Genomic DNA, 57,671 nt, shown 5'->3' on the forward strand with positions numbered 1-57,671 from the left:
GCTGTTACCGCCCCATGCCCGGGGAAGTGCTTACCGGTGGTTTTCATACCCGCGCTGTGCATCCCACGAATAAAACACTCTGCCATTTTCAGTGCTTGTTGCGGGTCACTGTGGAATGAACGCTCACCGATAGCCGCGCTGACATGGCCAATATCCAGTACTGGCGCAAAGCTAATATCGATATCCATTGATATCATTTCGGCCGCCATCAGCCAGCCTGCATCTTGTGCTAACTGCGCCGCAGTGGCTGGATCATTGATCGCCGCGAACGACTGAGCCGCAGGTAAGCGGGTAAAACCGTCACGAAAGCGCTGTACCCGGCCCCCTTCCTGATCGACCGCCACCACCAGACGCTCGTGGGACGCAGCCCTTATCTGACGGACTAACTCGCGTAGTTGCTCGGCATCATGAAAATTACGGCTGAATAAAATCAGGCCGCCCACCAGCGGGTGCTTTAAAATCTCACGTTCTTCTGCATCCAGCTCATAGCTGGCAACGTCTAACATCACTGGACCCACGACAACCTCGTAAATTTAATATTAAAAAATCAAAAGGACAGATTAAACCGCTGGCGTAGCGGCACCGTCCATTGCAAAAACTCGCTGTCGCCAGTCTGCTGCCAGCGCACCTCGAACCACATCAACATCAGGTAATCAACCCACGGCACCCAGCGCTGTATCTGACGGGATAAACGATCAATATCAGGGTAACCCTGCTCATTCTGGCAATAGTGCTGTAAAAAAGTCTGTTGCTGGGGCGCTGACCAACCATTGCCACGAAATAGCGCGGCAATATCAAGAGCAATATCGCCATCAGCCGCATATTCCCAGTCAATCAATTTCAGCCCGGAGGGTGTCGCCAAAAGATTTCCGGGATGAATATCCATATGCAGGGGTGCCAGTTTCACCGGTTGCGGCGGTGATCTGCGCAGAAAATGCTGATGCAACCGTAACCAGCTTGGTGAAAGGCGTTTGGTATCAATCTGCCCGGCATAACGGATGAGCTGAGCACGTAAATCCAGGCGATAACCGCTGGCGGGTAGATGATGCAAGCGGGTCAATAGCTGTGCCAGCTGACCATTATTCGATAATTCAATGAATTGCACGTTAGTGACAACGTCACCTTCGAGCCAGTTGACCACCAGCCAGTGTTGATTTGCGGCGATAATAGTGGGTGCCAAATGATGGCCAGCCACATGTCGCAACAGCTTGCGCTCCCGCCGCCGGTCCACTCCCAGTTGGGTTTTCTGAACCGATTGTTCACGCGCCAGCCAGTTAATATTTGCAGTCGTGTTTGATGGGTAAGAAATACGCCAACTTTCACCCGTCAGGCCAGATACCGGGCTAATATGCCAATCTGCCTTGATAAAATTGGCTGCATGAATAAAACCGTCAGGGGTAATATCCACCGACGGTTTTATCCTTTCAATAAGCGCATACAGAGAAGGATCAGCGCTTAACTGGGCCATTACCTGACCAGATAATTTCGCCGGTTTGTGTTTGCATCAACTGCATTTCAATGGTGGGTGATTTCACATCACCACTCACATCACTGTAGAGCACATATTGGGCACTGACATAGCGAGCCAGACCAATGGCCTTGCTGCGTGAGCCAAGGCTATCTTCTTCTGATAACCCCAATGTTTGCTTGGCAACCGCCAATTGCTGTGGCGAGATCAACACAAACTTTTTGTTTGATGACAGCACTTGGTGCAGTGCCGAAGTGGCTTTCGCCGTTGGTAACCTGCCATTAGTATTATTTTTAACGCTGTCGAGTAACAATATACTGCCGTTTGCCACATCGTTGCTGTTGACCATTTGTGCGACCAAAGGCTCGACACTGGCAGCCCAATCAATAGATTGCTCCATCTTTGGTGGCGGCGGTACGTTGTCTACCGGTGGTGGAGTTTCAGGAACCGGTGGCGTGACAGGCTCGATGGTCACGGGTGGTGTGGTTGGCTCAACAGGTGGCTGAGTGATACACCCCGTCAGCACAAGTGCCGCCAAAGCGACAGATAAATACCTTTTCATTGTCCCACTCCAATAGCGCGATGATAAGAACCGAGCTGTTATAAAAATATAGGGTTATAAGAATAAATAAAGGCGCGCACTACGCGCATTAAAATTATTATTAACTGATTGAATATCCACATCATCATTTGGCGCAATAACGATAAACCGTGGCGCTTCCAGTGGCGGCACATCCAAGCCCTGCGCATCATACCAATAAAAGCGGTAGTTTATTTTTATCGGTTTACTCTGGCTATTGGTAATCACCGAGCGCGCTACATTATTCCCAGATGATGTTGAAATTGCAGGTTGAGAAGCCAAAATACCCGCCGTCAGCACAGACGAATCCATTACCACGGTTTGCTGCTTATTCACCGCAATCCCTTTTGGACTGCTGCACCCCAGTAATGTCGCAATACACGCAAGCGCCATCACCGGCAATAAAAACGCCTTCACAGGGCGCATAGGCTTACCTCAGTTATAGTCCTGCCATACTTCAAGCTATTTATGTGACAGCAACGAGCCCAACTCACGGCCACCGACCAGATGCATGTGAATATGGTAAACCACCTGCCCGGCATGACGATTGCAGTTGATGATCAGACGATAGCCATCTTCAGCAATGCCTTCCTGCTCTGCAAGTTTAGCAGCCACAGTGATCATTCGACCCAATGTTGCTTCATGTTCTGCTGTGACGTCATTCACAGTTGGAATAAGAATGTTAGGAATGATTAAGATATGAGTTGGTGCCTGCGGGGCGATATCACGAAACGCGGTCACCAGTTCGTCCTGGTAGACCACGTCGGCAGGGATTTCACGGCGGATAATTTTGCTGAAAATCGTTTCTTCGGCCATTACGCATTTCCTTGATCATGATAAAAATGAGGAATGCGTAGTATGAGCGACAATTTCTATTGATTTCAACCTCAATCATTGAGCGCGGGCATAAGCCGCTGCTTTTTCAAACAAAGCCTGCTCTGGACGAATGCCGGTATACAGCACAAATTGCTCAACCGCCTGAATAGCAAAGACTTCAGCGCCAGTAATAACGATTTTTCCTTGTGCTTTGGCGTAGCTTATCAACGGGGTCATCGCTGGCAGTGCCACCACATCAAAAACCACCTCGGCATGTTCAACCTCAGTTTCAGTAAAAGCCATGCTATCGGCCTCTTTCCCCCCTGACATCCCCACTGGGGTGGCATTGATTAATACATCGGCTTCAACACCCTGCATATCAGGCTGATAGGTGTAACCGGATTGTTCGGCTAATTTTTTACCGGTTTTTTCGTTCGTCGCAATAATAAAACCCTGCTTAAAACCGGCATTTTTTAGTGCAAAAGCCACGGCTTTCGCCATCCCACCACTGCCACGCAGTGCAAAGACTTTATCTGTAGGTACCTGATAACTCTCCAGCAATTTCGCGATGGCGATATAGTCGGTGTTGTACGCTTTCAGATAACCATCAGTATTCACTAAGGTATTAACCGAATTAATTGCTGCGGCAGAGGCATCCAACTCATCTACCATTGGGATAACCGCCTCTTTAAACGGCATTGAAATTGCACAACCTCGGAACCCCAATGCCCGCACACCACCAATTGCCGCGGCCAGATCCGTGGTGGTAAAGGCTTTATACAGGTAATCGAGATCCAGAGCATCGTACAAAAAATTATGAAAACGAGTGCCAAAGTTGCTTGGCCTGGCGGCCAGAGAAATACACACTTGGGTATCTTTGTTTAAGTAACGGGTCATCTTCTTTCCTCAAATAATCATAGCGTTCTGTCTGCGGTCTTTTCCGATAAGAAGTGCTGAGACACAAACGCTTGCTGTAGTGAAAATTATCGGCTAAAAAGATGATATATAAAACTGCTGAGTTAGACTCAATTAGGTTCCTCTTTTATGGTCAGCCGACGCCTTGAACAGCAATACTTACGCTTATTAAATCAGGTTGGGGTACAGCCAGTTGAGGTTACACTGCAAGAACTTGCGGATAAACTCAGCTGCACCAAGCGCCACATGCGGACATTACTGGTTCAGATGCAACAGGCTGGCTGGTTGAGATGGCAAGCAGAGGCAGGTCGTGGCCGCCGGTCATATTTGCAACTATTGCGGAACACTCATCAGCTTTTAATTGAAAAAGCGGAACAGCTATTAGATTCCGGTGGTTTTAATGAAGCCATTGCCCTATTGGGCGAAGATAAACAGCTCATTGCCCCCTTGTTGCGGGCTAAACTGGGGTATCGGATACGCGATGACTATCAAGCTCTGCGCATCCCCTACTACCGCACCATGACAAATCTTTACCCCGGCACAGCACTACGCCGCTCTGAGCTGCACTTAGTCCGACAAATTTTTAATGGCCTGACCCGAGTAAATGAGGAAAACGGTGAAGTCACCACCGATTTAGCTCACAAATGGCGAATGCTCGACCCATTGCATTGGCGCTTTTATTTACGCCCGGCGGTGCAATTTCATGATGGTCGAGAATTGTCCAGCCGCGATGTCGTCAGTTCATTAACCCGCAGCGCAACTTTGCCGCTGTTTTCACATATTCAAAAAATTAGTTCGCACGGACCACTCAGTGTGGTTATTAAACTTAGCCAACCGGACCCGCGTCTTCCCCTGTTACTCGCCCATCACAGCGCACTGATTCTGCCGGAAAATCATGCCACACAGCCAGATTTTGCCTCTCACCCTGTAGGAACTGGGCCTTATCGAGTGGCTGAAAATGATAACTGGCACTTGCAGATGAAATCTTTTGACCACTATTTTGGTTTTCGCGGCTTGCTGGATGAGGTTGAGGTACTTATCTTCCCGGATTTGGCCCGCCCGCCCTCTGACACACCTGCCGTGCTATCAGATCAGTTGAGCATGGAGAATATACAAAGTGCCACCTGGCTCAGTTCCAGCATCAGTGATATTGATTATGTTTCTGGGAAAGTTGCCAGCCTGACCGGTAAGCCATCAGATTCAACACAAGAGATGTTTCTGGAACGCGGTGGATATTTTTTGCTATGCGATAGCCGCTCAGCGCACTGGCACGATATTAAACAGCGCCGCTGGTTGCGAAAAACGCTCAATCCTTATCATCTTATCCAACGGCTAATTGAATCCATTCGCCCCTTCTGGGTACCCGCCAGTAGCGTCCTACCCACATGGTTTCATGGCATTGATGCAGGAGAAGAGTGCTCTCCTTTTTCAAGTGATATCGCGACAGAATCAGAGGATATGCCGGTATTAACGCTGGCTTATCATGCCCAGCATCCAGAATACTCGATGTTGGTGACTGAAATGACTCATATTCTCGCTGCTCAGGGCATTAAGTTAGATATGATCGAGCTGGATTACACCTCTTGGGCCAAGGGTGAGGCCAAAGCTGATTTGTGGCTGGGCACAGTGAACTTTGCCGTTCCTGAAGAGTGGAATGTTGGCGCATGGCTATTGAGCTCCCAGTTGCTGCGTCAATCCATCACTGGTGGTGATGATGCTGATTTACAGAGCTATCTGCATGATTGGCGCAACCAATCCCTGGGTAGCGAACAATTGATCCGAGAGATCATCGCCAATGGATGGTTGCAGCCATTATTCCATCACTGGATGCGCCTAAAAGCCCCCGAACAAGCCCAAGGCGCGCACTTAAATAATTTAGGTTGGTTTGATTTCCAGACTACCTGGCTAGAGCCTGAATAACATAAATAAAATCCATTCAAAACAAACATTAATCACACAGAAGATAACGTGTGGTTTTTATATAGATATTTAATTTATAGAGGTTAATAACAAAGTGCCCGTAGCGGTGAAAACAAATAGATCGTAAAAACACCTAAAATGATAGCGATGAAACCATGAGAAACTGGCCTTTCTAGACACAAAAAAAGGGAGGCTTTCGCCTCCCCTTTGCACTCCCCACACCTGAATTAATGGTTACGAATGTACTCGTCCATATCTGTTTTCAGGTTATCAGATTTCGTCCCGAAGATAGCCTGAACACCTGAGCCTGCGACGACAACGCCCGCAGCACCCAATTTCTTCAGACCAGCTTGGTCAACCTTGGACACATCAGCCACGCTGACACGCAGACGTGTGATACATGCATCCAGGTTAGTGATGTTTTCTTTACCACCAAATGCTGCTACCAGTGCTGCTGACATTTCAGTGCCACCCTGTACAGTTTGCTCTGTCGTCGTGTCTTCACGACCCGGTGTTTTCAAATTCAGTTTGGCGATCAGTACACGGAAGATGGTGTAGTAGACCAGACCGTAGCAAATACCCACCAGAGGGAACAACCAAATACGGCTGCTATTACCACTCAGTACCACGAAGTCAATCAGACCGTGGGAGAAGCTGGTACCGTCACGCATCCCAAGCAGGATACAGATTGGGAAGGCCAGGCCTGCCAGAATTGCATGGATAACATACAAAATTGGCGCCACGAACATGAAGGAGAATTCGATTGGTTCGGTGATACCGGTTAGGAATGAGGTCAGTGCTGCGGAGATCATGATCCCGCCCACTTTTGCCCGGTTTTCCGGCTTAGCAGAATGCCAAATAGCGATTGCTGCTGCTGGCAGACCGTACATTTTAAACAGGAAGCCACCAGACAGTTTACCCGCAGTTGGGTCACCCGCCATGTAACGAGGAATGTCACCGTGGAATACCTGACCCGCTGCGTTGGTGTATTCACCAATTTGCATTTGGAATGGTACGTTCCAGATATGGTGCAGACCGAATGGAACCAGCGCACGTTCTACTACACCGTAGATACCAAAGGCGACTACGGAGTTTTGATAGGCTGCCCACTGGGAGAAAGTCTGGATAGCGGTACCCACTGGCGGCCACACGAAGGACAGAATCACGCCAACAAAGATCGCTGTGAAACCAGAGATAATCGGCACAAAGCGTTTACCGGCGAAAAAGCCCAGATATTCAGGTAACTGAATACGGTAGAAGCGGTTAAACATGTAGGCCGCTATTGCACCGGCAATGATCCCGCCTAATACCCCGGTATCAGCTAAATGCTTGGCAGCAATTTCTTCTGCCGGCAAATGCAAGACCAGTGGTGCGACTACCGCCATGGTTTTCACCATGATGCCGTAAGCCACAACGGCCGCCAACGCGGATACACCGTCGTTGTTGGTAAAGCCAAGTGCAACGCCAATAGCAAAAATCAATGCCATGTTAGCAAAAACGGAACCGCCCGCTTCTGCCATTACGTGAGAGACTACCGTTGGTAGCCAGCTAAAATTCGCGGAACCGACACCCAGCAGAATACCTGCGATGGGTAACACGGATACCGGTAGCATTAGCGATTTACCGACCTTTTGCAGGTTTGCAAATGCGTTCTTAAACATAGTTGAGTGAGCTCCTGAGTAATAGTGCTTTTACTGCTTTTTCTCGCGTTTATTGGCATTACAAAGGGGGGAGTAAGCCTTTGCGAATCAGGGTGTCTAAAGCACCCCTTTAATTTTTACGAAGAGTAAAATAAATAGCCTGCTTAATGTTTGATGGCAGTCACGTTTCTTTCAAGAAAGCGCTTAATTTGCTTCAAATCGCGCATTTTTTGTAAAAAAACGTCAATGAGAGCTGCCCTCACCCACTAAATTGGGTGAGAACATTACTCGTTTCGACGATTAATTACGAGCTTAAAAAAAAGTATTATTAAGGAAGTTGGGGCGTTCTACTGGTCAGCCGCGCAGAGTCCAGATGAAATAACCGGCAGAAGTTGTCTGTGGTGGCTTGGGCTAAGGATTCAAGGCTGATCCCCTTCAGTACTGCCATATATTCTGCAACATCACGCACATAGGCTGGTTGGTTCTCTTTACCACGGTGCGGAACCGGTGCCAGATAAGGCGAATCGGTTTCGACCAGCAACCGATCAAGTGGCACGTAGCGCGCGACATCACGCAGCTGTTCTGCGTTACGGAAAGTCAGAATGCCGGAGAAAGAGATGTAAAAACCGAGATCCAATAGCGTGGCGGCAGTTGCTTTATCTTCTGTAAAGCAATGTAAAACCCCACCACACTCTTGCGCCTGTTCTTCATGCAAGATTGCCAGCGTGTCTTCACGAGCATCACGAGTATGTACAATCACCGGTTTATTTAATTTACGGCCAATACGGATATGCTCACGGAAAGAGGCTTGTTGCAGTGGAATATTGTCTTGCTGATAGAAATAATCCAGCCCGGTTTCCCCCATTGCCACCACGTTATCTGCCGCAGCAAGTTTTGCCAACTGCTCAAAATCATAGCCACCCTCCAGATTGAGTGGATGAACGCCACATGAAAACGCCACATTTTCTCGCTCCCCGATAAGGGAAGTCATGGCTGAAAAACCCGGTAATGTAGTGGCGACTGCCAGCACGAATCCGACATCACGCGCCTTCGCTTTAGCTAATACATCATCAACATTGCGGTGCAACGTCTGGTAATCAAGGCTATCAAGATGACAATGAGAATCTACTAACAACATAATTTTAAACCCAATTACAACGAAGATAAGGTGGAATAAGTGCCCGTAGTCAGCGCTGTTTCCCAGTTAAGCAGGAACTCGGTGAGTAATAATTCACGATTAACACCTACCACCAATAATAATTGATGACGACAATGGCCCAGCGCCTGGGCTGAATGGAGCAATACCGGTGTTGCGGCCATGCCAGCCAATTGCTGTACCAGAGGCAATTGATCCTGGTTGACGGCAAATTGACCCGCGCCTTGCTGCCATTTCAACGCATCCAACACCAATGAAGAGATCCATTGTAAGCGTTCTGGAGCATCATCATGGTTAAGTTGCGGTAATAACGACAGTAAATCCGTGCTGTGCAGTGCGCTATGCAATGCATGGCACAAAGTGGTTCTGGTGGCCCAGCGTTCCGGTTGCAGTAAACGCTCGGCCGCTAACGGCGCACCTTCACTCAATTTAAGTGCCGCCAGCATCGAGACAGGTTCTGCTGGAATCTGCCGCTGAAGCCATTGCAGGCTAAGCGCGGTATCCGGGCAGGCCAGATGCCAGTAAAAGCAGCGGCTGCGCAGTGTCGCAAGCAAACTGGCAGGTTGATGGCAATCGAGTAGAAAATAGGTTTTCTCCGGTGGCTCTTCCAACGTTTTTAACAACGCATTCGCCGCCGCATCGGTAAGCAACTCCGCGTGGGGAAGCCACACGACTTTTGCTCCGCCTTGCTGAGCATGGGAATAGAGTTTTTCAATCTGTTGGCGCACCAGCTCAACGCCGAGACTGCTTTTACCTTTCTCCGGTGTCAGCACATACCAGTCAGGATGATTGCCCGCCAACATCAAGCGGCAACTATGACATTCACCACAGCTTTTCTCGCCTTGTCGTTGCTGGCACATCAACCAACGGCTAATACCGTAAATCAGTGCTTCTTCGCCATTTCCAGGCAAAGAGTGCAGCAATAATGCATGATGGCCTCGCCCGGCAGTCTGCTGCCCTACCCACTGACGGTAAGGCGCAGTGAGCCACGGGTACCATTTCATTACGCTGTTTCTCGGCTGGTCAGCCATTGTTTCAATACCCGGCTAATAGATTCACTGACTTGCTCAAGCGGTTGAGAAGCATCAATGGTTTTAATACTCGAATCTGCGACAGCCAATTCGAGATAGCGCTCTCGGGTGCGTTCAAAGAAGGCCAGTGACTCTTGTTCAATCCGGTCTAATTCACCGCGGGCGCGGGCGCGAGCCAGCCCAATAGCTGGAGGTAAATCGAGATACAGTGTCAGGTCGGGGCGGAACTCACCCAATACCGTGTCACGCAATGAGGTCATCAGATTAATATCAATCCCGCGCCCGCCGCCCTGATAGGCTTGCGATGACAAATCATGGCGATCACCCACCACCCAACTGCCGCGCGCCAGTGCTGGTTTAATGACATTTTCAACCAATTGCACGCGCGCAGCATACAACATCAGCACTTCGGCTTTGTCCGTCAGGACTTCACCGTCAATACCTTGCTTAATCAAATCTCGCAGCTTTTCCGCCAGCGGAGTTCCCCCTGGCTCGCGAGTGAAAACAATATCGTTAATCCCCTGGGCGCGTAATGTGGCAACCACGGTGTCTCTGGCGGTGGTTTTCCCTGCCCCTTCAAGCCCTTCAATAACGATAAATTTACTGTTCATTTTTATCCTTTAGCGATTGGCGATAAACCCGCACCGCTTGGTTATGACTGGCTAAATTGGTGGTAAAAGTATGGCCGCCCTTGCCGTCTGCTACGAAGTAGAGGTAAGGCGTTTTAGCCGGATGAGCGGCAGCCGTAAGTGATGCCAGCCCCGGCATCGCAATCGGCGTCGGCGGCAAACCGGATATTACATAGGTATTATAAGGCGTTGGCGTATCTAAGTCTTTACGACTAATGGTGCCATTATAGCTATCCCCCATCCCGTAAATAACCGTCGGGTCCGTTTGCAGTCGCATACCAATACGTAAACGGTTGATAAACACCGATGCCACTTTGGTTCGCTCTTCATTGACCGCCGTTTCTTTTTCGATAATTGACGCCATAGTCACCAGGTCGCCTGGGGTTTTGTAAGGCAACGATTTATCACGCCCCTGCCAGATTTCATCGACTGTTTTTTCCATCTTCACATGGGCACGTTTGAGTAATGCCAAGTCAGTGGTTCCGGCAGTATATGAATAGGTATCTGGGTAAAGCCACCCTTCAGGGTGTTCGCTGTCCTTTAATCCCAGTAATACCGCGATTTCGGCATCACTCTTCCCATCCAATACATGCTTTATATATTTTGATTGCTGTAATTCATCCATCCAATCACGCAGCCGCTTTCCTTCAATAAAGCGCACGGTAAATTGGGCTTCTTTACCGCTGGCGAGCAGCTCAAGCATGCCGCGCACTGTCATCCCAGGAGTAAAGCGATAGGTACCCGCCTTGAATTTGGCTAATTCTGGTTCAAGGCGCAGCAGCCAGGGGAACCAGCGAGTATTTTTAATCAGGCCGTCGCGTTGCAGCAAATTCTCCAGTGCCACTCGTCCCGTCCCCGCAGGAAGTTTAAAGATGGTCTCTTGCTGGATAGCCAACGGCCTATCAGCAAAGTGTTGTACTCTCTGGTAACCCAACAGCAGCAATCCCAAACAGATAGCGACAAAAAGGATTAATGCTTTGGTGCTTTTTATTTTCATCGGGCGGCCATCTTCATATTAAAGGTAGTCATAGGTACAAAAATCAAAATCCTCATGAAGCCTATACTTCGCAGCAATGAAGATTTAAGAAATCAAATAACTGGCGCGAGTGGTAAACCCAGGGTTCAGCGTGATTTACCGGTTCAATCCTATTCACCGGGAGTAGCGGCATCAGCGCGTTGCACACGATAACTTCATCTGCATCAGCCAACACATCCACCGGTTGTGCCACAATTATCACCTGCCGACCCTGCGTAGCCAGGCAGCTAATAATTCGTTGACGCATAATGCCATCTACACCTGATTGGCACAGATCTGGGGTAAATATTTCATCCCCCTTGCGCCAGAATAAATTAGCCGCACAGCATTCCACCAGCATGCCTTCAGTGTCAAGCACCAGTGCCTCATCCGCCGCTGTCTGCTCAAGATGCGCGCGAATCAATACCTGCTCCAGGCGGTTCAAGTGCTTAACACCCGCCAGCAAAGGGCTACGTGCTAGCGATATCGGGCTGAGTGCCAAAGAAATCCCCCGTTCACGCCAACTATGATAATGAATAGGGTAATCACTGAGAGAAATAATCCGTGTCGGATGCTGACATGTCGTGCCACTGTAACCTCGTCCGCCACTTCCCCGACTGATAATCACTTTTAGCACCCCGTCTTCAGTATGGCTTGCGGCTTCAACCATTTCCTTGGTCAATGCATTCCAATTCACTGCGGGCATTAATAACCGCTCAGCCGCCAACTGCAAACGTAGTATATGTTTATCCAGCCACACAACGCGGCCGAGAGAGACTCTGGCGGTAGTAAAACAGCCATCGCCAAACTGCACAGAGCGGTCTGAAGCTGAAATCAAATTTTGTTCAACACCATTAATCCAGAACATTCAGATTCTCTTTAAATGGAAGGGGGTATTTACTCTATATTCAATGGGGAAAGAGGGATTGCCCATCAATATAAATTGTACCTGCTGACAGTATCAGATTTAAACCAATGGCTGTTTTCAGATTTGTCTCTTATTGGGACAATTATTATTGAGGGATGTTATGGCTAATGCAGGACAAAGCTAATAAAAGACCCGGAAAACCGGGTCTTTTTAGCAGTTGGAGCGTAACGACCAACGTTATACTTTGCGGAAAACCAAAGAACCGTTAGTGCCACCAAAGCCGAAGGAGTTACACAGGGTGTACTCCAAATCATTTACCTGACGAGCTTCGTGCGGAACAAAGTCCAAATCACAACCTTCATCTGGGTTATCCAGGTTGATGGTTGCCGGAATGGCCTGATCACGCAGTGCTAAAACAGTAAAGATAGACTCAACTGCGCCTGCTGCACCTAACAAGTGCCCAGTCATGGATTTGGTGGAACTGACCATCACTTTGGTGTCTCCACCAAATACAGACTTAACTGCCTGCGTTTCGGCTTTATCGCCAGCAGGAGTTGACGTGCCGTGGGCATTGATATAGCCGATCTGAGAGGTGCTCACACCCGCATCACGTAATGCATTTACCATTGCCAGAGCTGCTCCAGAACCGTTTTCCGGTGGAGAGGTCATGTGATAAGCATCGCTGCTCATCCCAAACCCAACAACTTCCGCGTAGATTTTTGCGCCACGTTTTTTCGCGTGTTCGTACTCTTCCAGCACCATCATGCCTGCACCGTCACCCAGAACGAAACCATCACGGTCTTTATCCCATGGGCGGCTTGCGGCTTGCGGATTATCATTGCGAGTCGACAATGCACGAGCTGCACCAAAACCACCAACACCCAATGGCGTACTGGCTTTTTCTGCACCACCTGCCAGCATAACATCTGCATCATTGTAAGCAATGATACGCGCCGCGTGGCCGATGTTATGCACACCAGAAGTACATGCCGTTGCGATAGAAATGCTTGGCCCACGCATCCCACACATAATGGTCAAGTGGCCGGCAATCATGTTAACAATGGTTGATGGCACGAAGAATGGGCTAATTTTACGTGGCCCACCGTTCACCAGCGCGCTGTGGTTTTCTTCAATCAGACCCAGCCCACCAATACCAGAACCTATAGCGGCACCGATACGGCTAGCATTGGCTTCGGTGACTTCAAGCCCTGAGTCTTGCATGGCTTGCATGCCAGCAACAATGCCGTACTGTATGAATGCGTCCATCTTGCGCGCATCTTTACGCGAAATGAACTCTTCACAATTAAAATCTTTCACTAAGCCAGCAAATCGAGTTGCATAGGCACTAGTATCAAAATGGTCGATCAGGCTGATGCCACTCTGCCCGGCAAGAACAGCTTTCCATGTGGATTCGACTGTATTACCGACAGGAGACAACATGCCCAGTCCAGTCACAACAACTCGACGCTTAGACACGGTTGTCCTCCAAGGAGGGAAAATAACACTTAGGACAAAAAAAACTTAGGCGGTCGAGTGACCGCCTAACTATCTAAACTTAAAGCATGTACGCTTACTGCTGGTTAGCGTTGATAAAATCAATAGCTGCCTGAACAGTAGTGATTTTTTCTGCTTCTTCGTCTGGAATCTCAGTATCAAATTCTTCTTCCAGAGCCATTACCAGCTCAACGGTGTCCAGAGAATCCGCGCCAAGATCTTCAACGAAAGAAGCACTGTTCTTCACTTCGTCTTCTTTAACACCCAGTTGTTCAACGATGATTTTCTTAACGCGTTCTTCGATAGTGCTCATACTCTTAAATTTCCTATCAAAACTCGCTTTCGCGATGGTTTTCGTAGTGTATAAAATGTTGAAAAAGATGCAACTAAATCTAGGCTGGTCAAACCACGATTTTACGCTATTTTGCGGTTTTTACCTCAAATAACGCAAATACTTTCGTGATTTTTAAATCATATACATGCCGCCATTGACATGTAATGTTTCACCAGAGATGTAGCTGGCCTCGTCAGAGGCTAAAAATGCAACAGCGCTGGCGATTTCTTTTGCTTGCCCAAGCCGGTTAGCTGGAACTTGGGCCAAAATGCCTGCGCGTTGATCATCTGTCAACGCCGTCGTCATATCTGTCTCAATAAAGCCAGGTGCCACAACGTTGACAGTAATGCCACGTGAAGCAACCTCACGCGCCAAAGACTTGCTAAAACCGATCAGACCCGCTTTAGCTGCCGCGTAGTTAACCTGCCCTGCATTGCCCATTGTCCCAACTACAGAACCGATGGTGATGATACGCCCAAACCGCTTTTTCATCATAGCGCGCATTACCGCTTTTGACAGACGGAATACGGAAGTCAGATCGGTGTCAATAATATCTTGCCACTCTTCATCCTTCATACGCATCAGCAGGTTATCACGCGTAATACCTGCATTATTCACTAAAATGTCGACTTCTCCAAATTCCGCACGAATCGTTGCCAAAACAGACTCGATTGACGCGGGATCCACGACATTCAGCATTAAACCTTTACCCTGGTCACCCAAGTAGGCACTGATCGCTTCAGCGCCCTTTTCACTGGTCGCCGTACCAATAACACGGGCACCGCGCTCAGCCAATAATTCTGCAATCGCACGGCCGATACCGCGACTCGCGCCAGTTACCAGCGCAATTTTTCCTTCGAAGCTCATGTTACCCTCTTTCTTAGTTTTCAAGCGCGCTGGTCAGCGTAGCAACATCGTTTACCGGTGCTGCGGCCAGAGTATCCACGATACGCTTGGTCAAACCAGTCAAGACCTTACCCGGCCCAACTTCTAACAGCAGCTCAACACCTTCTGCTGCGATAAATTCAACACTCTCAGTCCAACGTACTGGATTATATAACTGGCGTACCAATGCGCTACGGATAGCCTCTGGTGACACTTCAGTTTTCACATCTACGTTGTTGACGACAGGGAATAGCGGAGCCTGGAATTCGATCTCTTCCAGTGCAACAGCTAACTTATCTGCCGCAGGTTTCATCAGAGCACAATGAGATGGCACGCTGACAGGCAATGGCAAGGCACGTTTGGCACCCAAAGCTTTACAAGCCGCACCAGCGCGTTCTACCGCCTCTTTATTGCCGGCAATAACCACCTGACCCGGTGAGTTAAAGTTAACTGGCGAGACGACCTGGCCAAGTGCTGACTCTTCACAGGCTTTGGCGATGGATTCATTATCCAAACCAATAATAGCGTACATGGCACCGGTACCTTCAGGTACCGCTTCTTGCATCAGCTTGCCGCGTAATTCAACCAGACGAACCGCCTGTTTGAAGTCGAGCACGCCAGCGCATACCAGAGCGGAGTATTCACCCAAGCTATGGCCCGCCATCATCGTAGGCAGTTTACCGCCTTGATGTTGCCAAACACGCCAGATAGCAACAGATGCTGTCAATAAAGCCGGTTGCGTCTGCCATGTTTTATTCAATTCTTCAGCCGGGCCTTGTTGCACTAACTGCCACAGATCATAGCCCAGTACCGATGAGGCTTCACTGAAGGTCTCTTCAACTATCGGAAATTGTGCGGCCAAATCGGCCAGCATGCTAAGGGATTGAGATCCCTGGCCTGGAAATACCATTGCAAATTTCGACATTTTGCTTTCCTGTTAAACCAAAAAAGGTTCTGTTAAATCAGAAGCGAACCAGCGCTGAGCCCCAGGTAAAGCCGCCGCCAAATGCTTCCAGCAGCACTAACTGCCCACGTTGAATTCGCCCATCTCGTACTGCTTCGTCAAGTGCCGCAGGTACGGATGCCGCAGAGGTGTTGCCATGACGATCGAGTGTGACCACCACTTTATCCATCCCCATGCCTAATTTTTTGGCCGTTGCGCTAATAATACGCAGGTTAGCCTGATGCGGTACCAACCAATCCAGCGCTGAGCGATCCAGATTATTGGCCTGCAAAGTCTCGTCCACAATGTGGGCAAGTTCTGTTACTGCAACTTTAAAGACTTCATTACCCGCCATAGTGACATAGGCTGGCTGTTCTTGGTGTTGGCGATCTTGATACGGCAGTGCCAGCAATTCACCGTACTTACCATCTGCATGCAAATGAGTAGAGAGAATGCCCGGCTGCTCCGAGGCACCTAGTACCACGGCACCGGCACCATCGCCAAACAGAATAATCGTGCCACGGTCTTCAGGATTCAGCGCACGCGAAAGCATGTCGGAACCGATGACGATGGCATGTTTGACAGCACCACTTTTCACGTACTGATCAGCAACACTGAGTGCATAGGTAAAACCAGCACAAGCTGCGGCCAAATCGAAAGAGGCAGCATCTTTGATACCCAGCATTTGCTGCACCTGACAGGCCGAGCTCGGGAAAGCATGGCTTGAGGAGGTGGTAGCTATGATAATCAGCCCGATATCATTTTTATCAATACCGGACATCTCCAGCGCTTTTTCAGCTGCGTGGAAACCCATACTTGCGACTGTTTCATCCAGCCCGGCAATACGCCGCTCACGAATACCTGTCCGGGTGACAATCCACTCGTCCGATGTATCCACCATTTTTTCTAAATCAGCATTACTGCGCACTTGTACGGGCAGATAACTCCCCGTACCGAGAATCTTAGTATACATGTACGATCAGTCACTCTTGGGTAAAACCGCTTCAAGGCGCGCGGCAATCCGCTGTGGGACTTGCCGCTGCACCGCCTGCACAGCCTGTTCGATGGCAACGGCAAATGCGCGTTGATTCGCAGCGCCGTGGCTCTTGATTACGATGCCCCGTAATCCTAACAGACATGCGCCATTATACTGGTCGGGGTTCAAATGACCGAACCGCTTAGCTACACGTTTTTGCAGCCAACGGCCAATAAGTTTAAGCCACCATGACTGTTTTTTGCCGTCGCCCGATGATTTGAGCAGTGACAAGAACATTCTTATCACACCTTCCATGGTCTTTAGAGTGACGTTACCCACGAAGCCGTCACAAACCATCACATCAGTCTTGCCTGTCAGCAGATCATTGCCTTCCAGATAACCAATATAGTTGATAGTCGGTGTATTTTTTAATACTGCGGCGGCTTCGCGGATATTATCCAACCCCTTGGTTTCCTCTTCGCCAATATTGAGCAAAGCAACACGCGGGTTTGTTATGCCAACAACTTCTTCTGCCATCACCGAACCCATGACGGCAAATTGCACCAGCATCGTGCTATCGCATTCGACGTTAGCCCCTAAATCCAGTACCACAGTTTTGCTGCGTTGCTGATTGGGGATGACCGTCATCAATGCCGGGCGCTCTATTCCATCCAGTGGCTTAATCATCATCTTCGCCAACCCCATCAATGCCCCAGTATTACCTGCACTCACACAGGCTGCTGCGTCACCGTTTTTGACAAGCTCTAATGCAATACGCATAGAGGTACCACGGCTGGCACGAATCGCTTGTGAGGGTTTAGCATCGCTGGCAATAACATGCTCAGCGGGGATTACCTGTAACCTTTCCAGCAACAAAGGATCGGCATTAACAAGTAACGAAGTGATGGTGTCGGGGTTCCCGACCAGCAGGAGTTTTAGTTTTGGATTAGAGGCCAGTGCCTGCAATGAAGCAGGCACTGTGACGTGGGGACCGAAATCCCCACCCATTGCATCTAACGCTAGGGTTAGACAAGTCAAGGTATCGCCTTGCTAAAGAAGATTAGCAAGTACTACTCAGCCGATAACCTTGCGGCCGCGGTAGAAACCGTCGGCTGTGATGTGGTGACGCAGGTGAGTTTCACCGGAAGTTTTGTCCACAGACAGAGTGGCAGTGGTCAGCGCATCGTGTGAACGGCGCATGCCACGTTTGGAACGAGTGGGTTTGTTCTGTTGTACGGCCATTGACCTTACTCCTTAATTACTTTCTTTAAACTGGCTAATACGGCAAATGGATTAGGTTTCTCCGCCTCTTCAGGCAGTTTGCCAAATACCATGTCCGCCTCGGACACTTCACAGTGTTCAGAATCATGTACCGGAACGACAGGCAGTGAAAGAATAATTTCGTCTTCAATCATAGCCAGCAGATCAACTTCGCCAAATTCATCGACTTCGATCGGCTCGTACGCTTCCGGTAATGCTTCAGCCTGCTCATCATTGACGATCGGGCTAAAACAATACGTTGTATGAACATGGTGTGCAAACGTGTTACCACAGCGCTGACACATCAATGTTACATCGACGTCCGCATGACCTGTAATAACCGCCAGACGCTGATTATCGATATTAAACGATAATGAGGCCACGACATCGCTGTCCACACTTACCACTGAGTCGGCTACTCGTGTAACCTGCTCAGGCGAATAGATACCTGCGTAATCTAAACGTTTCTGAGCGGTACGAACCGCATCAATGGTCAGGGGTAATTTTACCTTTTGCATAGGGCGCGCATATTAACTTTGTAACGACATAGAGTCAAAGAAAAAGGCCGTTTTACTGCACCTTTCACCAATATTCGCTTCCGAAGCGGCAGACAGTTTAAAATGCCTGATTAAATTACGCCACGGTTTATGGAAAATATTATGCCGCAATTAGTTCTAGCCTCAACATCATCATATCGCCGCGCATTGCTGGAGAAACTGCAATTACCCTTTATCACTGCTGCGCCGCAAACTGATGAAAGCCCATTGCAAGGCGAGAGCGCAAGCGCGCTGGTGCAACGGTTGGCACGCGCAAAGGCCCAAGCGCTGGCCGCTCATTACCCACAACACTTGATAATCGGTTCTGATCAAGTGTGTGTTATCAACGGCTCCATCGTCGGCAAGCCCCATAATCATGCCAATGCGGTCAAGCAGTTAGAACAAGCCAGCGGCCAATGTGTCACTTTTTATACCGGGCTGGCGCTGCTCAATACAGCAACCGGTAGTCATAATTGCCTTTGCGAAACATTTGATGTTTATTTCCGCAGATTAAATAGCGCAGAAATTGAGGGTTATTTAGTGCGGGAACAACCGTGGAATTGTGCAGGCAGTTTTAAAAGTGAAGGGTTGGGCATCACTTTATTTGACAAGCTATCGGGCCGTGATCCGAATACGCTCATCGGCCTGCCATTAATCGCCCTCACCCAAATGTTAATTGAGCAAGGGGTCAATCCCTTACTTTAAAATGCGGATAGCTTTTAAAATACGGATAGCGTTAAAACGGCTTGCCGCATTTTAAATCGCGGCTTTCTTGCGTAATACCGCCAGACAATGGCGCAATTGATTATCCAAAGGAGCTTCAATGCGCATGGTTTCACCGGTATTCGGATGTTCAAAACGTAGAGCTGCGGCATGCAGGAATAAGCGATGTAACCCTGTCCCCTGCAATTGGCTATCAAATTCACGGTCACCATAACGATCATCAAAAGCGATCGGGTGGCCGGCATGCAGTGTGTGCACGCGAATCTGATGTGTACGACCCGTTATCGGGCTGGCTTTAACCAATGTTGCATGCTCAAAACGCTCTTCTATTTTAAAACGCGTCTCAGATGGCTTGCCTTCACTACTGACTTTCACCATACGCTCGCCACTTTGCATAATATTTTTCAGCAAAGGCGCCTGAACAGCTTTGCAATGGGATTGCCATTGCCCGCGCACCAAAGCCAAATAATCTTTTTGCATCCCTTTCAAGCGCAGTTGCTCATGTAAAGAGCGTAAAGCCGAGCGTTTTTTGGCTACCAACAAAACACCAGAGGTATCGCGGTCAAGGCGGTGAACCAATTCCAGGAAACGCGCTTCAGGACGAAGTGCACGTAATGCTTCAATCACCCCGAAACTTAAACCGCTACCGCCGTGGACAGCCGTACCGGAAGGTTTGTTTAACACTAAGAGATAATCATCTTCAAATAGAATGCAATCAGCCAGAGCAGCCACTTTATCAAGTTTAGCTGATACCTGAATCTCTTCGCGCTCGGCGACACGTACCGGTGGTACACGGACCACATCACCGTCAGCCAGTTTATATTCTGGCTTAATGCGCCCTTTATTAACGCGGACCTCACCTTTGCGCACGATGCGATAGATCATACTCTTTGGCACACCTTTCAATTTCGTGAGCAAAAAGTTATCGATCCGCTGACCCGCTTCGTCGGCAGAAATGGTGATTAATTGTACTGCTGGATTATTCGTTTTCATGGGGCGCGATTCTAATTACACCGAGGAATTAGCGCCACCCCTTTTTCTGTGCTTAACTGTCAATCTGGCTATTTAAAGATAACGTTTGCGCGCATTTATTGTTTAATAAGACAACGATAGCCGCCAACACTGTGAATACAGTAAAAGAATCTTTACGTAGACAGGTAAAGTCATCTTGCTATATCAGTGTCAGCAATGGAATAATGTGGTTAATTCTGCGTTGATTCTCGTTAGACCAAGAGACTTGTGGAATAATAAACTTTGCCTGATCACACAAAAACGCAGCAATGGCGTAAGACGTAATGTGAAATCAAGCAATTAGCGGGCTGCGGGTTGCAGCTTGGTCGGCAAGTGGGTCAGGCTCTGTTGTCTTATATTCAGAAGCTACCCTTTATATAAAAAGCGCTGTTTTTCAGAAAGAAACACAGGCTTACCGAAATAATGCGCCCCTATGCAGGCGACAACCGTGAGGTTGACGGCTTTGCTAGAAGACTCGGGGTCATCGGTTTACCCGACCATAGAGGTTATTTTGCCCGCAGTTCTAACGCCAATGTAAAAAAAACGAGTAAGTTAAAGATGAAAAGAATGTTGATTAACGCAACTCAGCAAGAAGAGTTGCGTGTTGCCCTTGTAGATGGACAGCGGCTGTATGATTTGGATATTGAAAGCCCAGGTCATGAACAGAAAAAAGCGAATATTTACAAAGGTAAAATCACCCGAATCGAACCCAGTCTGGAAGCCGCTTTTGTTGATTACGGCGCTGAACGACATGGTTTCCTCCCATTAAAAGAAATTTCTCGCGAATATTTCCCTAGTAATTATTCCTCTCATGGCCGCCCAAACATCAAAGATGTGCTGCGCGAAGGCCAGGAAGTTATTGTTCAGGTTGATAAAGAAGAACGCGGTAATAAAGGTGCCGCACTCACGACTTTCATCAGCCTGGCAGGTAGTTATTTAGTTCTGATGCCTAATAACCCACGTGCTGGTGGTATTTCTCGCCGTATCGAAGGTGATGACCGCACTGAACTGAAAGAAGCCCTATCCTCCCTGCAGTTGCCTGATGGCATGGGTCTGATTGTTCGTACAGCGGGTGTTGGTAAATCTGCTGATGCGCTGCAATGGGACTTATCATTCCGTCTGAAGCACTGGGATGCGATTAAAAAAGCCGCTGAAGGCCGCCCTGCGCCGTTCCTGATCCATCAGGAAAGTAACGTCATTGTTCGTGCTTTCCGTGATTATCTGCGCCCGGACATCGGCGAAATCCTGATCGATAACCCTAAAGTTCTCGAACTGGCTAAAGAGCATATCGCAGCACTTGGCCGCCCGGATTTCAGCAGCAAAATCAAATTGTATAGTGGCGAAATCCCATTATTCAGTCACTACCAGATTGAGTCACAGATTGAATCTGCATTCCAACGCGAAGTACGTCTGCCTTCCGGTGGTTCTATCGTTATTGATACCACCGAAGCCCTGACAGCGATTGATATCAACTCCGCACGTGCTACCCGTGGTGGTGATATCGAAGAAACGGCATTCAATACCAACCTTGAAGCCGCCGATGAAATTGCCCGCCAGTTGCGCCTACGTGACTTAGGTGGCCTTATTGTCATCGACTTTATCGATATGACACCGGTACGCCACCAACGTGAAGTAGAAAACCGCCTACGTGATGCCGTTCGTCAAGACCGTGCGCGTATCCAGATTGGCCGTATCTCTCGCTTCGGTTTACTGGAAATGTCCCGCCAGCGCCTCAGCCCATCACTCGGTGAGTCAAGCCACCATGTGTGCCCACGCTGTAGCGGTACCGGTACCGTTCGTGACAACGAATCGCTGTCACTTTCTATTCTGCGTTTGATTGAAGAAGAAGCGCTGAAAGAGAATACCCATGAAGTTCACGCTATTGTGCCGGTACAAATTGCATCGTATCTGCTGAACGAAAAGCGTGAATCTGTTAATGCCATCGAAAAACGCCAGGGTGGTGTGCGGGCAGTGATCGTACCAAACGATCAGATGCAAACGCCGCATTATTCTGTACTTCGCGTGCGCAAAGGCGAAGAAGTCCCTTCTCTCAGCTATTTGCTGCCACAGCTGCATGAAGCTGAAATGGCACAACCGTTGGAAGAAGCGACCATCGAACGTAAACGCCCAGAGCAACCGGCGCTGGCGACGTTCTCTCTGCCAACAGAAGTGCCACCAGAGTCAGCCCCTGCTGCTGCGAATGTTAAACCAACAGCCGCACCACAGGCCGCAACAGCTGCGGTGGCAGAACAACCTGGTTTCCTTAGCCGCCTGTTCAGTGGGCTGAAAGGTCTCTTCGGGGGTTCAACAGAAACTGAAGTGAAACCGGTTGAAGTTGAGAAAACTGAAACCAACGAAAACCGTCGTAATGATCGCCGTAATCCTCGCCGCCAGAATAATGGCCGCAAAGACCGTGGTGACCGCACGCCGCGCGAAGGTCGTGATAACAGTAGTCGCGACAACAATGCCCGTGATAATAGCACTCGTGATAACGGCAACCGTGACAATGCTAACCGCGATAATAGCAATCGCGAAGGCCGTGACGATCAGCGCCGCAATAATAGACGCCCGGCGCAACAAGCAACGGCACCACAGGCACAGACTGAAGTTGTTGAAGCAGATAAAGCACAGCGTGAAGAACAGCCAGCGCGTCGCGGTGATCGCCAACGTCGTCGTCCACAAGATGATAAACGCCAGGTATCACAAGACGTTAAAGCTAAAGTTGATGCGGATATCGTCACAGCTGTAGTCGAAGAAGCACAACCTGAGCAAGAAGAACGCCAACAGGTGATGCAGCGCCGTCAACGTCGCCAATTGAATCAGAAAGTCCGTATTCAATCCGCGAATGATGAGCTGAATGTTCTGGAAAGTTCTGTTAGCGAGCCAGTTTCCCACATTGCTGCGCCAGTAGTGCAGGAAGAAGTGAAATTGCTGCCGCCAGCAAGCTCTCAGGCCGATGATGAAGCATCGAACGATCGTAATGGCAACAATGAAAATGGCATGCCACGTCGCTCTCGCCGCTCACCTCGCCACCTGCGTGTCAGTGGTCAACGTCGTCGCCGCTATCGTGATGAGCGCTACCCAACTCAGTCAGCTATGCCGCTGGCGGGTGCTTTCGCTTCACCAGAAATGGCATCAGGTAAAGTGTGGGTGCGTTATCCAGTAGCTCAACCGTTTGAACCCGCCTTTGTGGAAAATCCGGTTGAAGAACCACAGCCAGTTGAGTACGTGCAGGAAGTTACTGCTGTAGTAGAACAAGTCGCTGTTGTTGCCGCACCTGTTGTCGTTGCTGCGCCTGTCGTTGCTGCGCCTGTCGTTGCTGCGCCTGTCGTTGCTGCGCCTGTCGTTGCTGCCGTAACTGAAACTGTCGTGCCGACTCCAGCCCCACAACATAAGCCAGGTGGTTCTTCGTCATCCGCTGCTGCCGTACCGGGCCGTGCGCCGGTTGTTGTGGAAACAGCAATAGTAGAAACGGTAACTGTAGCGCCAATCGTTGAAACCCGTGCGATTGAAGAACCTACTCAGGTAACTGACATTGCACCAGCAGCAGAAACTGTGGTTGAAACGACAATCGAACCCGTCGCTGTCGTGGAAGAAGCCGTAACCCAAGAGCCTGTTGTTGAAGAAACAGCAGCTGTAGTTGAAGATGCGACAGTCGCTGAAGAAGCTGTAGTTGAAGAAGCTGTAGTTGAAGAAGTGACAGTTGAAGAAGTGACAGTTGAAGAAGCGGTGGTTGAAGCACCAATCGTGACGGAAACAGTGGTTGAAGATACTGTGGCAGAAGAAGCTACGGTAACTGAATCACCAACCGACACAGCTCCTGTTGCCGTTGCACCGCCGCAGCCAGTTGTTGCTCATCCTGAAGGTGTGTTATTCAAGCACTATGCTTCAGCGCCAATGACCAAAGCACCAGCACCTGATTACGAACCAGCATCGCCAAGCCAAGGCCATTGGGAACGTCCAGCCTTTGATTTTGCAGGTAAAGGTTCTGCGGGTGGTCATGCGGCAGCAACTAAAGCAACAGCACCAGCAACAAAGCCACAATCGGTTGAATAGTAGCAATATCGTTCGGCCCTAATAGTGTAAAACCCGCCATTTGGCGGGTTTTTTATTGAGCAAAGATTGTCACGCGATTTGCTTCACTTTCTTTATCTCAAGGCTTTCCAACTTGCCTTCAATAGCTTTGACAAACGCTTTGAAGTGTTCGGTTTTATTATGTTTTTCTAATGCATCCTCAGATGCCCAGCGCTCAAAAAACACAAAAGAGCCTTTTTGGTCGCTTTCAGCATGGAGATCATATTGCAGATTCCCCTTCTCTTCACGACTCGGTTCGATAACCTGATGAACTGCGGCGGTAACCTCAGCAATAAACTCAGGTTTCGCCACTAAACTGGCAATAACGCGAACTTCCATAGTTATTCTCCCATCTGTACATTTAACTAGCGTATTTGACGATAAATCAATCGCTCACCAACTTGGGCAATTTTTTCGAAACCTCTCTATAAGAGCCCCTTTTTGCATTGTTTTCAACTTAGCCGTAACAATCAGATGCATCTGGAGCACTTTCCGCTTATCCTTAGACCCCGCCGGAAACAGCACAAAAACCCCGATATCTCATCATGACTGCGGAGCTCGTTGAATGACTGCACAACCCCAAACCCTGAAAATTCGCCGCCCCGATGACTGGCATATTCATTTACGTGATGACGAAATGCTCAGTACCGTGCTGCCCTATACTTCCGAGGTGTTTGCGCGGGCTATTGTCATGCCAAACCTGACACCCCCGATAACCACAGTTACCAGTGCCATTGCCTATCGGGAACGTATTTTGGCGGCAATTCCTGCGGGCCATAAATTCACACCGCTAATGACGTGCTACCTGACCAATACTCTGGACGTCAATGAACTGACTCTCGGTTTTGAACAAGGTGTGTTTACCGCCGCTAAGCTTTATCCGGCCAATGCCACCACCAACTCAACCCATGGGGTTTCTGATATTCCAGCAATTTATCCGCTGTTTGAACAGATGCAGAAGATAGGCATGCCGTTACTGATCCACGGGGAAGTCACTGACGCGGCTGTGGACATTTTTGATCGTGAAGCTCGCTTTATTGACCAAATCCTGGAACCGATACGCCGTCAATTCCCAGAGCTGAAAATTGTCTTTGAGCATATCACCACCAAAGACGCAGCCGATTATGTGCTGGCAGGCAATCGTTTCCTTGGTGCGACCATCACCCCTCAGCATTTGATGTTCAATCGTAATCACATGTTGGTTGGTGGAATTCGCCCTCACCTGTTCTGTTTGCCGATTCTAAAGCGCAGTACTCATCAAGAAGCCCTGCGTCAAGCGGTTGCCAGTGGCTCTGAGCGCTTCTTCCTCGGAACTGACTCAGCACCGCATGCCAAACATCGTAAAGAGTCATCATGTGGCTGTGCAGGTGTGTTCAATGCCCCGTCAGCACTTCCAGCGTATGCCTCTGTGTTTGAAGAGATGAACGCACTGCAACATTTTGAAGCATTCTGCTCTTTGAACGGCCCACGTTTCTATGGTCTGCCCGTTAACGAAGATTTTGTTGAATTGGTTCGGGTTCCTTTCCAACAACCAGAAGAAATCTCACTTGGAAACGAATCTATTATTCCTTTCCTTGCCGGCCAGACCATCAACTGGTCAGTTAAAGCTTGATAACTATGGCGGTAGAGCGCGCTTTTCTCTACTGCCTCAAATTTTTTTATCCGCCAGTTGCAGCCCGAATTTTTATACTGTATAAATAACCAGTATGAATATTCGGAGGGCTAAATATGCGTGTTGAAGTCAGTATTGATAAAAAAAATCAGTTACCCGCAGGTGCTATCGAAGCACTCACCAATGAATTGAGTAAACGACTGAATACTAAATTCCCGGATACCACTACCGCAGTACAAGTGCGTTATGCCGGGGCCAATAATCTTTCTGTTTTAGGCGGTGCCAAAACCGATAAAGATCTCATCTCTGAAATATTACAAGAAATATGGGAAAGCGCGGATGATTGGTTCGATGCGGAATAAATCACAATAAAAAATATGTTGTATATCCTAAATGATTTAAGTTGCGGGAAGGCGGCTAGTGAGAAAATCCCGATGAGCTTACTGTGTCGTAAGTGATTCGGGTTATTGAGCGTAGCCAACGCACATGCAGCTTTAAGTATGACGGGTATAGGTAAATGCTGTTTTGCCGGGGAATCGCTCCTCGGCTTTTTTCATTTTAATCTTCGCTTAATTAATCATCAGAAAATAAATAATTTGTAAAGATCTGTTGATAATCTCCACATTCACCAGCGCTTGCGTATACTAAAAAAGTTCACTTAGTATTGAGTCGCATTGATCCTCGCTAGTCACTCCAGTTAGTAACTACTATATAAGGGGTCTTTATGGACAGAAATGATGAAGTTATCCAGACTCACCCGCTCGTAGGTTGGGATATCAGCACTGTAGATGCATATGACGCGATGATGATACGTCTTCATTACCTGTCTTCCATGGATCAACCGCCTGAAGATGCGCTGGTTGATAGAACACTCTGGCTGACGACTGATGTTGCACGCCAATTAATAAATATCTTAGAAGCAGGCATTGCTAAAATTGAGTCATCAGAATACCAAGATCTTGACCGTCGTAAGCATTAATTATCACCTACAATTAATTTCTCAACGCGCATAAAAAGGCATCAGTGAATATCACTTGATGCCTTTTTATTAACCGTTCCCACCATAATATCGCTAACATCCCTTTTGCTCTCCCTGACCCCGTGCTATTACTATCGTTTTAATTTTTATCGCGACTTGCCGCCTTTCATTTAAATCATTCTGTTTATTATCAGGATAAAACTGCATTGCAAATCGAACAGTGTTAAATAAGGCTAGCGATGATATTCACCAAGGTGAAAAATATGGATTATGATTTGATTGTCATTGGTAGTGGCTCCGTCGGTTCCGCCGCAGGTTACTACGCCTCACAAGCTGGTTTAAAAGTGCTGATGATTGACAGTGCAATGCCTCCTCACCAGTCAGGTAGCCACCACGGCGATACCAGAATCATTCGCCATGCATACGGTGAAGGCGAGAAATATGTTCCATTAGTATTACGCGCACAAGCACTGTGGGATCAACTCTCCGCTCAGACTGGTGAAAAATTGTTTCAGGCCAGTGGTGTACTCAATTTGGGACCTGATGATTCGACTTTCCTGAAAAATACACAGCTCAGCGCGCAACAATATAATTTACCAGTCGATATTTTAAATGCAGCGCAGGTTCGTGAGAAATGGCCGGTATTTACTGTGCCGGATAATTATATTGGTGTGTTCGAACCACAATCGGGTTATCTGCGCTCAGAACTGGCGATAAAAACACTGATCAAAGCCGTCACTGAGGCGGGTTGCGGTATTTTATTTAACTGCCCGGTTACCGCGATTGAACCCTTGGATAATGGGGTTGATGTCGTGACCATTGATGGTACCTACAGCGCCAGGAAAGTGGTGGTCACCGCCGGAACCTGGGTGAAAGAGTTACTACCGCAATTACCCATAACAGCCATACGCAAAGTCTTCTCCTGGCACCATGCCGATGGTCGCTACAGTGAAGGGAATCATTTCCCGGCATTTACCGTAGAGACTCCGGATAACATTCATTACTACGGTTTTCCCTCACAAAATGATGAACTGAAATTGGGTAAACATAATGGTGGTCAACCGATAGAATCAGCCGCACAGCGTAAGCCGTTTGGTGCTTATGCTGAAGATGGTACCGAAGTATTTGGCTTTTTGCGTCATTTCTTACCTGGCGTGGGTGTTTGCCTACATGGCGCAGCATGCAGTTATGATATGAGCCCTGATGAAGATTTCATCATCGACACCTTGCCGGATAACCCCCATATTATGGTGGTGACTGGCTTAAGTGGTCATGGATTTAAGTTTGCCACTGCACTGGGTGAAGTCGCCGCACTCTTTGCGCAAGATAAAACGTCACCTATTGATATTTCTGCCTTTTCACTGGCGCGATTTACTCATTCTTAGGCCACGAATGACAATTCGCTGATTAAATTGTTGCCAATACTCATTTGCTTTTAAGATGAGTTATTGGCAATTTATTTGCATTTCTTATATTTCAATCTCAGTACAAAACACTCTTAATTTTATTATTAGCAGGAGGTTTATTCGTTAAATCCGTCAAGAAACATCGCAAATCCCGAATTGACGCCGTAGTCATCAGAGGATTACCTTACCCTTGTATGCAGCCAGGTATGGTTGCAGTTAGACAAGGATGTATGTCATATGAAGATATTAATTATTGATGAATGTTTTTATACCCGCTCAGGGGTAAATACTTATTTAAATAACTCAACATCGCTTAAATTAAGAGATGTACCTACAGTTGAACAAGCAACATCAACTATCCAGGATTTTAATCCTGAGATAATAATTGTTAATCTTACCCAATATTGTCGTTTTGGTGGTCATTGTCCATTATTAGAACATTTTATACGTTGTTGTGATCAGGCAAAAGTTTATATTTATCTGGATGCAGCCTATCCATTTAGTGAAACACCAATCCCTCTGACTGGCTCTGTTTCTATTCTAGCTAAAAAGCATTTGCCTGAACTGCTTCAAAGCTTATCCCGTGTTTCACACGATGCAGGCAAGTCACATCTGTCATGCCCCGCATCACTGTTCAGCCCGCAAGAACATAAAGTCATGTGCTATTGGATGACAGAAATGCCCAACTACCGTATCGCTAAAAAATTAAATATCAGCGATAGCACCGTTTACTCACATAAACGCCATATTACTGAGAAAATAAAAGTCAGGAATCGCTTGGAGCTGTGTTTTATTTACAACGTATTCAAATATCTCTACTAGAAATTAGTCTATATTTAGAAAAACATCTCCAAGTAGTGCTTAATACCGAGCCGAGCCAATATTTATATAAGTTTAAATCACGAGTAATGTAGCCGGAACAATATAATGCAAAACAGCCTGCTGTTAGCCAGTATCGGTTACATTCTAATTAAATTATTTTATATACCCCCACGCTCCAATTTTCATCTTTTACGCACATATCTGTAGATAAATCATTTCTTTTGATTATTTCAAAACACACTAATTTAACTTCCAGATTATTGTTTATCCAATTAAAAACACCTATAATGCGCGATGATTTTAGCCGCAGGCAGTCAGTATGTTAAATAAATTGCTTTCAATAGTTATCAATAATGTGCGGGAGCATCTAATACTCTATATCTGTTTGTGGTTGATATTGTTGGCGCTGGATATTTATTTCTTTTTCTATTAGTTTACTGCCCGAACCATCCCTCTGGCATTGAGTGGGCCAGCAGGTATAGAAATCACCTGCTGTCCTCAGATTTTCAAATCAAGATATTGGCTTCTCTGTCTCAGTTTTGGCAGGCTTACCATCGCTCAGTAACACTGCAAACTTATAACCAGCAGGCGTTAATTCTAGTGCGATTTTGGCAATAATGGTTAACGGCACTGAGAGCAACATACCTATTGGCCCCAATAGCCATCCCCAGAAAATTAATGATAAGAATACCACCAGCGTTGATAACCCCAAGCCGCGCCCCATCATGCGCGGGTCAATAATATTACCGCCAATCAGGTTGATGAGTATATAACCACCCGTTACGGCAAATGCGTCGGCAAAACCGTTAAATAGCAAAGCCTGAATAATAGGTGGGATGGCGGCTAATACTGACCCGATATTAGGAATGTAATTGAGAACAAAAGCTAATAACCCCCATAAGAATGCAAATCTGACCCCCATCGCGGCCAAAAATAACCAAATAACAATCCCCGTCGCGATACTAATAATGGTCTTAATCACCAGATAATGTGTCACACCATTCAGTGCGCGGCGTAAAATGGCGTTTCCTTGCTCAGGGTTATCAAACATCAATTGCATTTTATAAGGCAAGCGCTCGACTTCAAACAACATGAAGACGACTGTCATTAATAGCAAGAAGGTGCTGGCCATTGCTCCAGAAAGGTGGCTAAGCAGACGGGTAATAAAGTTCATCGCCATGCTGGGATCGACATGCTTCATGATGTCATCCACCGAGAATTCGATATTAAAGCGCATAGCAAATTCTTGCAGGTCGCGCATTTTTTCCAGCATCATTCCGCGATATTGCGGTAATGAACGGGCAAATTCATTTAATGAAGAACCTAAGCGGCTAAACAGCAATGCCATCAGCAAAACAATAATGGTTACCAGTAAGACGATAGCCAGTGTGCGGGGGATCTTTATTTTCTCGAGTAATTTCACCAACGGGTTTAAAACAATAGCGAGAAATATTGCCAGTAAAAAGGGAACTACTATAGGCGACGCCGCCTTGATCCCAGCCATAATCACGACCAACATTGCCAGCATCGCAACTAAGCGCAACCCTTGGCCACTTACCACAGGTTTTGTCATTATCAATCCTTGTATTGGAACCGCCACGGCTCAAAATGGCAAAAAAAAGACGTTATCGGATAAAATAACCGACAACGCCTTATTTTAATAGCACCAGATATTACTTATCTCAGACTGCTGACAAACCTCGACAACCCAATATTGCAAGGTGAGGACTGGCAGAAGAGTAAAGCGTCCGCGCCAGGGAGGGCGCGGCTCGAGCCTACAAGGATGCTTGTTTTAACAAAAGAAGTACGGCGTCTTTACGATCTGCCTGTTTTCACCACTACGGGCACTTTGTCATTAACCTCAGATATTACTTATCTATGCCCTTTTCCGGTATGGGAATATGCATCGTTGTTTGCAGTAACCCCTTAGACTTATTAAATATCTTAATGCCGTTTTCACGTCCTGCCCGGCGAGCGCGTTGCTCTTCTTGAGGTAGCTTCAGCTCTTCCTGACAAATCGGGCTACAGCAACCTTCAAATTTTGCAGCACAGGCGGGGCACTGAATAAATAGCAAGTGGCAGCCATCATTCTTACAGTTAGTATGTGTGTCGCTTGGTGTGCCACACTGATGGCAATGCGCAATAACATCATCCGAGATCCGCTCACCCATCCGCTCATCAAAAACAAAGTTTTTACCTATAAATTTAAGTGGCAAACCTTGTTCTTTTGCTTTGCGGGCATATTCGATAATCCCGCCTTCGACGTGATAGACGTTTTTAAAACCATTATGCAACATATAGGCGCTGGCTTTCTCACAGCGAATCCCACCGGTGCAATACATAACAATATTCTTCTCTTTGTCATGTTGTAGCATATCAACTGCCATCGGTAATTGTTCGCGGAAAGTATCCGAAGGAACTTCTATCGCATTTTCGAAATGGCCTACTTCGTATTCATAATGATTACGCATATCGACGAACAAGGTATCAGGGTCATCAATTATCTGATTAACCTGATCGGCCTTCAGATAATGCCCAACGTTACTGGGATCGAAACTATCATCATCGATGCCGTCAGCCACAATACGCTCGCGGACTTTCATACGCAGCACCCAAAATGACTTGCCGTCATCTTCATGCGCGACATTCAGCCGTACCTGATCCAACGCAGGATGTGCGGCAAACAGCGCCACTTTAAATTCATCATAACGGTTGGCAGGCACGCTAATTTGGGCGTTGATACCCTCTTTGGCCACATAAACCCGGCCGAAAACGCCGAGCTTAATAAATTGGCTATAGAGGTTATCGCGGAAGGCTTTCGCATCTTCCAATATGAAGTATTTATAAAAAGAAACTGTGGTGCGCGGTTCGGTTTCAGCCAACATGCGCGCTTTAAGTTCCTCATTAGAAATTCGGTTATGTAACACTGGCATGGTGTACTTTCCTGTCTTTCAGAGAGGTTACTGATAAATATTTAATTACTGCTCAATGGGTTACGTAAGTCATTCGACTGCTAACCACGGTAAATCATCGCGCAATAGAACTGATATTTTGGCACCGGTCACCCCGTGCGGCGCATATAATACCTGAAACACCAACAGGGCACATCTCTAGCGACAATCTCGATCAGTAAAAGCGGAGAGAACGACGCCGGTGAGTAAAGCAACTCCAGCGGTAATCAGTAACGTTTTGCTCTGCCAATCGGCACCGAAATAACCCAATATGCCCCCGACGACCAATAATCCCGCACTGAGTTTTGCAGCTGTCATCGACGGCTCTCCGATAAGAATGAATAACACCACGTAAGTGATTAACCAATAAATACACCAACACTATCATAACGCAGAAATAAAAAATCCCTCTGCAAGTGAGAGGGATTTATTTATCCTTGGGTTAAAATTGTCTTGTATTAGCTTATTCGTTGCAATTTAGCCGGTAGCCCCTGCCGGACTGCCGAGCCACTCACCCAATCGAGCCAGGTGTTGGGGACTTCTCTGGTGGGGTCGGTAAAACCGAGATCGTTCAAATTGGTTCCCTGGCCGATTCGTGGGTCTGACGCCATCACAGCGCCATCCAGAGTGTGAGCTCTGGTACCCATTTCGCGATGACCATAACCATGTTCAATGGCAACAACACCAGGCATAACGCCATCCAATAGACTGACTTGCACCTCCATCTGCCCTCCTGGGGTCATTAACCGCACAATATCACCATGTTGAATACCATTACGTTGCGCATCTTGTGGGTTGATCGCTACCAGATTGGTGGATTTGACCGCACGTAGGCGCTCAATCATCGCCGTTGAGCTGCTCATCAGATGAGACTTAAATGACATCAAGCGTAATGGCCAGTCGGTTACCGGATAATGCTGGAACACATCCGAGCCGTCCGCCAGGCGCGGCGGATACCAGGTCGGGCAGCCGCTGTAGCGCTCACCGGTAATGGCATGGTGATGTTTCGCCACATTTTCATTCCAGATTTGCAGTGGTTTTTTCCATTGTGGCCCAGTGGCGTCACCGTTCCAGCTTTTCTCATACGGCGCAAACCGCCCACCACGCGCCAGCAAATAAGCCACACGCCGCTGCTCGTCTTGGTACAAACTGCGCTGAAGTGCAGGCCATAGACGATCGACGCCGGTTAAGCGCAATTCGTCATCAACGGCCGCTGGCAGCGGCTTTTCGCCACCATAGGCAATATTGGCTGCCGCGCGTAAGTAATAATCTTCCGCGCGATCCAGCGACAAGCTATTCCCCTCGCTATCCTGCATGGCATTAGCCCCAAATCCCGGCAACTTCATCGCCTTAGCAACAGCAATCAAGAAACTCTCCATTGCCACCGGTTCACCTTGTGCGGTGCGGGCGGTACGTGACTCCACCACTGGCCAACGAGCGGTGCTGGCCTTCACTAGTACACCAGCCCACGGCGCACTGAACCCCCAACTCTCAAAATTATGCGTGTCCGGCACGATATAATCTGCCAACGCGGTGGTTTCATTCATAAAAGCATCGATAGCGATAAATAAGGGTAACTGACGGGGGTCTTGCAACCGCTCTTCAATCAGATTGCGTAGGCCCGCCACCCCATACAGCGGGTTGGTCATATGGCTTATCCAGGCTTTCAGCCGATAGGGGTAACCCGCCAGTGCTGGGGCTAATTGTTCGGTTAACTGCCCGCCAACAAACGGATACCACGGGCCACGGGCCGGATAACCTGATTGCCCTTGTTGGATTTTCTGCTGATATTCTTCTGACTTTTCATAAGGCTGTTTACTGCGCGATAGCGGTAGCCCCTTTGGCTTAACCATGCCGACAAAGGTGGCTAACTGGTAACGTGGCCCATCGGCAAAACCATCAAACTTGCCACCGCCGACCGACACTCCGCCTTTCAGGTTGAGATTACCAATCATGGCATTCAACATCATGACTGCCCAGGTGGTGTAAAACCCGTTGCCCCCCATCATGCCGCCATGTGAAATCACCGCAGCCTGACGCTGATAGGCAGTGAACTCGCGAGCTAAACCAATAATTGTCGCTTCCGGCACGCCACATTGCTGGCTGTATTCGGCCAGCGTAAAGCGCGCAGCAGCTTGTTGCAGACATGTCATGCCCGATTGCACTTGTACCTTTTGACCATCATGTAAGGTGACGTCTTGGGTGACAAACAATTCGGCCTGTAACATCTGAGCGGCGGGTTGTAACGCTCCATCAATGGCTTGCGCTAATACCGGGCTTTCATCTCCCTCAGCGACGGGTTCACCACTCAACATATTGGCGCGTAAAAACTGCCCCGCCAGCGGATGGGTTTCTGTGGTGATAACCAAATGACTGGCATTAGTCCAACTGCGCTCCCCGGCGGCTTGCATCGCCATTTCACCAGGAATGGCAAGATAAGCGTGATTAAACCGATGCTGTTCAATAATCCAGCGGATGATTCCCATCGCCAGTGCGGCGTCGGTTCCCGGCAGTACCGGAACCCAGCGGTTATGTTGATTGGCCAGTGTGGTGGTCAGCGGCAAAGCAGGAGCGACCACCACATAATTGAAATCATCCCGTTGGCGGGCATTGGCTAACTGTCGCCCCTGACGTTTAAACGGGTTACCCGATTGCGCCGGTGAGGTTCCCAAAAACAGGGCGAAACGGACGTTATCCCAATCAGGCTTAACATGGGCATTTTTGTCCAAATCCCCCATCAACGCACCAGAACCGGCGCGGTAGGCCAGCCCACAATAGGCACCGTGGCTACCCAAGTTTTTGGTGCCAAATGCCTGATGAGCAAAGCGCTGAATAAAAGCATCTCGCCCATCATCACCGGCATTGGTTACCAGCAATTGGTTAGCTTTCGGGCCTAAAGAGGGCTGTTTAGCATCAATGGGTGTATCCAAATCACGGATAGCGCGCAGCCCCTCAACCGGCCCCTCGCCAAATAAATCGCCGCCTTCGGTCACCTCAGCGACTAATTGTTCAAAACTGATACGCTGCCATTTACCACTACCGCGCGGCCCCACTCGCTTCATCGGTTCCGTGATGCGGTAAGGGCTATCGACGCCTTCCAACAGGGTTGCCCCGCGGGCACAAGCGGTCGAGCGCCCTGTCATGCCCTGCTCACCGCCAAGACGTTGCAGCGCTTCGCCTACCGGTAATTGATAAGGGAAGTGGTGGTCATGAGATAAGGGGTGGTAAGGGTTACCAGCGATGCGCAGGATCTTGTTCTGCTGGGTATCGACCCGCACCCGCAAGCCGCACAGAGTCCAACAGCCAAAGCATTGTGTCATGGAAACAGCCTGCTGAAGATTGGCCTGCCACTGTGGCCCAACTCGTCCTTCTGTTGGTAAAGCATTACCACTGATGGGATCAAGTGTCAGTTTGCCCGCACTGCCATCCACCAATCCAGCCAGTGTTTTGCGCGCGACCGCATGGTAGCTGGCACCAAACGCCACTACGCCACCCAAGGCTAAGCTGCCCTTTAACCATTGACGCCGTGTAGACTTAGCCATGATGTATTTCCCCTTTCACTCGGTTTGCACCTGTTACTTTTTGTTCAAGCCATTTGACACCTTCGCGGATAGCAATGATTGCTGCGACCCATAATCCAAAGGTACCAATAATTGCCAGCAATCCTTCGCTACCCAATGGCAAGGTGTAGGGGTTATCTAACACATTGTATTTAGGCAAGGTTTGCGTTTGCATCAGTAGCAACCAGCGCACTGACCAACACAGTGTCAGTGCGATCAATGCCTGAGTTACTATCACGGGAGTGGATAATGTTTTTCTGCCATTGAATAGAGCCAATCCGAATAACAGCAACCACAGCGCTACCGGAAATAACGCGATGAATGGCGACTGAACAGCCCAATGGCGCAGGGCTTGGGCGGAAAGGTTATCGCCGCTTGCCCATAGCAGCGTAACTAATGCCAGCGCCCCTAAACTGATCAGTTGCCAGCGCGCCAGCGGGCGTTGATATTGCGGTTCACGCCATAGCCATAGCGCCAACAAAGAGGGAATGGCCTGACAGGCAGTCAGGAAAATAAACAGCGGTAACCACCCGCTAAACCACAGCGGCTGGGCGCGTAATATCGATACCTCTCGCCCGGTGTAAAGCAAAATGCTGATAGCGGAAAGCCCACAAAGTAGTGCCAACCCGGCCAGCAGCCGTGGTAAGGGTTTGGCCTTTAACCGGCTATAAATCAGCGCCAGAAAATAGCCCATCACCAACAGGCTAAACAGCGGCAAGAAGATGGAGCCCCATGACATCCACGACCACGGGGTGAAATACGCATAAAAATGCCAAACGCGGGCCGGTTGATGAAGATCCGCATTTAGCGCCAGAGGGGCAACCACGACGGCGGTCACCGCCAGCATCAGTGCCGCGAACTCCCATTGACTTTGCTGCGCAGACAACTTCCCTTGACGGGCGCAGATGCGCTGCCCGCCCGCAAACAGCACCGCGCCGCACGCCAGTCCGATAAAGAAGAAATATTGCACGGCCCAGGGTAGCCAGGCGATATCCTGTGGGCGAGCCAGAATTTCACGAATCATCGTTTCATGGATCATGCATGAACCTCCTGCCAGAGCGCTGGTTGGCCTGGTAATGGCTGGGTAAACACCTCGTTTAATCCGAGGTAAAACACCTGTGGATGGGTACCTTGCTCCGGCTTCAATACTTTGATGTCAGCGGCATGCTCCAATAGCATTTTGCGCAATGTGCTGTTGCCATCACGCAAGTCACCAATAATCCGCGCGCCACCGACACAGGACTCCACGCAGGCTGGCAATAACCCGGCATCAAGGCGGTGAACACAGAAAGTACATTTATCTGCCGTTTGAGTGCTGTGATTGATAAACCGCGCTTCATAAGGGCAAGCCTGCACACAATAGGCGCAACCTACGCAGCGGGTATTATCAATCACCACAATGCCGTCTTGCCGCTGATAAGTGGCTTGTACCGGGCAGACCGGCACACAAGGCGGGTTATCACAGTGATTACACAAGCGAGGCAGTAATACGTTAGTGACACTTTCTGCCCCCGATAGCGCAATCTGATACTGATTAACGGTGGTGCGGAACTGGCCTTGCGGCAGTTGGTTTTCAATGGCGCAACTGACGGTGCATGCCTGGCAACCAATGCAGCGGCGTAAATCAATCAACATGGCATAGCGCCGTTTGATATCACCTTGTTTACGTACTGGCTCCATCTGCCAGCCCGCATCAGCTAATGGCACCAGTGCGGCTCCGGCGGTTAACACCCCCAGACGCTGTAGAAATGCTCTCTTCCCTTGATCCATTTTTTCTCACCCTCTTCTTGATACAGGGATTGTAGAAATCGACGAACAGAAGCCCTATTGTGGTTTTCCACATTCCCTTTAGGGACTTGATCCAGGACAATTGCACCCTGCGACGGGGATCATAAAAAAGGAACATGCATGTATTTCAGAGTGCTGGCGGTAATGCTGTTTGGCTGTATTTCTGCCGCCCACGCCCATGATTGGACGATTGGCGTGCTGGCATTACGCGGCGATGCTCAGGCACAAGCACATTGGCAACCGCTGGTCGATAATTTGAATCAGCAACTGCCGGAGCAGCATTTTCAGTTATTACCGCTGGACTTACATGCGATGAAAAACGCCGTGGCGCAGAATCGAATTGATTTTCTGCTCACTAATCCGGCGCAATATGTGCAGATTGATAGCCACTTTCCGCTGCGCTGGTTAGTGTCTTTGCGCTCAAGTCATGAGCCAGATGGCACCAGTCGCAATGTGATTGGCAGTGTCATTTTGGTGCGGGCTGACAGTGATATCCACTCACCACTGGGGCTGACAGGCAAACGTGTCGGCGCGGTGTCACCTGAGGCTTTTGGCGGTTACTTATTGGGATACAAAGCATTACGCGATGCAGGGTTACAACCTGAACAGGATTTCAAGCTGAATTTTTCTGGCTTTCCGGTAGATGCGCTAATTTATCTACTGCGTGATCGCGCCATTTCTGCGGCTATTGTCCCCACTTGTTTGCTGGAAGATATGCAAGCTGAAGGGTTGGTGCATGCCCGCGATTTTCGGCCATTACTGGCAAAACAAGCCTCTATCCCCTGCCTAACCAGTACCGAGTTGTACCCAAACTGGTCATTTGCCGCGCTATCACATGTGCCAGATCAGTTAGCCGATAATGTAACGCGAATTTTGCTCAACCCCGCTGACAGCAAGGCGCCGCAGTGGGGTGCCCCCTCCTCGACCAGTCAGGTTGAAACCCTGTTGCGCTCGGTCAATCAGCACCCGCAACAGCCCTATTTTTGGCAACAAATTCTCGATTGGGCACAGCAGCACCGGCTGTTGATTGCTGCCATTGCGCTGATTCTGCTGCTGCTCGGCGCTAATCATATTTGGGTCGCTTTTCTGGTGCGCCGCCGCAGTCGCCAGCTTGAACAACTACACCAGCAACTCAGAATCAAGGAAGGCGCATTAGAACAGGCCCAACGGCTGAGTATTCTGGGCGAAATGGCATCAGGCTTTGCTCACGAACTGAACCAACCGCTGTCTGCTATCCAACATTATGCCGACGGCTGCGCTATTCGCCTGCAACGAGAGCAAGCGGATCATCCGTTATTACCCATTCTCGGGCAGATCAGTCAGCAGGCTCAACGCGGGGCCGATACCATTGCTAACTTGCGCTTGTGGGCAGGGAAATCCCCCACATCTGACAGGGCGACCATCAGCCAGCCGCTGCCAGAACTGCTGTTGCATCTGTGGCAATTATTGGGGGCGGAGCAACATCAACCGCCTTGCCAGCTACATACCGATATTGACCCACAGATTGCGCTACATTTACCGCCGACGTTACTGGATCAGGTGTTATGCAACCTGATAACCAATAGTTTGCAAGCGGGTGCGTGTCAGTTATGGTTTAGTGCTCATCAGCAAGCCAACGCGGTGACACTGACATTGCAAGATGACGCCGGAGGATTGACCTCAGAGCAACTCAGCCAGCCTTTTGCCCCTTTCCGATCCAGCAAAAGTGAAGGCCTCGGCCTGGGTCTGGTGATTTGCCAGCGGCTAATAAACAGCCAGGGCGGAACTCTGACATTACACAATCAGGTTGCCGCCAATGGACATATGGGGCTGCATGTCATCGTGACGTTGCCACTTAACCCAAGCAAGGAGCTTAGTTTTGTCACTGATTCACTTGGTTGATGACGATATTGCCGTCACTGATGCCTGCCGTTTTTTACTGGAAAGCCTCGGCTATAAAGTGAAAGTGTGGCATGAGGGCGACCGTTTTCTGGCACAAGCTGATTTATATCAGCCCGGCGTAGTATTGCTCGATATTCGCATGCCATTGCTTGATGGCACTGAGGTTTATGCCCGGATGCGCCAGTTAAACAGTACGCTGGCGGTGATATTTCTCACCGCGCACGGCGAAGTGCCACAAGCGGTTGAACAAATGAAATTAGGAGCCATCGATTTCCTGCAAAAACCGGTCGCAACGGCACCGTTAATCGCGGCATTACAACAAGGTTTTGTACAATCAGAACAGCTTGTCACCCGCCGACAGGTACAACTGCGTTATGCCTCACTGACCCCACGGGAGCAGATGATCGCCCAATGGGTAATGCAAGGTTTGATTAATCGTGATATCGCGGATAGAGCCTGTGTCTCCGTTCGCACTGTCGAAGTCCATCGCGCCAAAGTGATGGAAAAAATGGCCGTCAATAGCCTGGCCGAATTAGTCTGCTTATTAAATCCGATAAAATAGCCGAATCGACCTTGGTCACATAATAATCAAACAGATATTTTTTATGCTGAAAACTTCAACAAAAAGGCATAAAAATGGTTTTTTGGTGCGGTCTTTTTTCCTGTAAGCCCCTAAAAATGCCACAATAGTCTACCTTAAAACGACAGATAAGCAGGTTGGTACAGGGCCTATTGAGGTTCTTTTATGAACTCTAGTGCACCATCAATAGCAAATAGTTAACTGTCCGAACGAATGACAAGGACGATGAAAACAGATATGCAAGCTCCTTCTTTTAATCGCTCACTATTGCACCCTCGTTATTGGCTGACCTGGCTCGGTCTCGGTATTCTCTACCTGCTGGTGCTACTCCCTTACCCGGTGATTTATACTATGGGCACCTCCCTTGGCCGCTTTTCCATGCGATTTCTTAAACGACGCAAGCGCATTACGCAGCGCAATCTGGAACTGTGTTTCCCGGATATGCCCAAAAGTGAACGAGACGAACTGCTGCTAAAGAATTTTGAATCCGTCGGTATGGGGTTATTTGAAACCGGGATGGCGTGGTTTTGGCCTAATTGGCGCATTGAACGTTGGTGCAGTGTTAGCGGGCTGGAACATATCCAAAAAGCGCGCGATGAAGGTAAAGGGGTGTTGTTAATAGGTTTGCATTTCCTGACACTGGAACTGGGTGCGCGTATTTTTGGTATTTACAATCCAGGGATTGGTGTCTATCGGCCACATGATAATAAAGCGATGGATTGGATGCAGACTTGGGGCCGGATGCGCTCCAACAAAGCCATGCTGGATCGCAAAGATCTCAAAGGGATGATCCGCAGCCTTAAACAGGGTGAGATTATCTGGTATGCACCAGACCATGATTACGGCCCACGCAGCAGTGTGTTTGTGCCGCTGTTTGCCGTTGATCAAGCCGCCACCACCACCGGGACTTATCTGCTGGTGCGCATGGGTAAACCGGCCATTATTCCTTTCACCCCGCGCCGACTACCGGATGGGAAAGGCTATCAGCTGCTTTTACAGCCAGCGGTGGATAACTTCCCACTGGATAATGAAGTCGAAGCTGCGGCATTTATGAATAAAGTGGTCGAGAAAGAGATTGAGCGCGCGACGGATCAATACATGTGGCTCCACCGGCGTTTTAAAACCCGGCCAGAGGGCGCACCTTCGCTATATGAGTAACTAGCTTAGATCAAAATAATATAACCAATGATAATGAGAATTAGTTTACATCAGTTTTTTTGATACAATCTGTCAGTATTATCCAATAGAAATATAGTACTAGTCTGACGATACTGAATTAATTTCTCTGAGTTATTTTCTGGTTATCTCTTTTCTTGATAAGGATATATATGCTGGCAACTCTCAATCTCTGGTTCACACGGCTTACGGATCACCCGAACGGCGGCAAACTGTTATTGCGCCTAACGTTCGGTGTTTTAATGTTATTTCATGGTGTGGCAAAAATTCAGCACGGCACCAGTTGGATAGCTGCGTCTTTACAGGAACAGGGCATTCCCGGTTTTGTCGCTTATGGTGTTTACATTGGCGAGATTGTGACCCCTATTCTGATTATTCTTGGCCTGTTTACCCGCCCTGCCGCATTTGTTTATGCGGTTAACCTGCTGGTTGCAGTATTGATGGTGGGTACCGGTAAGTTTTTCACCCTGACCCAAGTGGGTGCATGGGGTTTGGAAAACGAAGCGATGTATTTCCTCGGCGGCGTTGCTATCATGTTGCTGGGTAGCGGTCGTTATTCCGTCACCAAAAATGAAGCTTATCGCTGATAACCAACATCACTCTGCTGATGTGATAAAAAAGCCGCTGCGCCGCTGGTGCAGTAGCTTTTTATTCCATTATTACCAAATAGAATAAGCATATCCCCGCATTTCAAACCCGCTTTCCATTTTAATAAAAACTAACATTCATCTCATTGATGTGAATGCTCTATAAGCGCATACTTATCAAGCTAACTGTTTTATTCTTGTGCTTTGTTGCCCCTTTCAAACGCCCCTATCGACGAATAAAGAGACGCAAAGCGATCAGCTTGTTGAGAAGCAATCCCTTGCTTAATCGGTAATTTATGACTTCGGCACCACAATCTGTTAACTGGAAAAGAAACCTGTTTGTCACCTGGTTAGGTTGTTTTTTAACCGGCTCGGCATTTAGTTTGATCATGCCATTCTTGCCACTGTATGTGGAGGAATTAGGGGTGAGCGGCCACCAGTCATTAAACATGTGGTCGGGTCTGGTGTTCAGTATTACATTCCTGTTTTCAGCCATTGCCGCCCCTTTCTGGGGTAGCCTTGCCGACCGTAAAGGCCGGAAGATTATGCTACTGCGATCAGCGCTCGGCATGGGGATTGTGATGGTGCTGATGGGGATGGCGCAAAATATTTGGCAGTTTTTGGCTCTACGCGCCCTGCTGGGGTTGTTGGGCGGATTTATTCCTAATGCCAATGCGCTGATTGCCACCCAAGTACCGCGCAATAAAAGTGGCTGGGCACTGGGTACACTCTCGACAGGCGGAGTCAGCGGCGCATTAATCGGGCCACTGATTGGTGGGTTGCTGGCAGATAATTATGGATTACGGCCGGTGTTCTTTATTACCGCTGGGGTGTTATTCGCCTGCTTTGTCATGACCTGGTTTTATGTCAGGGAGCAGTTTGCTCCGGTGTTGAAAAAAGACATGCTCAATGGACGACAGGTATTTAACTCACTGAAAAACCCTAAGTTAATCCTTAGTCTGTTTGTCACCACCATGATCATTCAGATTGCGACCGGTTCGATTGCGCCCATCTTGACACTGTATGTGCGTGAACTGGCCGGTGACATTCATAATCTGGCCTTTGTCAGTGGCATGATTGCCTCAGTACCCGGTGTAGCTGCATTGATAAGTGCACCTCGATTAGGCAAGCTGGGGGATAGAATCGGGCCAGAGCGCATTTTGATCGCCATGCTGGCATTATCTGTGCTGATTCTTATCCCGATGGCCTTTGTTCAAACCCCGCTACAACTGGGTATTTTGCGCTTTTTATTAGGTGCAACAGATGGTGCATTGTTGCCTGCAGTGCAAACTTTGCTGATTTATAACTGTACCAATCAGGTCGCGGGCCGAATTTTCAGTTATAACCAATCATTCCGTGATGTGGGTAATGTCAGTGGCCCATTACTCGGTGCGGCGGTATCTGCCAGCTACGGTTTCCGGGCGGTATTCTGTGTCACAGCGGTAGTCGTGCTATTTAATGCCCTTTACTCTTACTGGTGTTTGCAACGCCAACCTTTAAAGGCACAGCAACGCGCCCCCCAACAGCGACATGATAGTTAATACACCCTCCCCTTTTTTTCTTGATAAAAGCGCCCATTGCTGAGCGATTTTTCAGCATGAACGTCCGAACTACACACATAATAACAGCGGAAACAACCATCAAATTCGGTTTAAACTGATTGATAATTGTAATGCATGTCGACTTTTCATCTAAAAATACGATATAACCCCCGGTGGAAATTAAAAAATGACGTTATTATTGCGTTAAATTCTACTGTAACGCGTGTTAACTCAAACCACTGACTACAGTGCAAAGAGATGACACTCGATGACGGGTTTATTCGCTCATTTTAAGGCGATTCTATGGGAAGACTTTATGCAAACCTCTACTAACACCCCTGGCGGTCGTACGTTCTTTGGGCATCCTTATCCGCTCAGTGGACTATTTCTTTCCGAGATGTGGGAGCGTTTCTCGTTCTACGGCATCCGTCCTCTCTTAATTCTTTTTATGGCTGCCACCGTTTTTGATGGTGGTATGGGCCTGCCGCGCGAACAAGCTTCAGCTATCGTCGGGATTTTTGCCGGGAGTATGTATCTGGCAGCGTTACCCGGCGGCTGGTTAGCGGATAACTGGCTGGGCCAACAGCGCGCAGTTTGGTACGGTTCGATTCTGATTGCATTGGGACATCTGTCCATTGCCCTCTCAGCCTTCTTCGGCAATGACCTGTTCTTTATCGGTTTGGTGTTTATTGTTCTGGGTACCGGTCTATTCAAAACCTGTATCTCGGTTATGGTCGGCACCCTCTATAAACCGGGTGATGCCCGTCGCGACGGTGGTTTTTCACTGTTCTATATGGGTATCAATATGGGGTCGTTTATCGCACCGCTGCTCTCTGGCTGGTTGCTGCGTACCCACGGCTGGCATTGGGGCTTTGGTATTGGCGGGATTGGGATGCTGGTGGCATTACTTATCTTCCGTGGTTTTGCCATACCGGCCATGAAGCGCTATGACGCAGAAGTGGGTCTGGATTCAAGCTGGAATAAACCGACCAACCAGCGTCAGGGGGTGGGCAAATGGGTTACCGCCATTATGGCTGTGGTGGTAGTGATTATTGCGCTTATTTCACAGGGCGTTATCCCCATTAATCCGGTGATGATTGCCAGCTTGCTGGTGTATGTTATTGCCGCCTCCGTAACACTCTATTTTGTCTATCTGTTCGCTTTTGCCAAAATGAGCCGTAAAGATCGCGCCCGTTTATTGGTGTGTTTCATCCTGTTAGTCTCTGCGGCCTTCTTCTGGTCTGCCTTTGAACAGAAACCAACCTCATTTAACCTGTTTGCCAACGACTATACCGACCGTATGGTGATGGGTTTTGAAATCCCGACAGTCTGGTTCCAGTCAATTAATGCGCTGTTTATCATTCTATTAGCACCGGTATTCAGTTGGGCGTGGCCAGCACTGGCGAAGAAAAAGATTCAACCCAGCAGTATCACTAAATTCGTGATTGGTATTTTATGTGCTGCGGCAGGTTTTGCCGTGATGATGTACGCCGCACAACATGTTCTCAGCAGCGGTGGCGCGGGTGTTTCACCATTGTGGTTGGTGATGAGTATTCTGCTGCTGACATTAGGCGAATTGTGCCTTAGCCCTATCGGGCTGGCGACGATGACCTTACTGGCACCCGACAGAATGCGCGGTCAAGTGATGGGGCTGTGGTTCTGCGCCAGTTCACTGGGCAATCTGGCTGCGGGCTTGATTGGGGGTCATGTTAAAGCGGATCAACTTGATATGCTGCCAACCCTGTTTGCTCGTTGCTCCATTGCTTTGGTTATCTGTGCAGCGGTATTGATATTGCTTATCGTGCCTATTCGCCGGTTGATGAACAACACTCAGGGCCAGCAAACCGCCTGATAACCAGACTTAATCTGTCGCATTTCTCAACCCGCCCCAATGGCGGGTTGAGATTAATGACAAAGTGCCCGTATCGGTGAAAACAGGCAGATCGTAAAGACGCCGTAAATACCTCCCTGTAGGCTCGAGCCGCGCCATCCCTGGCGCGGACGCTTTACTCTTCTGCCTGTTCTCCCCTTGCAAGATCGAGTCGTTGGGTTTTGTCTGCAATCAACCCGCCCCAGTGGCAGGTTTTTTCATTAACGATACAATCTGAACTTACACAACCCACTCACGTTGCTGTAGCACCACTCGATAACCATCGATATCTTCAAAGGTTTTGCCGCTCACATCCCAATACGGGTTATAAGACGCCACCTGACAAAAACCCGCAGCACACATTTGCTGACACTGACTGTGCCATTGCTTCTCGTCTGGCAGATAAAATACTAATAGGTTATCCGACGTCGGCGCCCGCCCTACCTGAACACCACGATGATGAGTGAACTCCAGATGGTACGCGTGATGTGGGTGTCCCAAAATGACACCGTCAAATCCCTGATGATCGGCAAAACTGCCTAGTTCAGAAAAACCCAAACCTCGGCAATACATCTCACTGATTAATTTAATGTTATCAGTAGGCCTGGCAACACGCATCACTGAGGTTGATGGCAAAACGGATGAGTCAAACGATTTGGCGGGTTGAGATGGCATACAGAAGTCACCTATTGTTATTCATAGGGGCCGTGATGAGCGTCAATCGGCAGCATAAAGGTATCAACAATCATTGATAATGGGACATCGATAACCGTGACATATTTCCATGGCCCTGCGCGCATATCCCATTGCACACCGGGGTAATATTGGTGTCCATGCCCCTGCCCCGGCACGATGCGGCTGATAATACTGCCGCAGCCGGATAACAACATAATCCCGGCCCCGAGGATGATAATGCGCATCAAGGAATGCCAGCGGTGGATCAAGGTAGACATGGATTCAATCGGCTCTTCATATTCACAGAAAATTTCATATTCACAGAAAAAATGGGCCATCACTGAGCCCATTTTTCTATTTTGACCTACCCGCTATTTCGCGGCGGGGAGAGCCTTCAGATTATGCGCCAGTTGGCGATAATGGCCGTTCCAAATTGGGTACTGTTCCGGCTGCTGCCAAACTTGCTGGTGCAAACGTGAAATCATGACCGGGTCGCTCAGCAATTCTAAGCGCTGCAATTTGGCCAATTTCTCCGGCCCTACCTCAAGCGCTTCTGCCACCCGCTCGGTACGATATTGTTCGATAATCGCACGAGTGTGATGACGAGCCGTTGCCATCGCGCTGACTAACGCGTTATAGGATGGGTTCATCACCGCATGGAAGAAACCGTCGCTGAGCGCTCGCTGATGGTTAAGTTTCAGATACTCTTCCGTCGCGACCAATTCCCGTGGCGGATTATACTCCTCAGGGATCAGGAATAATTTCGCCCGTTTGCTAGCCAATCCCAAGGTACGGCGGCTGGACAGAACCGAGACCACCGGAGACAAGATCAGCGAGAAAACGATCGGCGATAACCACCACAAGAAACGCAGATCCAACCAGGCCACACCACTGGCCCAAACCACACCTAGCATCAACTGTGGCCCGTGGCGCACCATAGCTTCACTCCACGGCGTAGCATCATCATCGCGTTGTGGTGAATTCCACTGCACTGACCAGCCGAGGAAGGCACTCACTACAAACACCGTGTGGAAAAGCATTCGAACCGGTGCCAGTAATACGGAGAACAGCATTTCCGCCAGCATTGACAGCAACAGACGAATCGGCCCACCGTACTCTTTCGACCCTTTGGCCCAGATAAGAATGATACTGAGTAACTTAGGCAAAAACAGTAATACCAACGTGGTGGAGAACAGACCAATCGCCAATTCCGGTCGCCACTGAGGCCATACCGGGAACAGCTGACGCGGTTGCAGGAAATACTGCGGCTCCATCAGGGTATGCACTGCTTGCAGCGCAGTACATAACACCAGGAACATAAACCACAACGGCGCTGATAAGTAGGACATAACGCCGGTAAGGAACACCGCCCGATGCACCGGATGCATACCCTTAACCAGGAACAACCTAAAGTTCATCAGGTTGCCGTGACACCAGCGGCGATCGCGTTTTAACTCATCAAGCAGGTTAGGTGGCAATTCTTCATAACTGCCCGGCAGATCATAGGCAATCCACACCCCCCATCCGGCACGGCGCATTAATGCCGCTTCGACAAAGTCATGAGAGAGTATAGCACCAGCGAATGAGCCTTCACCTGGCAACGGTGCCAGTGCACAGTGCTCAATAAATGGTTTCACCCTGATAATGGCGTTATGGCCCCAATAATGGGACTCGCCCAGCTGCCAATAATGCAAACCGGCAGTGAACAGTGGGCCATAAACACGGGTAGCAAATTGCTGGATTCGGGCATACAGCGTATCCATGCCTGATGCTTTCGGTGCAGACTGAATGATCCCGGCATTCGGATTGGCTTCCATCAGCCGCACCAGCCCGGTCAAACACCCACCACTCATCACGCTGTCAGCATCCAGAATCACCATATAGCTATACTGGCTGCCCCAACGGCGGCAAAAGTCATCAATATTACCACTTTTGCGTTTTACCCGACGGCGACGGCGGCGATAGAAAATACGGCCATGCCCATCAACATCACGACACAATTCCAGCCAGGCTTTTTGCTCCGCCACACAGATATCAGGGTCATAACTGTCGCTCAGCACATAAATATCAAAGTGCTCAAGCTGCCCAGTGGCCGCCACCGACTCATAAGTCGCGCGCAAACCAGCAAACACCCGCTCCACGTCCTCATTACAAATAGGCATAATCAGCGCCGTCCGATGTGCCGGATTTAACGCTTCATCCCCTTTGATAGTGGAAGAAATGCTGTATTTATCTTTACCAATCAGTAATTGCAGGAACCCCATCAGCGCGGTCCAGAAGCCAGCGGAGACCCAACAAAACAGCACAGCGAACAAAATGAGAATACCGGTTTGCAGTAAGTAAGGCAGCAACTGCATGACCGAAACCTGCCAGTTTTGCTGCCAGATGGCGAAAGGATCGATCAATGCCCAGCCCTGATAAGGCAGAATAGTCTTCATATAGCTGGTCGCAATGGCGGTTTGCAACACAATCAGTATCAGCAAGATATAGCGGCGCAGAGAACCGACGCTACGCCATTTTTTCTCGGCAAGAGCCTGTTCATGTGTTTGTGCACGTGAAACAGGGCTACGGCCCAGTAATGAATCCCAAAAACGCCCAACTGGATTGGTACGCCAAGCCTGCGGAGCCATGCTGGTGCGCTTGATCGGTGGCGTGGCATGAATAACCGTGCGCCCTTCGTCGTCTTGCGCCAATAGCTTGCCATCATCCAACGCATCAGGCCATGCCGCTTGCAAACGTGCATTGACCGAAGCCAATGCACTGTCTTGCTCACTGAATTTCACACTGTCAGCAGTGCCAGCAGCTAATTGTTGATGAACCCGAGGTATCGCATCAGGTGTGCTGGTCAACAGCACATCCTCGGGTAAAGCATCGCGCAACGCCCCCTGCTGCTGCGCAGTCAGGGGCAAGTTGGCAATATAATCCTGTACAGGAGATTGATTTGACTTATTCATTGGCAGGTAGCTGATAGCTCCAGGTTTCAGTCAGGGTTTTATCGCCGTTAACCAGCGCAGCGCGCATTTCTATTGGTTTCTTGGCATCCTTAACTTTTAGCCGCAGTGTCAAACGCCAGCCTTTGGTCACTGGATTGTAACGAACACTGTTTTCAATCAACTCACCGTTGTCATCGATACTGACCTGTGAAGCCAGTGGCGCATTTTCATCGAGTGATTTCAGCACTGGACCAACAAAATCAACCAGGAAAGCGACACTACCGTCTGGCTCACGGATCAGATTCGACTGTTTCACATCACCGGTTGAACGCAGAGTTTGTTTTACATAAGCCACATCTGGTGAATGTAACTTCTCTTCATCACGGGTGAAATGCAGGCGGTAATTCAGATCAAGCGAAGTTTTGGCATCCGGCAGGACATCCGGAGTCCAGAAAGCCACGATATTATCGTTGGTTTCATCTGCCGTCGGAATTTCCACCAGCTCAACTTTACCTTTACCCCAATCGCCGCGTGGTTCAACCCAGGCACTTGGCCGTAAATCGTAACGGTCGTCTAAATCCTCATATTGAGAGAATTCACGGCCACGTTGCAGCAAACCAAACCCTTTCGGATTTTCAATAGTATAAGTGCTGACTGACAAGTGTTTAGGATTGTTCAGTGGTCGCCAAATCCATTCACCATTACCAGCATGAATAGAAAGGCCGTTGGAATCATGCAACGCTGGGCGATAGTTCAGCACCGCAGATGGCTGGCTTGGGCCAAACAGGAACATACTGGTTAATGGTGCAATCCCCAGTTTCTCGACTTTGTCGCGCAGGAAAACTTTCGCCTGCACATCAATAGTAGTGTCACGCCCCGGATAGATAATGAATTTATAAGCGCCAGTTGCACGCGGGGAATCCAGCAATGCATAGATAACTAAATGTTTATCATTAGGCTTTGGTCGCTCAATCCAGAACTCGCGAAAACGTGGGAACTCCTCACCGGAGGCCAATGCTGTATCAATTGCCAGCCCGCGCGCAGAAAGACCATAAACCTGGCCCTTACCAATCACACGAAAATAACTGGCCCCCAACATGCTGACGATTTCGTCTTTTTTATCCGCTTTGTTAATGGGATATAGCACTTTGAAACCAGCAAAACCCAAATTCTTCACTGACTCAGGATCATGCTTGACCGAGCCAAAGTTGAAATAGTCTGGGCTATAATTGATAGGCTTCACACTGGTGGCGGTGACTTCATTGATTTGCACCGGTGTGTCGAAATACATGCCTTGGTGATAAAATTCTAATTTAAATGGCGTGTCCAGTTTGTTCCAATACGATTTATCATGGTTAAACTGAATCTGCTGATAGTCGGCAAACTTCATTTCACGAAATTGCGATGGAAGATTGCTTTTCGGCGCTTCGAAACTTTTACCCGCCAGGGCTTGTGCCTGCTTAGCCACATCATCTAACGAAAAAGCCATGGCCTGAGAAGTGAATAATGACAGCAAGAGAGTAACCCCCAGCCATCTAACGCTGATCGCGCGTGACCCTTTTGACATTCTATTGACGTTCGACAAAATATTAACTCCCACATCTCCCCCTAAATCACAACAGCCAAATTATTGACGGTTTATCCAGCAGGTCAAGCAGATAAATCCCGGTTATTGTTTAACCCGAAGTTACACTGCCAGCTCATTGTTTAAACCAGTGGCTAAGCCACAAGCCAGACTAAAATACGCTATGGAAAATCATTAACCCTTATAGTAGTGTTTCTCGTCACACTGATCCATTGATAACGTATATAGTTACCAATGAATAATTACGATAATAAAACATTCTGGGAAAAAATCGGATGCGTTATTCTAATTCCGATAACAACTAGCGAATATGTATGAAAAAAAACACTAACCAACGGGAGTACTTTTTAGACGCCATCCGCGCCTATTTGATGTTACTCGGCATTCCTTTTCATCTTTCTCTTATATACTCCAGCAATCATTGGGCGGTGAATAGCAGCCACTCTTCATTGGTATTTACCCTATTGAATGATTTCATCCATGCTTTTCGCATGCAGGTATTCTTTGTTATTTCCGGTTATTTTTCGTTCATGTTGTATCAGCGCTATGAGCGCCAGCGCTGGCTCCAGGTCCGCATGGAGCGTGTGGTTATTCCGCTCATTACCGCTATCCCCCTCATTACTTTGCCGCAGTTCTTCTTACTAAAGAATTACACCAATAAATTACAAGATTGGAATTCATTTACAATTTATCAAAAAATAAATATTGCTATTTGGGAAGTTGTTTCTCACTTATGGTTTTTGTTAACACTCGCATTACTAACAGGACTCTGTTTTTATCTGTTCCAGAAAATGAAGAATAAACAACACTCGGTTCCTGGTTTGATAAAAAGAATGAATAACATAGGAAAAATCTCACTATTATTGTTTGTATTCATATTCATCTATTCTGTAATACGCAGAATAATATTCCTTCTTAACCCTGAAATACTTTTTAATAGTGTTTTCAATTTCTTTGTTATGGAGACGGTTTTTTATCTGCCATTCTTTCTTCTGGGTGCTTATAGTTTTATCTATCCGCCACTCAAACAGGTTTTTCTCACATTCTCACCGGGAGCATTAATCGCCTCGATACTGCTGTTTGGCGCTTACTACTTAAACCAACATATTAATACTGCTGAATTTTTTTCCTTTGAATTGGATCTCATCATCAAAGCGTTAATCGGTGTGACCATGACTAACGTGGTCTATTCTCTTGGGCATCGCTTACTCAACTACCCTTCCGTGCGGGTGACTTACCTGGTCAACGCTTCTCTTTTCATCTATCTGGTGCATCATCCATTGACCTTAATTTATGGTGCCTTCGTGACACCGCAAATTGACAACAACGGGCTAGGTTTCATACTAGGAATGGCCTTTGTTTGCCTGATTTCGTTTATGTTGTATGAGGTACATCGCCGTATTCCTTTGCTGAAATTCTTGTTTTCTGGCAAGCCGCAGCAGCAAACGGCGTAATTAAAGTATTATGCAAAGGAATAATGTTATTGCTAATCGATTGATTCATCCGCATACCGTTTTGGTCATAAAACCGCTACACTGTCAGGCCATCATGTAGATGCGGGATGGCAAATGCTTCACTGTGCGCTCTGCTTTCAGAGCAACTATCCTGTTATACCCTAAGTAATTCGAGTTGCAGGAAGGCGGCAACTGAGTAAATCCCCAGGAGCTTACATAAGTAAGTGACTGGGGTGACCGAAGGCAGCCAACACACATGCAGCTTGAAGTATGACGGGTATATTCCTTATCAGGATTTGTTTCACTTGCAGTGACAACAAAAAGAGGAATTGTGATGAGTAAGCAAGAATCTATTGAGAATAATCCCCCATCTGAAACTACGCCAGTCACCGAGTTCAGCACTTTGTTGGCCTTGGTTAATCGCCTCAGCGGCGCACTGGATAGCGCGATCACCGGCAAAGATCGCAGTGTATTAGTCAATGAACTTTCACAACTTTCTGTCGATAATCTTCCTGAACAGGAAAAAGCAGTGACCTTTGAAGCCCTGAAAAGAGCTTTGGCTGCACTAAAACGCGACTAGTTTTTCATCCAACGCTCACCCTTGATTCCCCGCTGGGCAATGAAAGGTGAGCGATCTGGCTATACCTCTCTATCCTCTCCAATTTATACCCAAAATAATTCGAGTTGCATGAAGGCGGCAAGGGAGAGAATCCCGATGAGCTTACTGTAGTAAGTGATTCGGGTGACAAATCGGTCAGGAACCGATTTGAACGCTGCTTGCAGCGGCCTCGTAGAGGCGAGGCCCATGGACGGGTCGAGTAACGAACGTAGCCAACACACATGCGGCTTGAAGTATGACGGGTATACAGACCTATTTAACACATTGAATTAGGTCATATCTTCCCATTGCCCGCTCTAAATCTGTGTATAATATTTCGGCCTATCCGCTTTTTCACATCAGGAGATCTCCCACATTGGACGCCATCACTATTAACAGCCTTTTTTTGATTGGCGCAGTGCTGGTGGGAGCCAGTATTTTACTGAGCTCACTCTCTTCACGGTTGGGCATACCCATTTTGGTCATCTTTTTGGCCATTGGTATGTTGGCGGGCACCGACGGCATCGGTGGGATTGCCTTCGATAACTATCCTGTCGCGTATCTGGTCAGTAACCTGGCATTAGCCGTCATTCTGTTAGACGGCGGCATGCGTACCCGAGCATCTTCCTTTCGTGTCGCATTGTGGCCGGCCCTGTCGCTGGCAACCGTAGGTGTGTTGATTACTGCGGGCCTGACCGGTTTGGCCGCCGCCTGGCTATTTGATTTAGATATCATTCAAGGCTTATTGATTGGTGCGATTATAGGTTCAACCGATGCGGCAGCCGTTTTCTCACTGTTAGGTGGCAAAGGCCTCAACGAGCGAGTCAGTGCCACTCTGGAGATAGAATCAGGCAGTAACGACCCAATGGCCGTATTCTTGACCATTACCCTGATTTCTATGATTTCCGCCGGTGAATCCAGCCTGAGCTGGATGTTTTTGGTGCATCTGATTCAGCAATTTGGCTTGGGCATTATCATCGGATTGGGTGGCGGCGGCTTGCTGTTGTCACTTATCAACCGGATAGAATTACCCAGCGGTTTATATCCATTACTGGCAGTCAGTGGCGGGATTCTGGTGTTTTCACTCACCACCGCGATGAATGGCAGCGGGATTTTGGCGGTCTATCTCTGTGGCCTGATGCTCGGCAACCGCCCCATCCGCAACCGCGCGGGTATTTTACAGACCTTCGATGGGTTGGCGTGGCTCAGTCAAATTGGCATGTTCCTGGTATTGGGGTTATTGCTTAACCCAAGTGAGTTGTTGCCGATTGCCATTCCAGCATTAATTCTCTCATTGTGGATGATTCTATTCGCCCGACCACTGTCAGTATTTATCGGCTTACTGCCCTTCCCCAGTTTTAATCTGCGTGAGCGCATCTTTATTTCATGGGTCGGTTTACGCGGTGCCGTTCCGGTTATTCTGGCGGTATTCCCGATGATGGCCGGTATTCCCCATGCGAATTTATTCTTCAATGTCGCCTTTTTTGTCGTGCTGGTTTCGCTGCTATTACAAGGCACCAGTTTGTCATTTGCTGCGCGCAAAACAAAATTGGTGGTGCCGCCCGCGCTCGCTCCGGTGGCACGGATTGGTTTAGATATTGATAAAAATAACCAGTGGGAGCAGTTTATTTACCAGCTCAGCTCCGATAAGTGGTGTATCGGCGCAGCGTTGCGTGATTTAAAAATGCCGCAGGAAACGCGTATTGCGGCACTGTTTCGTGGCAAAGACTTATTACATCCCAACGGCAATACCCGCTTGAAAGAAGGCGATATTTTGTGCGTTATTGGTCAGGAGCATCACTTGCCCGCACTAGGAAAATTGTTTAGCCAGTCACCCAGCATCCAGTTGGATGAGCGCTTCTTTGGCGACTTTATTCTCGATGCAGATGCAAAGCTTGATGATATATCTCAGATTTATGGTCTTAATCTGGAACAGGGCGTCGATAAACAACAAACACTCGGCCAGTTCGTGCTCTATCTCTTTGGTGGTGAACCGGTTATTGGTGACCAGATTGAGTGGGATGGCCTGACGTGGACCATTGCCGAAATGGAATCTGACCGCGTGAGCCGGGTCGGAGTTAAAATAGTGACCGATAAAGCCTGATAATGGCAGTATTCATTATTACCCTATGGGTGTGCTAACCAACATTTATTAGCCCGGTTAGCACACCACTATTATTGCCGCGACACTATCTCATGCAGTCACAACAGCTAACTTCTGCCCTGCTTAATTCGGTTAACTAACACAATACCCACACATACCAACACCAGTGCAATAGCATATTTCCATTCCAAAATACTTTCATTCAGGAAAATAGCCGACAGCACCGCGCCAGAAACTGGGATAAGGAAATTGAATGGGGCCACCATGCCGACCCGGTTATATTTAAGCAATAAACTCCAAAGCGCAAACGCTGCGGACGATAACAGCACCAGATAGGCCAGTAGTAATAAAGCCTGCCAGCCAAAATCACTCAAATATCCACCAAACAGATAACCACCCAGAGTTAAAACTAACCCACCAATGGCTAACTGATAGCCTGTCATTACTGTGGTATCCATAGTTTGTGAAATACGTTTACCATAAATACTGGCGGCAGAAAGGATGAATGCAGCCAACACAACACACCCCTCGCCCATCAGGGAAAAATTAAAGTCCATCAAGCCCGAGCCAAAATTTACCACCATGACCCCGGCAAACCCCAAGGCACATCCAATGATTTTATTGAAGGTCAGCCGGTCATTTTTATAAATATAATGCGCCAACAGGACACTAAAAAATGTGCCCGTCGCATTCATAATAGAACCTTTAACCCCAGTGGTGTATGCCAGGCCAATATAGAAAAAAACGTACTGCAAGGTTGTCTGTGTAAGCCCTAAAATAGCAATCTGCTTATATTGGCTCTTCTTAAGGCGACCAATAGCCTTACCGCTAGCGACAGCAAAAAGCAGTAATACCAAACCTGCCAATAAAAAACGATACCCGGCAAACACCATCTTGCTCGGAATATCATCAGCTGCAATATGGAACAGCGCATAGCCATTTTTTATGGCCGGATAGGCGCTGCCCCACAACAAACAACAAAATGTTGCGACGAGAAAAACAAATTTTTTATTAGTAAAAAGTGGAGGACTGCGGTCCACATCAGCATCCTTTTCAGACAAAAAATGAAACATTGTTTCGTTATAACCATTTATTGTATAAAAATCTTGTCTAATGTCACTTTTCTCCTAAAAAGATCCCGACAATCCTGTTACCCCGCATCTATAGCTCATCATGAGCCAAAAATATTTAAATACGACACTCTGTTTGTAGAATAAACGTACTATAGCGAGAAAGTGAGTGCGCTATTACTACACTAGCTAAGTCTCGTTCAATGTTTGCACTCATAGATAGAGATCGTGTACGATGTTGTTTTAATTAAATAACTTTGGTTTTTATTATGTTAAAACTCTTTAACGTAAATTTTAATAATATGCCTGAAAGGAAGTTAGACGAGATCTTCTCACTTAGAAAAATAACATTTAAAGATCGACTGGACTGGAAAGTAACCTGTATTGATGGCAAAGAAAGCGACCAATATGATGATGAGAACACTAATTATATATTAGGAACAATAGACGATACTATTGTTTGCAGTGTTCGCTTTATTGACATGAAATATCCAACCATGATTACAGGGCCATTTGCTCCTTATTTTTCTGATGTGAGCTTACCTATTGATGGCTTTATTGAATCCAGCCGATTTTTTGTTGAAAAAGCATTAGCAAGAGATATGGTGGGTAATAACAGTTCCCTTAGTACTATACTGTTTCTTGCTATGGTGAATTACGCCAGGGATCGTGGGCATAAAGGGATACTCACAGTAGTCAGCCGAGGAATGTTTATACTACTGAAACGCTCGGGTTGGAATATTACGGTATTGAACCAAGGTGAATCAGAGAAAAATGAAGTTATTTATCTTTTACACCTGGGTATTGATAATGATAGCCAACAACAACTGATAAATAAAGTATTGAGAATACATCAAGTTGAACCAACCACTCTTGGAACCTGGCCAATGGTCGTGCCTGGTATTGTTAAATAGGTTTAATTAGCTTCAACTCAATGCCAAGCCTTATTGCGTGCTTGGCATTTAAAACACCCAGCTTTCTAACAACATTGCCAATATGGAATTTAACTGTGCTTCTTTTTATTCCCAATATAATTGAGATCTCGGCATAAGTTTTACCAACACTGGCCCAGTATAGAATTTCATTTTCCCTCGGCGAGAATATGTCTCGCTCTATTTTTGGGTTTCGATTTTCATTCTTATCGCTATTGCTCTGGTAAAGACCTAACATCTTTTCATGTGTGAGAATGAGTAGCATTTGAATTTTTTCTTTGTTTATTTCAATGCTTTCATCAAAAGAGATACTATCGTCGCTTCCATTGGAGATATTTAACGTTGCCATATTATTACTATTATCATGGAGTACGAAAGTATAACCATTAACAATATTGTATTCTCGGGCCAACTTAAACACGGCGGAATCCGTCGATTTTTTATTGATAACGGAATTATCGTCCCAGGCAAAAGGGGCAACTTTATCTTTCGCCGTCAAAATAACCGGATCAATAAGATGATAACTGTTCTTTTTATATTTCCTTACCCAATCTAATGGATAATTAGAGATAATAGTGGGATGCAGAGGGGTTTTCTTATTCATGACTAAATAAGAATAACGAAGATCACCATAGGCCTTTATTCTGCGTTGAATATAGTTCTTTATATCTTCATTAATACTTTCGTTATCAAAATAGTCAATTATCATAATAGGCCAATTTTACTCTGTGTATAATGTAACAATACAATTTTATCGCATTGTTTTCAATAGAAAATGCGGTATAACATACCCTCACAAACATTTCTTATATGAAATTGATGCCCGATAAGAAAAAACCTAGACCAAAGTATAGTTTAGATAACTAGACCTAAGGCTAGCTATTATTATACCCCTATGTTAATTAAACTGTTTTTGCTTCGCAGAATTAGATTTTAATATAATAGAACTAGTATCTTAGCGCACTGCCGTTAAGAAAGTTAGTCTGAAAAGAATATATTTTCGCCAACACCAGGGCACTTCAGATTCACCAAGTACCAGTTTCACCCTGCCATCTGGATGCTTTTACATTCAGATGGCTATCAAATCAGATGTCATCCCCCTCCTCAATACATACTCTTTTTCTGAGAAAGATCATCTCTGATGATTTCATCGGCGCAGCCTGCTGTTTATCTGACCATCTTTCGTCTTAATGGACTCGCGTTGTCGGCCAAAGAGACTCATCGAACAAAAAAACCTAAAAAATATTCTTCAAACACATATAAACATTAAACATATTAATGTAATGTGAGTAA

At 47.8% G+C, this 57,671-nt stretch carries 53 protein-coding genes and 1 pseudogene (1 of these 54 cut by a window edge); 19 read left to right on the top strand and 35 right to left on the bottom strand.

Features of this window, described 5'->3' with window-relative positions; all coding sequences use genetic code 11:
* The 6 genes from nagZ to QSV56_RS06955 all read right to left on the bottom strand — a co-directional run.
* On the bottom strand, positions 1 to 518 hold the 5' portion of the coding sequence (nagZ, locus tag QSV56_RS06930) for a beta-N-acetylhexosaminidase (RefSeq protein WP_219641737.1). 511 nt of this gene lie to the left of the window's left edge; only the first 518 of its 1,029 coding nucleotides appear in the window; it begins with the start codon at positions 516 to 518; its stop codon lies off the left edge, out of view.
* Between the two features lie 29 nt (positions 519 to 547).
* Positions 548 to 1,468, bottom strand: coding sequence for a thiamine kinase (gene thiK, locus QSV56_RS06935; RefSeq protein ID WP_080357900.1), 921 nt, complete (start codon positions 1,466 to 1,468; stop codon positions 548 to 550).
* Positions 1,449 to 2,030 carry a penicillin-binding protein activator LpoB gene (gene lpoB, locus QSV56_RS06940; protein ID WP_019079789.1) on the bottom strand — a complete coding sequence of 194 codons (582 nt, stop codon included), beginning with the start codon at positions 2,028 to 2,030 and terminating at the stop codon, positions 1,449 to 1,451. The genes thiK and lpoB overlap by 20 nt, the downstream gene beginning before the upstream one ends.
* 54 nt (positions 2,031 to 2,084) lie before the next feature.
* Positions 2,085 to 2,474, bottom strand: coding sequence for a YcfL family protein (locus tag QSV56_RS06945; protein ID WP_019079790.1), 390 nt, complete (start codon positions 2,472 to 2,474; stop codon positions 2,085 to 2,087).
* 36 nt (positions 2,475 to 2,510) lie between these two features.
* Positions 2,511 to 2,864 (bottom strand): purine nucleoside phosphoramidase, encoded by a 354-nt coding sequence (gene hinT / locus QSV56_RS06950; protein WP_004873877.1) that lies wholly within the window; start codon positions 2,862 to 2,864, stop codon positions 2,511 to 2,513.
* 75 nt (positions 2,865 to 2,939) lie between these two features.
* Positions 2,940 to 3,761 (bottom strand): shikimate 5-dehydrogenase, encoded by an 822-nt coding sequence (locus QSV56_RS06955; protein ID WP_046050753.1) that lies wholly within the window; start codon positions 3,759 to 3,761, stop codon positions 2,940 to 2,942.
* A 147-nt stretch (positions 3,762 to 3,908) separates the two neighbouring features.
* Here QSV56_RS06955 and QSV56_RS06960 point away from each other — a divergent pair, with 147 nt between their 5' ends.
* Positions 3,909 to 5,699: an SgrR family transcriptional regulator gene (locus tag QSV56_RS06960; RefSeq protein ID WP_046694886.1), complete on the top strand. Its 1,791-nt coding sequence runs from the start codon at positions 3,909 to 3,911 to the stop codon at positions 5,697 to 5,699.
* Positions 5,700 to 5,926: 227 nt separating this feature from the next.
* Here QSV56_RS06960 and ptsG read toward each other — a convergent pair whose 3' ends face one another.
* The 14 genes from ptsG to yceD form a co-directional block, all read right to left on the bottom strand.
* Positions 5,927 to 7,360, bottom strand: a complete 1,434-nt coding sequence (ptsG, locus tag QSV56_RS06965; protein WP_005157966.1) for a PTS glucose transporter subunit IIBC — start codon at positions 7,358 to 7,360, stop codon at positions 5,927 to 5,929.
* Positions 7,361 to 7,667: 307 nt separating this feature from the next.
* Entirely contained in the window at positions 7,668 to 8,477 is an 810-nt protein-coding gene (locus QSV56_RS06970) for a metal-dependent hydrolase (RefSeq protein WP_050130042.1), read from the bottom strand.
* 14 nt (positions 8,478 to 8,491) lie between these two features.
* A complete protein-coding gene (gene holB / locus QSV56_RS06975) occupies positions 8,492 to 9,499 on the bottom strand; it encodes a DNA polymerase III subunit delta' (RefSeq protein ID WP_046694884.1) in 1,008 nt (335 codons plus the stop codon).
* Positions 9,499 to 10,137 (bottom strand): dTMP kinase, encoded by a 639-nt coding sequence (gene tmk, locus QSV56_RS06980; protein ID WP_301211658.1) that lies wholly within the window; start codon positions 10,135 to 10,137, stop codon positions 9,499 to 9,501. The genes holB and tmk overlap by 1 nt, the downstream gene beginning before the upstream one ends.
* On the bottom strand, positions 10,127 to 11,152 hold the full coding sequence (gene mltG, locus QSV56_RS06985) for an endolytic transglycosylase MltG (protein ID WP_005170713.1): 1,026 nt from the start codon (positions 11,150 to 11,152) through the stop codon (positions 10,127 to 10,129). The genes tmk and mltG overlap by 11 nt, the downstream gene beginning before the upstream one ends.
* 61 nt (positions 11,153 to 11,213) lie before the next feature.
* Positions 11,214 to 12,038, bottom strand: a complete 825-nt coding sequence (pabC, locus tag QSV56_RS06990) for an aminodeoxychorismate lyase (protein WP_076706912.1) — start codon at positions 12,036 to 12,038, stop codon at positions 11,214 to 11,216.
* A 237-nt stretch (positions 12,039 to 12,275) separates the two neighbouring features.
* A complete protein-coding gene (fabF, locus tag QSV56_RS06995) occupies positions 12,276 to 13,514 on the bottom strand; it encodes a beta-ketoacyl-ACP synthase II (protein WP_050130037.1) in 1,239 nt (412 codons plus the stop codon).
* 94 nt (positions 13,515 to 13,608) lie between these two features.
* Entirely contained in the window at positions 13,609 to 13,845 is a 237-nt protein-coding gene (gene acpP, locus QSV56_RS07000) for an acyl carrier protein (RefSeq protein WP_002220787.1), read from the bottom strand.
* A gap of 153 nt (positions 13,846 to 13,998) precedes the next feature.
* Positions 13,999 to 14,733 (bottom strand): 3-oxoacyl-ACP reductase FabG, encoded by a 735-nt coding sequence (fabG, locus tag QSV56_RS07005; protein WP_004389704.1) that lies wholly within the window; start codon positions 14,731 to 14,733, stop codon positions 13,999 to 14,001.
* 13 nt (positions 14,734 to 14,746) lie between these two features.
* Entirely contained in the window at positions 14,747 to 15,676 is a 930-nt protein-coding gene (gene fabD / locus QSV56_RS07010; protein WP_301211664.1) for an ACP S-malonyltransferase, read from the bottom strand.
* 37 nt (positions 15,677 to 15,713) lie between these two features.
* A complete protein-coding gene (locus QSV56_RS07015; protein WP_019079801.1) occupies positions 15,714 to 16,667 on the bottom strand; it encodes a beta-ketoacyl-ACP synthase III in 954 nt (317 codons plus the stop codon).
* 6 nt (positions 16,668 to 16,673) lie between these two features.
* Positions 16,674 to 17,708, bottom strand: a complete 1,035-nt coding sequence (gene plsX, locus QSV56_RS07020; RefSeq protein WP_071843368.1) for a phosphate acyltransferase PlsX — start codon at positions 17,706 to 17,708, stop codon at positions 16,674 to 16,676.
* Between the two features lie 36 nt (positions 17,709 to 17,744).
* Positions 17,745 to 17,912 carry a 50S ribosomal protein L32 gene (gene rpmF / locus QSV56_RS07025; RefSeq protein ID WP_002210931.1) on the bottom strand — a complete coding sequence of 56 codons (168 nt, stop codon included), beginning with the start codon at positions 17,910 to 17,912 and terminating at the stop codon, positions 17,745 to 17,747.
* Positions 17,913 to 17,917: 5 nt separating this feature from the next.
* Positions 17,918 to 18,448, bottom strand: coding sequence for a 23S rRNA accumulation protein YceD (yceD, locus tag QSV56_RS07030; protein WP_004709643.1), 531 nt, complete (start codon positions 18,446 to 18,448; stop codon positions 17,918 to 17,920).
* Between the two features lie 141 nt (positions 18,449 to 18,589).
* On the opposite strand from yceD, the gene QSV56_RS07035 reads away from it, so the two are divergent.
* Positions 18,590 to 19,171 carry a nucleoside triphosphate pyrophosphatase gene (locus tag QSV56_RS07035; protein WP_046050745.1) on the top strand — a complete coding sequence of 194 codons (582 nt, stop codon included), beginning with the start codon at positions 18,590 to 18,592 and terminating at the stop codon, positions 19,169 to 19,171.
* Positions 19,172 to 19,222: 51 nt separating this feature from the next.
* On the opposite strand, the gene rluC is transcribed toward QSV56_RS07035, so the two are convergent.
* Complete coding sequence (gene rluC, locus QSV56_RS07040; protein WP_046050744.1) at positions 19,223 to 20,182, bottom strand: 23S rRNA pseudouridine(955/2504/2580) synthase RluC; 960 nt, start codon at positions 20,180 to 20,182, stop codon at positions 19,223 to 19,225.
* 576 nt (positions 20,183 to 20,758) lie between these two features.
* Here rluC and rne point away from each other — a divergent pair.
* Complete coding sequence (rne, locus tag QSV56_RS07045; RefSeq protein ID WP_301211705.1) at positions 20,759 to 24,256, top strand: ribonuclease E; 3,498 nt, start codon at positions 20,759 to 20,761, stop codon at positions 24,254 to 24,256.
* A 69-nt stretch (positions 24,257 to 24,325) separates the two neighbouring features.
* On the opposite strand, the gene QSV56_RS07050 is transcribed toward rne, so the two are convergent.
* On the bottom strand, positions 24,326 to 24,613 hold the full coding sequence (locus QSV56_RS07050) for a putative quinol monooxygenase (RefSeq protein WP_019079805.1): 288 nt from the start codon (positions 24,611 to 24,613) through the stop codon (positions 24,326 to 24,328).
* A gap of 226 nt (positions 24,614 to 24,839) precedes the next feature.
* Here QSV56_RS07050 and pyrC point away from each other — a divergent pair, with 226 nt between their 5' ends.
* From pyrC to QSV56_RS07080, 6 genes are all read left to right on the top strand, one after another.
* Positions 24,840 to 25,886 (top strand): dihydroorotase, encoded by a 1,047-nt coding sequence (gene pyrC, locus QSV56_RS07055; RefSeq protein ID WP_019079806.1) that lies wholly within the window; start codon positions 24,840 to 24,842, stop codon positions 25,884 to 25,886.
* Positions 25,887 to 26,002: 116 nt separating this feature from the next.
* Positions 26,003 to 26,248 (top strand): DNA damage-inducible protein I, encoded by a 246-nt coding sequence (gene dinI, locus QSV56_RS07060; protein WP_005157917.1) that lies wholly within the window; start codon positions 26,003 to 26,005, stop codon positions 26,246 to 26,248.
* Between the two features lie 362 nt (positions 26,249 to 26,610).
* Entirely contained in the window at positions 26,611 to 26,865 is a 255-nt protein-coding gene (bssS, locus tag QSV56_RS07065; RefSeq protein ID WP_005157914.1) for a biofilm formation regulator BssS, read from the top strand.
* Positions 26,866 to 27,128: 263 nt separating this feature from the next.
* Complete coding sequence (gene solA / locus QSV56_RS07070; protein WP_005170765.1) at positions 27,129 to 28,250, top strand: N-methyl-L-tryptophan oxidase; 1,122 nt, start codon at positions 27,129 to 27,131, stop codon at positions 28,248 to 28,250.
* 258 nt (positions 28,251 to 28,508) lie between these two features.
* Positions 28,509 to 29,093, top strand: coding sequence for a LuxR C-terminal-related transcriptional regulator (locus tag QSV56_RS07075; protein ID WP_019079808.1), 585 nt, complete (start codon positions 28,509 to 28,511; stop codon positions 29,091 to 29,093).
* Positions 29,094 to 29,412: 319 nt separating this feature from the next.
* Positions 29,413 to 29,526, top strand: a complete 114-nt coding sequence (locus tag QSV56_RS07080; RefSeq protein ID WP_071988901.1) for a DUF2770 family protein — start codon at positions 29,413 to 29,415, stop codon at positions 29,524 to 29,526.
* A gap of 78 nt (positions 29,527 to 29,604) precedes the next feature.
* On the opposite strand, the gene QSV56_RS07085 is transcribed toward QSV56_RS07080, so the two are convergent.
* The 6 genes from QSV56_RS07085 to ttrB all read right to left on the bottom strand — a co-directional run bounded on the left by QSV56_RS07085 (position 29,605) and on the right by ttrB (position 37,374).
* A complete protein-coding gene (locus QSV56_RS07085; RefSeq protein WP_263698513.1) occupies positions 29,605 to 30,666 on the bottom strand; it encodes an AI-2E family transporter in 1,062 nt (353 codons plus the stop codon).
* A gap of 295 nt (positions 30,667 to 30,961) precedes the next feature.
* Positions 30,962 to 32,026 (bottom strand): rhodanese-related sulfurtransferase, encoded by a 1,065-nt coding sequence (locus QSV56_RS07090; RefSeq protein WP_301211674.1) that lies wholly within the window; start codon positions 32,024 to 32,026, stop codon positions 30,962 to 30,964.
* Positions 32,027 to 32,203: 177 nt separating this feature from the next.
* Positions 32,204 to 32,362, bottom strand: a complete 159-nt coding sequence (locus QSV56_RS07095) for a hypothetical protein (RefSeq protein WP_005157903.1) — start codon at positions 32,360 to 32,362, stop codon at positions 32,204 to 32,206.
* A 140-nt stretch (positions 32,363 to 32,502) separates the two neighbouring features.
* A complete protein-coding gene (ttrA, locus tag QSV56_RS07100) occupies positions 32,503 to 35,586 on the bottom strand; it encodes a tetrathionate reductase subunit TtrA (protein ID WP_301211676.1) in 3,084 nt (1,027 codons plus the stop codon).
* Positions 35,579 to 36,643 (bottom strand): tetrathionate reductase subunit TtrC, encoded by a 1,065-nt coding sequence (gene ttrC / locus QSV56_RS07105; protein WP_050122396.1) that lies wholly within the window; start codon positions 36,641 to 36,643, stop codon positions 35,579 to 35,581. The genes ttrA and ttrC overlap by 8 nt, the downstream gene beginning before the upstream one ends.
* Positions 36,640 to 37,374 (bottom strand): tetrathionate reductase subunit TtrB, encoded by a 735-nt coding sequence (gene ttrB, locus QSV56_RS07110; protein WP_046050738.1) that lies wholly within the window; start codon positions 37,372 to 37,374, stop codon positions 36,640 to 36,642. Before ttrB ends, ttrC begins: the two co-directional genes overlap by 4 nt.
* A gap of 138 nt (positions 37,375 to 37,512) precedes the next feature.
* Between ttrB and ttrS the strand changes: the two genes are divergently transcribed.
* The 6 genes from ttrS to QSV56_RS07140 all read left to right on the top strand — a co-directional run bounded on the left by ttrS (position 37,513) and on the right by QSV56_RS07140 (position 45,009).
* Positions 37,513 to 39,273 (top strand): tetrathionate respiration histidine kinase TtrS, encoded by a 1,761-nt coding sequence (gene ttrS / locus QSV56_RS07115; protein ID WP_301211679.1) that lies wholly within the window; start codon positions 37,513 to 37,515, stop codon positions 39,271 to 39,273.
* Entirely contained in the window at positions 39,251 to 39,835 is a 585-nt protein-coding gene (ttrR, locus tag QSV56_RS07120; protein WP_301211681.1) for a tetrathionate respiration response regulator TtrR, read from the top strand. The genes ttrS and ttrR overlap by 23 nt, the downstream gene beginning before the upstream one ends.
* 255 nt (positions 39,836 to 40,090) lie before the next feature.
* Positions 40,091 to 41,011: a Kdo(2)-lipid IV(A) acyltransferase gene (locus QSV56_RS07125; RefSeq protein ID WP_046052001.1), complete on the top strand. Its 921-nt coding sequence runs from the start codon at positions 40,091 to 40,093 to the stop codon at positions 41,009 to 41,011.
* A 170-nt stretch (positions 41,012 to 41,181) separates the two neighbouring features.
* Positions 41,182 to 41,616, top strand: a complete 435-nt coding sequence (locus tag QSV56_RS07130; RefSeq protein WP_005157877.1) for a DoxX family protein — start codon at positions 41,182 to 41,184, stop codon at positions 41,614 to 41,616.
* 296 nt (positions 41,617 to 41,912) lie between these two features.
* Positions 41,913 to 43,157 carry a multidrug efflux MFS transporter MdtG gene (gene mdtG, locus QSV56_RS07135; RefSeq protein WP_046050736.1) on the top strand — a complete coding sequence of 415 codons (1,245 nt, stop codon included), beginning with the start codon at positions 41,913 to 41,915 and terminating at the stop codon, positions 43,155 to 43,157.
* Between the two features lie 316 nt (positions 43,158 to 43,473).
* Positions 43,474 to 45,009: a peptide MFS transporter gene (locus QSV56_RS07140; RefSeq protein ID WP_005170801.1), complete on the top strand. Its 1,536-nt coding sequence runs from the start codon at positions 43,474 to 43,476 to the stop codon at positions 45,007 to 45,009.
* A gap of 43 nt (positions 45,010 to 45,052) precedes the next feature.
* Here the strand turns inward: QSV56_RS07140 and QSV56_RS21935 are convergent.
* The 5 genes and pseudogenes from QSV56_RS21935 to QSV56_RS07160 form a co-directional block, all read right to left on the bottom strand.
* Positions 45,053 to 45,124: pseudogene (locus QSV56_RS21935) on the bottom strand (gluconate 5-dehydrogenase); the annotation flags it as partial.
* A gap of 143 nt (positions 45,125 to 45,267) precedes the next feature.
* Entirely contained in the window at positions 45,268 to 45,702 is a 435-nt protein-coding gene (locus QSV56_RS07145) for a hypothetical protein (RefSeq protein WP_019079819.1), read from the bottom strand.
* A gap of 17 nt (positions 45,703 to 45,719) precedes the next feature.
* On the bottom strand, positions 45,720 to 45,980 hold the full coding sequence (locus tag QSV56_RS07150; protein WP_032901839.1) for a YceK/YidQ family lipoprotein: 261 nt from the start codon (positions 45,978 to 45,980) through the stop codon (positions 45,720 to 45,722).
* Between the two features lie 93 nt (positions 45,981 to 46,073).
* Positions 46,074 to 48,656 carry a glucans biosynthesis glucosyltransferase MdoH gene (mdoH, locus tag QSV56_RS07155; RefSeq protein WP_046694873.1) on the bottom strand — a complete coding sequence of 861 codons (2,583 nt, stop codon included), beginning with the start codon at positions 48,654 to 48,656 and terminating at the stop codon, positions 46,074 to 46,076.
* Positions 48,649 to 50,202 (bottom strand): glucan biosynthesis protein G, encoded by a 1,554-nt coding sequence (locus tag QSV56_RS07160; RefSeq protein WP_019079822.1) that lies wholly within the window; start codon positions 50,200 to 50,202, stop codon positions 48,649 to 48,651. Before QSV56_RS07160 ends, mdoH begins: the two co-directional genes overlap by 8 nt.
* Before the next feature lie 332 nt (positions 50,203 to 50,534).
* Between QSV56_RS07160 and mdoC the strand changes: the two genes are divergently transcribed.
* The 3 genes from mdoC to QSV56_RS07175 all read left to right on the top strand — a co-directional run bounded on the left by mdoC (position 50,535) and on the right by QSV56_RS07175 (position 54,376).
* Complete coding sequence (mdoC, locus tag QSV56_RS07165; RefSeq protein WP_046050734.1) at positions 50,535 to 51,674, top strand: glucans biosynthesis protein MdoC; 1,140 nt, start codon at positions 50,535 to 50,537, stop codon at positions 51,672 to 51,674.
* 334 nt (positions 51,675 to 52,008) lie between these two features.
* A complete protein-coding gene (locus QSV56_RS07170; RefSeq protein WP_019079824.1) occupies positions 52,009 to 52,254 on the top strand; it encodes a hypothetical protein in 246 nt (81 codons plus the stop codon).
* 394 nt (positions 52,255 to 52,648) lie between these two features.
* Positions 52,649 to 54,376 (top strand): potassium/proton antiporter, encoded by a 1,728-nt coding sequence (locus QSV56_RS07175; protein WP_005160140.1) that lies wholly within the window; start codon positions 52,649 to 52,651, stop codon positions 54,374 to 54,376.
* A 107-nt stretch (positions 54,377 to 54,483) separates the two neighbouring features.
* Here the strand turns inward: QSV56_RS07175 and QSV56_RS07180 are convergent, their stop codons facing one another.
* Entirely contained in the window at positions 54,484 to 55,416 is a 933-nt protein-coding gene (locus QSV56_RS07180; RefSeq protein ID WP_026018265.1) for a DMT family transporter, read from the bottom strand.
* A 299-nt stretch (positions 55,417 to 55,715) separates the two neighbouring features.
* Between QSV56_RS07180 and QSV56_RS07185 the strand changes: the two genes are divergently transcribed.
* Positions 55,716 to 56,360, top strand: a complete 645-nt coding sequence (locus QSV56_RS07185) for an acyl-homoserine-lactone synthase (RefSeq protein WP_046694872.1) — start codon at positions 55,716 to 55,718, stop codon at positions 56,358 to 56,360.
* Here the strand turns inward: QSV56_RS07185 and yenR are convergent.
* A complete protein-coding gene (gene yenR / locus QSV56_RS07190) occupies positions 56,353 to 57,087 on the bottom strand; it encodes a LuxR family transcriptional regulator YenR (protein WP_046694871.1) in 735 nt (244 codons plus the stop codon). The two genes, QSV56_RS07185 and yenR, sit on opposite strands and share 8 nt — an antisense overlap.
* Between the last annotated feature and the right edge of the window lie 584 nt (positions 57,088 to 57,671).

The organism is Yersinia sp. 22-579 (genome assembly GCF_030433455.1).
GTDB lineage: Bacteria > Pseudomonadota > Gammaproteobacteria > Enterobacterales > Enterobacteriaceae > Yersinia > Yersinia enterocolitica.

Bases quoted from the DNA above. Each gene is read 5' to 3' on its own strand.
- thiK (WP_080357900.1), bottom strand. From the start codon at position 1,468: ATGGCCCAGTTAAGCGCTGATCCTTCTCTGTATGCGCTTATTGAAAGG.
- lpoB (WP_019079789.1), bottom strand. From the start codon at position 2,030: ATGAAAAGGTATTTATCTGTCGCTTTGGCGGCACTTGTGCTGACGGGG.
- QSV56_RS06945 (WP_019079790.1), bottom strand. From the start codon at position 2,474: ATGCGCCCTGTGAAGGCGTTTTTATTGCCGGTGATGGCGCTTGCGTGT.
- hinT (WP_004873877.1), bottom strand. From the start codon at position 2,864: ATGGCCGAAGAAACGATTTTCAGCAAAATTATCCGCCGTGAAATCCCT.
- QSV56_RS06955 (WP_046050753.1), bottom strand. From the start codon at position 3,761: ATGACCCGTTACTTAAACAAAGATACCCAAGTGTGTATTTCTCTGGCC.
- QSV56_RS06960 (WP_046694886.1), top strand. From the start codon at position 3,909: ATGGTCAGCCGACGCCTTGAACAGCAATACTTACGCTTATTAAATCAG.
- ptsG (WP_005157966.1), bottom strand. From the start codon at position 7,360: ATGTTTAAGAACGCATTTGCAAACCTGCAAAAGGTCGGTAAATCGCTA.
- QSV56_RS06970 (WP_050130042.1), bottom strand. From the start codon at position 8,477: ATGTTGTTAGTAGATTCTCATTGTCATCTTGATAGCCTTGATTACCAG.
- holB (WP_046694884.1), bottom strand. From the start codon at position 9,499: ATGAAATGGTACCCGTGGCTCACTGCGCCTTACCGTCAGTGGGTAGGG.
- tmk (WP_301211658.1), bottom strand. From the start codon at position 10,137: ATGAACAGTAAATTTATCGTTATTGAAGGGCTTGAAGGGGCAGGGAAA.
- mltG (WP_005170713.1), bottom strand. From the start codon at position 11,152: ATGAAAATAAAAAGCACCAAAGCATTAATCCTTTTTGTCGCTATCTGT.
- pabC (WP_076706912.1), bottom strand. From the start codon at position 12,038: ATGTTCTGGATTAATGGTGTTGAACAAAATTTGATTTCAGCTTCAGAC.
- acpP (WP_002220787.1), bottom strand. From the start codon at position 13,845: ATGAGCACTATCGAAGAACGCGTTAAGAAAATCATCGTTGAACAACTG.
- fabG (WP_004389704.1), bottom strand. From the start codon at position 14,733: ATGAGCTTCGAAGGAAAAATTGCGCTGGTAACTGGCGCGAGTCGCGGT.
- fabD (WP_301211664.1), bottom strand. From the start codon at position 15,676: ATGTCGAAATTTGCAATGGTATTTCCAGGCCAGGGATCTCAATCCCTT.
- QSV56_RS07015 (WP_019079801.1), bottom strand. From the start codon at position 16,667: ATGTATACTAAGATTCTCGGTACGGGGAGTTATCTGCCCGTACAAGTG.
- rpmF (WP_002210931.1), bottom strand. From the start codon at position 17,912: ATGGCCGTACAACAGAACAAACCCACTCGTTCCAAACGTGGCATGCGC.
- yceD (WP_004709643.1), bottom strand. From the start codon at position 18,448: ATGCAAAAGGTAAAATTACCCCTGACCATTGATGCGGTTCGTACCGCT.
- QSV56_RS07035 (WP_046050745.1), top strand. From the start codon at position 18,590: ATGCCGCAATTAGTTCTAGCCTCAACATCATCATATCGCCGCGCATTG.
- rluC (WP_046050744.1), bottom strand. From the start codon at position 20,182: ATGAAAACGAATAATCCAGCAGTACAATTAATCACCATTTCTGCCGAC.
- rne (WP_301211705.1), top strand. From the start codon at position 20,759: ATGAAAAGAATGTTGATTAACGCAACTCAGCAAGAAGAGTTGCGTGTT.
- QSV56_RS07050 (WP_019079805.1), bottom strand. From the start codon at position 24,613: ATGGAAGTTCGCGTTATTGCCAGTTTAGTGGCGAAACCTGAGTTTATT.
- pyrC (WP_019079806.1), top strand. From the start codon at position 24,840: ATGACTGCACAACCCCAAACCCTGAAAATTCGCCGCCCCGATGACTGG.
- dinI (WP_005157917.1), top strand. From the start codon at position 26,003: ATGCGTGTTGAAGTCAGTATTGATAAAAAAAATCAGTTACCCGCAGGT.
- bssS (WP_005157914.1), top strand. From the start codon at position 26,611: ATGGACAGAAATGATGAAGTTATCCAGACTCACCCGCTCGTAGGTTGG.
- solA (WP_005170765.1), top strand. From the start codon at position 27,129: ATGGATTATGATTTGATTGTCATTGGTAGTGGCTCCGTCGGTTCCGCC.
- QSV56_RS07075 (WP_019079808.1), top strand. From the start codon at position 28,509: ATGAAGATATTAATTATTGATGAATGTTTTTATACCCGCTCAGGGGTA.
- QSV56_RS07080 (WP_071988901.1), top strand. From the start codon at position 29,413: ATGTTAAATAAATTGCTTTCAATAGTTATCAATAATGTGCGGGAGCAT.
- QSV56_RS07085 (WP_263698513.1), bottom strand. From the start codon at position 30,666: ATGACAAAACCTGTGGTAAGTGGCCAAGGGTTGCGCTTAGTTGCGATG.
- QSV56_RS07090 (WP_301211674.1), bottom strand. From the start codon at position 32,026: ATGCCAGTGTTACATAACCGAATTTCTAATGAGGAACTTAAAGCGCGC.
- QSV56_RS07095 (WP_005157903.1), bottom strand. From the start codon at position 32,362: ATGACAGCTGCAAAACTCAGTGCGGGATTATTGGTCGTCGGGGGCATA.
- ttrA (WP_301211676.1), bottom strand. From the start codon at position 35,586: ATGGCTAAGTCTACACGGCGTCAATGGTTAAAGGGCAGCTTAGCCTTG.
- ttrC (WP_050122396.1), bottom strand. From the start codon at position 36,643: ATGATCCATGAAACGATGATTCGTGAAATTCTGGCTCGCCCACAGGAT.
- ttrB (WP_046050738.1), bottom strand. From the start codon at position 37,374: ATGGATCAAGGGAAGAGAGCATTTCTACAGCGTCTGGGGGTGTTAACC.
- ttrS (WP_301211679.1), top strand. From the start codon at position 37,513: ATGTATTTCAGAGTGCTGGCGGTAATGCTGTTTGGCTGTATTTCTGCC.
- QSV56_RS07125 (WP_046052001.1), top strand. From the start codon at position 40,091: ATGCAAGCTCCTTCTTTTAATCGCTCACTATTGCACCCTCGTTATTGG.
- QSV56_RS07130 (WP_005157877.1), top strand. From the start codon at position 41,182: ATGCTGGCAACTCTCAATCTCTGGTTCACACGGCTTACGGATCACCCG.
- mdtG (WP_046050736.1), top strand. From the start codon at position 41,913: ATGACTTCGGCACCACAATCTGTTAACTGGAAAAGAAACCTGTTTGTC.
- QSV56_RS07140 (WP_005170801.1), top strand. From the start codon at position 43,474: ATGCAAACCTCTACTAACACCCCTGGCGGTCGTACGTTCTTTGGGCAT.
- QSV56_RS07145 (WP_019079819.1), bottom strand. From the start codon at position 45,702: ATGCCATCTCAACCCGCCAAATCGTTTGACTCATCCGTTTTGCCATCA.
- QSV56_RS07150 (WP_032901839.1), bottom strand. From the start codon at position 45,980: ATGTCTACCTTGATCCACCGCTGGCATTCCTTGATGCGCATTATCATC.
- mdoH (WP_046694873.1), bottom strand. From the start codon at position 48,656: ATGAATAAGTCAAATCAATCTCCTGTACAGGATTATATTGCCAACTTG.
- QSV56_RS07160 (WP_019079822.1), bottom strand. From the start codon at position 50,202: ATGTCAAAAGGGTCACGCGCGATCAGCGTTAGATGGCTGGGGGTTACT.
- mdoC (WP_046050734.1), top strand. From the start codon at position 50,535: ATGAAAAAAAACACTAACCAACGGGAGTACTTTTTAGACGCCATCCGC.
- QSV56_RS07170 (WP_019079824.1), top strand. From the start codon at position 52,009: ATGAGTAAGCAAGAATCTATTGAGAATAATCCCCCATCTGAAACTACG.
- QSV56_RS07185 (WP_046694872.1), top strand. From the start codon at position 55,716: ATGTTAAAACTCTTTAACGTAAATTTTAATAATATGCCTGAAAGGAAG.
- yenR (WP_046694871.1), bottom strand. From the start codon at position 57,087: ATGATAATTGACTATTTTGATAACGAAAGTATTAATGAAGATATAAAG.